Below are 57671 nucleotides of genomic sequence, written 5' to 3' on the forward strand. Positions count from 1 at the left end.
GCACAAAACCTTGATCTGAGCAAAATGAGCATGAAAGATGGCTTTGTGCCTTTTTATCTTGACGAAGAAAAAGGGAAGATTTACTTACAGATCGATGATCTGGAAAAAGAATTTCTCTATGTCAATTCGCTTACAGCAGGCATAGGTTCCAATGATATTGGATTGGATCGAGGCCAACTTGGTGACACCCGAATAGTTGAATTCCGCAAAACCGGAAATAAAATTTTTCTGGTACACAAGAACTATGATTTCAGAGCCTATTCCTCTAATCCAGCTGAAGTTCAATCAGTTAAAGATGCATTTGCAGAATCAATCATTTGGGGATTTGAGGTAGCTCAAAAAGATGGCAACTCTCTAATTGTAGATGCAACAAACTTTTATCTTCAAGATGCTCATGATGTAGCAGGGAGATTAGGACAAAGCAGACAAGGGACATTCAAAGTGGATAATAGTCGCTCTGGACTCTACTATCCTATGACAAAAAACTTCCCTCAAAACACTGAGGTTGAAGCCACAATTACACTCACAGGAAACGCTACTGGAGCCTATCTACGATCTGTCACTCCTACCCCAGATGCTGTTACAGTTCGTCAGAGACATTCATTTATCGAGCTTCCTGATGATCAGTATCAGCCAAGGGAATTTGATCCTAGAGGAGGATTTGGAAGTATTTCATTTATGGACTTCACTTCCCCAATTTCCGAGTCTATCGTGAAGCGATACATTGCAAGACATCGGTTGATAAAGAAAAATCCGAATGCTGCCGTATCTGAAGTTGTCGAGCCAATTGTATACTACCTTGATCGCGGAACGCCTGAGCCTGTAGCTTCGGCTTTGATCGAAGGAGGAAACTGGTGGAATCAAGCTTATGAAGCAGCTGGATTCAAAGATGCTTTTCGTGTCGAGATTGCACCGGAAGGCATGGATCTCATGGACGTGAGATACAACGTAATTCAATGGGTTCATCGATCTACCAGAGGCTGGTCTTATGGTGCAAGCGTTAGAGATCCGAGAACTGGCGAAATTCTAAAAGGACACGTTTCTTTGGGATCCTTGAGAGTAAGACAAGATTATCTTATTGCGCAAGGATTGATCCAGCCTTACGAAAATGGAGATACTCCTGACCCTAAAATGTTGGAGCTAGCAGTAGCCAGATTGAAGCAACTTTCTGCTCACGAAATTGGTCACACCATAGGATTAGCACATAGCTATGCTACTTCAGCAGAGGGTCGTTCTTCTGTGATGGATTACCCTTATCCAGTTATTACAGGCAATGCCAAAGGTGAGTTAGATTTAAGCAATGCCTATGATGATAAAATTGGAGAGTGGGACAAATGGGCTATTACCTACGGTTATGGATATCCGGCTCAAGGTCAATCAGAATCTGATTTCTTAGAGAAAACCTTGGAAGCAACTTATGCTGCAGGATATGAATTCATCACGGATTCAGATTCCAGAAACCCAAGTGGCGTGCATCCAAGATCACATTTATGGGATAATGGTGCATCTGCACCTGTTGAACTTAAGCGAATGCTTAGTCTGAGAGAAAATAAAATGAAAAGTTTTGGTTTGAATGCGATTCGTAATGGAGAGCCGGAAGCGATGCTTGAAGAAGTATTTGTCCCACTTTACCTGATGCATCGATATCAAGTCGAAGCTACCTCAAAATTGATTGGGGGAATGGACTACACTTACAAAATCAAGGGAGACAACCAACCAGAACATAAATGGATCAGTGCAGCCGATCAAAAATCAGCGTTGGATGCATTACTATTAACTATACAACCAAATATGTTGGAGGTTCCGCCTCATATATTGGCATTAATTCCTCCACGGCCATTTGGATATGGTAAAACAAGAGAGACTTTTGTATCGCGGACAGGACCAGTATTCGACCCTATTGCTCCGGCTGAAAGTGTGGTGGACTTAACCTTTGGACTATTATTCGATGGAGGTAGAGCTACTCGTTTATACCTACAAAACCTACAAAACCCTTCGCTCCCAAGCCTAAATTCTGTTTTAGACGACGTGACAAGAAAAATCTTCAGTTATACGGTACCTGAAGGAATGGCAGGTGAAATCAAATTCATGACTGAATCGAAACTGATTGATCATATGATTTTGCTTGCGGATAATCCAGAAGTGTCTAATTCAGTAAGAGCAATAACCAGAGGATATTTGAAAACTCTAAAAGAGACCGGATTTGTTGATAATACGGTTGGTTTAAAAAGCAGGGGTAGCAATAACTCAGTACTTGGAATGCACTCCAGATATCTCGCCGATAAAATTCAAGCCTATTTGGATCTGCCAGTCAAACTCACTCCTCAAGAATCTCTAAAAGTACCTGACGGAGCTCCTATTGGAATGGAAGATATGAGTTGTGACTTTGATTTCTAAAGTCATTTCGTAATCTGATAAGTAAAAAAGCTGACAGCAATGTCAGCTTTTATTTTTTAATACATTGAATGCGAGAAGGATAAAGATTATATTGATTTTTTAAATCTTATATTTTTATGACAGATACTAAAAAGCGATGTTTTGTAGTCATGGGCTTTGGAACCAAGACAGACTATGTAAATGGCAGAAAACTTGATCTAAACAAATCTTATAGACTTTTGATTAAACCCGTAGTAGAAGCTAAAGGATTGGAATGTGTTCGGGCTGACGAAATCACACATTCCGGGTCAATAGATGTTCAAATGTACAAGGAGCTGCTCCAGGCAGATTTAGTGATTGCAGATTTGTCTACAGCAAATCCAAATGCGATCTATGAGCTGGGAGTCAGACATGCCTTGAGACCTTTTACTACCATTGTGATATCTGAGGATAAATTAATTTATCCTTTTGACTTAAACCATATTTTGATCACCAGCTATAAGCATCTTGGAGATGCAATAGATTATGAAGAAGTGGAGCGTTTCCGAGGAGCTTTAGGAAAGTTAATTGACACTGTAATCCCAAAAGAGGAACCAGATAGTCCGGTTTATACCTATTTGAATTCATTGATTCCACCACAAATTCAGGAGGAAATAGACCAGGTAATAAATGAAATTTCAAAAACAGATGCTGTCCCGAATCCAGATAAAGGAAAGGCGCTATCGCTGATAATACAAGAAGCAGAAGATGCCATTGAAAATAAGGACTTCCTCATTGCAAAGACACTTTTCCAAACCGCAGTACAACTTTCAAGTTTGAATCAAGGACAAAAAGATCTGTATTTGATTCATCGTCTTGCTTTTACTACCTACAAGGCGGCTCTTCCGGATTTGGTGACCTCGCTTTATGAATCACTTAAACTACTTGAATCCATCAATCTAGCTCATACTAATGACCCTGAAACTGTTTCCTCAGCAGGAGCAATTGAAAAAAAACTCTTTGAATGCGGGGAAGGAGTAAGTCATTTGGAGAATTCGATTCTTTATTTTCAACGAAGCTATTACCTACTCAACAATAGATACAATGGAGTAAATCTAGCTTTGACTCTGGTTTATCGAGCTACTACAAGTTTGTCTCCCACAGAACATGAAAAAGTTGCGGATCTAATATTCGCCCAGCGAACTTGGAAAAGAGTACTTTATCTCTGCGAGAGAGATCTTCCAATAATTTTAGAAAAAGAAGCTATTGATAAGAGCAGAATTGATAATGGAACCAAGGAAGGAAAAGAACTTCAAGAGTATTATGATGCTCAAAAATTTTGGATTGCAGTCAATCAAGCCGAATCATCATTCGGGTTAGGCGATTTCAAGGCCTATCAAACACATTTAGAAAATGCAAAAAACATCCCCCACTACGCTTGGATGTGGGATAGCTTCTCGGATCAATTAGCTAAATTAGAGTCCAAAATGAAAACGGTTGGACACTTACTTGATCCAGCTTGGAAAAAACCAGAATAACTTAAAATCAGAATATTTAATGATGAACCCTTTATTGGTCAGATTTGACAATCCATTTGATACTGCCCCTTTCGATAAAATTGAATCCTTACACTTTTTACCAGCAATAAAAGAAGCCATCAAGTTGGCAAAAGAGGACATCGAAAAAATCAAAAAGAATCCGATTCCCACATTTTCAAATACGATCGAAGCACTTGATCAGTCCGGCAAACTTCTAGGTAGAATCACCTCAATTTTTTTTAATCTGAATTCCGCTGAAACCAATGATGAAATACAAAAACTCGCTAGAGAGATTTCACCACTTCTGACTGCTCACTCCAACGATATCCTACTGGATCAAGATCTTTTCCAGCGGATTTCTAGGGTTTTTGAACAAAAAGACAAACTAAATCTCAATCCTGAAGAAACTACGCTATTAGAAAAAACATATAAATCTTTTGCTCGAAATGGGGCAAAACTGAGTCCTGACCAAGCTTCTAAACTTCGGAAGATCGATCAGGAACTAGCTCAGGCAAGCCTTAAATTCGGCGAAAATGTTTTGGCAGAAACAAACAAGTTTATTCATTTCGAAGATGAGAAATCAGCTATAGAAGGTCTTCCTGAAGGTGTTCAGGAAGCTGCAGCGCAACTTGCCGAAGAAAAAGGACAAGCTGGTAAATGGGCTTTTTCATTGGACTATCCTAGCTATATTCCAGCAATGACTTATGCTAAAAACAGAGAATTGCGAAAAACTTTGTTTATGGCTTCGAGTACCAAATGTGCCAAAGGTGATGAATTGGATAATCAAGAGGTCATCAAAGAGATTCTTAAATTGAGATTTGAACGTGCGACTTTACTGGGATACAAGAGTCACTCAGACTTTATCTTGGAAGAACGGATGGCTAAAAGTCCAACTCAAGTAATGGAATTTCTTGAATCACTTTTAGAAAAAGCTAAACCAAAGGCAATCCAAGAGATCAAAGAACTGGAAGAATTTGCCAAGAAAATCGATGGGATCGAAAAAATTGAAAAATGGGATTTTGCCTATTACTCAGAGTTACTCAAAAAAGAAAAATATGCTCTGGATGATGAGCTACTCCGCCCCTATTTCCAATTAGAGAAAGTGATCAATGGAGTTTTTCAAACCGCTGAAAAGTTATTTGGAATCACTTTCAGTCCCGACACTAACATTCCCACCTATCATAAGGATGTTACAGCCTACGAGGTCAAAGATCGCGATGGGAAGCATCTTGCAGTGTTTTATGCTGATTTTTTCCCGAGAGCGGGTAAGCGAAATGGAGCTTGGATGACTAGCTACAAAGGTCAAAGTGGAATTGAAAGACCACATGTATCAATTGTCTGCAATTTCACTAAGCCTACTAAGTCCAAACCAAGTCTTTTAACCTTCAATGAGGTTACGACACTTTTCCATGAGTTTGGACATGCTCTTCATGGTCTATTGGCCGACGGTACTTATGAATCATTGTCAGGCACTAGTGTTTTTTGGGATTTTGTAGAGCTTCCTTCTCAGATTTTCGAAAACTGGTGCTATGAAAAAGAGTGTCTAGATCTCTTTGCCTCTCATTTTCAAACTGGAGAAAAAATTCCTGAAGAATTGATTGAGAAAATAAAAAAGGCCTCAAATTTCCAACAAGGGTATCAAACTTTACGACAGTTAAGCCTTGCACTCTTGGATATGGCCTATCATAGCCAGGACCCAAAATCCATTACTAGTATCTTTGATTTTGAAAAAGATATTATGAAGCGAACTGACCTGCTGCCAAAAGTTTCTGGAACATTGATGAGTACTTCATTTTCTCATATTTTCCAAGGTGGTTATGCTTCGGGGTATTACAGCTATAAGTGGGCTGAGGTTTTGGATGCAGATGCATTTGAGTTATTTCAGGAAAAGGGAGTTTTTGATGCAGAGACTGCAAAATCATTCCAAGAGCATATTTTATCGGCTGGAGGAAGAGAACATCCGGAGGTTTTATATAAAAGATTTAGAGGAAGAGCCCCTAAGCAAGATGCTTTGTTGAAAAGATCAGGGTTAGTATCAGAAAATCTAAACTAATTATTAGAAAGCAAATGAAAAATACAGATTTTAACCTACCCGCTTATCTTAAAGCACTTTCAGTGATGGTTTTTATCATTGTTTTGGTGTTTTTCCTGATAGTAGGTAAAACCTTATTAGTTCCACTTTTCATGGGTGGTTTTTTTGCTATTCTATTCACTCCTCTGTCAAATTGGCTGGTTTCCAAGAAGATTCCTCAGACTCTTTCCGCTTTAGTTTCTCTATTGACAATGATCGCAATCGTTGGTGGATTGTTATCCTTCATTATCTCGACAGTCTCTTCGTTCACAAAGGATTTTGACAATGTTTCAGATAAACTTCAAAATTACGCTGGAGAACTAGATGACTGGGCATTGAGAAATTTTGAATACAGTCTTGATTTAGAATCAAAAGCGAATACCGACTACATCAAAACTTTCCTCACAGAAAACGGATCAAGCATTTCCTCTTTTGCTTTGAATACGGTTGGTTCACTTTCCGGAGTTGTTTTAATCCCAGTATTCATGTTTTTCTTTCTTCTCTATCGAAATCATCTGACCAATCTTATGATTCAGATTTATAGAGATAAGGATCCTGAACTCGTCCGGATGAGGATTGTAAAATTGAGAAGAGTAGTGCAAAATTATATTATTGGCGTCGTAAAAGTGATGGGGATTTTGGCCGTATTGAATATTACAGCTTTCAGTTTGTTAGGAATCAAACATGCTATTTTCTTTGGTCTAATTGGAGCAATTTTAAACATCATACCCTATGTGGGCCCTTTCTTTGGTGCGATGATGCCAATGGTATATTCATTTTTGACAAAGGACAGTTTATTTTATCCACTTGGTGTTATTGCCTCTTATCAAATCATTCAAGTGATCGAGGGTAATTTCTTGACGCCAAAAATTGTCGGAGGAAATGTGAATCTCAATGCATTTGTTACTTTCTTAGGTTTACTTGTCGGCGGGTCGATTTGGGGTGTTGCCGGTATGATTTTAATTATCCCAACGATGGCAATTCTTCGTGAAATTTTTGAATTAAACGAACAAACCAGACCATTTGCGCTTCTACTTGGAGAGGAAAAAAATCAAACGGAAAAAGAAGAAAATGAGAAACCTGCCTAAACGAATAAAAATTTTCCCGATTCTAGTTTTTATAATTTTCTTTTCCTGTGATTCTTTGGAAGACAAAAAAGGAAGATTCCTGCTCAAAGGAAATGAAAAGCTGAAAGAAAACGATGCTAAAAATGCACTTTCATTCTATTCGGAAGCGCTTGAACTTGATTCGACCTATGCAGACGCATATTTCAACAAGGGATTAGCTCATATTCAGCTCAACCAATTAGAAGAAGCTTTAGGAGATTTCTCACTTGCTATCAAATACAATTCGGAATACTATGACGCTTATTTTCAGAGAGGATTGAGCTATTTGGATAATGGTGAATTCTATAAAGGAAGAGAAGATGCAGAAAGCTTACTATCTCTTGATGCTTCAAACTGGCATAGCCATTTTTTAAAAGGATTGGTTGAGGAAAAGCTAAAAAACTATTCTGAGGCTTTAGATTCATTTAGAAAAGCTTCTGAATTAGCACCTGAAAATTCTGACTTATTGGTAAACCAGGCAACCATTCATTTCTATTTAAAAGAAATGAATCAAGCTCAAGAACTACTGGATCAAGCAGAAGCCTTAAATCCAGGTGAATCCAATCTTCATAACTTGAGATCAATGATTTATTTCGAAGAAAAGGAATATGATAAAGCACTGAATTCTGTAGATAAAGCAATCACTTTAAACAATCGCCAGGCCTACTTTTACAATAACAAAGGACTATACCTACTTTTTTTAGGTCAACTGGAAGAAGGACTGGAATTAATTAATCAAAGTATAAAAATGGACCCAAAAAACCCTTTTGCACTCCGAAACAAGGGTATTTATTATGTCATGAAAGGTGATAAAATCTCAGCGATTCAATACCTAAATGAGTTAAATCGCGATTACCCGGATATGGAATTAGTAAAAGAATATTTGGAAAAAGCTCAAGATCTCTGACCCTTCTTTACAGAAATTACTTCTCTTATTTTCTTTAAAAGTTCAGCTGCGTCAATTGGCTTGGCTACAAATCCATCAAAGCCACATTCATCGATTCGCTCCATGATCTCTAATTTGGCAGCGGCCGTAAGTGCGATTACAGGTACATCAGCAATCTTTTTTATCCCTATGGTAGCATCAAAACCATCCATTACAGGCATTTGAATATCCATCAAAACGCAGTCGTAATGCTCCTTGGCAAACTTTTCAACTGCTTCTTTCCCATTATAAACCCGATCAAAAGTAAAGCCCCATTTTTTTATAATCTTACCCAAAACAAGTGCATTTACATCATTGTCTTCAGCCATTAATAGATGAAGTGTTGAAGGAGTAGCAGTTGTGGTATTATTAGAATCCAAGTGTCTACTATTTTCATCTTCTATTTCAAAAACCAATTCAAAGAAGAACTTACTTCCTTTATTTTCTTCTGATTCAAGTTTAATTTCTCCTCCCATAAGATTCAGAAGCTTTCTGGTAATTGAAAGTCCTAATCCTGTTCCACCATATTTGGTAGAGAATGTTGGTTTAACTTGATCAAAATCATTGAAAATCTTTTCCTGGTTTTCAGGAGCAATACCTATCCCGTTATCTTTCACCTCAAAATACACACGCACCTTATTTCCATTTTCTTCTTTCAGCTCCACTTTGACATCCACATCTCCTTCATTTGTGAATTTGAGGGCATTAGTAATCAAGTTATTCATCACTTGAGAAAGCCTGGTCTTATCCCCTTTCACGCTGATTCCCAATCCTTTTGACAGATCAAAAGTCAACTTGTTTTTACTGTCCTTGGCATGGAATGACAGTCCCTTTTCGATCTGATACAAAAAGTCCTCAAGATTGAAAGGGTTATTTTCAATAGTCAATTTACCCGCTTCGATTTTTTGAAAATCTAAAAGATCATTAATCATGATGATCAGATTATCGACTGCAAAATTTATAGTGTTCAGAGCCGATTTTTGACTATTGTTGGGATCTTCCTGAAGTAAGGAATAGGTGGAACCTGAAATGGCATTCAATGGAGTTCTCAACTCGTGACTAATCATGGAAAGGAAATCAGACTTGATTTGATTCGCTTTCTCCGCAGCCAACCTTGCCTCATTTAGTTTCAATTCAAACTCTTTTTGGTTGCTGATATCAGTGAGATAGCCATACCAAACCATATTTCCATTTTCCAGTAACTGAGATCTAGCAGCTCCAAGAATCCATCTATAATCGTTTGAACTTGGATTTGTCTTTACTCTAAACTGGCACTGCCAAGGCTCTTGTTTTTTCGCAGAAGCGACAGAACTCATGATGACATTTGGCAAATCCATAGGGTGGACTCTCGAAATCGCACCTGAAATATCTGTAAAAGAAGCAAGCTCCTTTTCGGTTAATCCAAGCACTGCACCTATTCCTTTTGATAAAAAGGAGAAACTCATTTTACCTTCCAGGTCAAGAACCATTTGATACAAACCTCCCGGAACTTGCTCCGTGAGATTCATCAAGAAGTCACTATTTGCTTCAAGGGAACGCTCTAAGCTTACTTTTTCAGAAATATTATTAAATGAAATTGATATATACTTTTCATCTCCAATCTGATTTACTTTAGAAGAAATTTCCAAAGTCAGTTGCTTTCCCGTCTGACTAATCAGCAAAGTCGAAAAACGTTGAATAAACTCTTCTTTTTGAGCAATATTCACCCACTCCTTCCAAAGATCGACTTCAACAAAAAGCATCTCTAACTGACTCAGATGCACTAATTCTGAATCTTTATCAAATCCAAAAAGATTTTTTGCTTCAGTACTACAGATTAAAATCTCTCCACCTGGTTTCACAAATAAGATGGCATTAGGAGAGTTCTTTATTAATTCCTCAAAAAGGAAATTTTGCCCTTTAGCTTCCTTTTCAAGGCTATCATCCCAACCAACACCCAAAAAATAATTTTCATTGTTTTTAGCTTTCTCTATCAAACCTGAAAATGACTTCAACTTGCCATTTTCATCAGAAATTTGAAACTGAAACTTGTTGTTCTCCTTCGCCGAAAAATTAGAAATAGAATTTGAGATCACCTCATAAACAATCCTGTCATTCTCATTTGCTGGATTTTCAAGATGGATATGCTCTGAGGTTTGAAGAAGAGTTGCCCCTACTGGCTCAATAGAAAGCTTCTTTTTAAATGAATCAAATTCCCAAGAAAAAACAGGTGAAAAGTCAATTGTCTCTTTTCTTAACTTTTCAAGCTGTAATTGTTTTGATTTTTCTTGTTCCTGAACTGTGACATCTCTTCCTATTACAAAAAAAGAATCTCCCGTGAATTGAAAAGTACATTCCAAGTACGCCCATCTATTTCCCTTCGTCTTAAATCTAAATCTGGATAAAACGGCAAAGTTTTCTTGTCTGCCTTTCTTTAAAGATTTCTTTAATTTCTTAAGATCTTTTTGATGAATAAAGTCGCAAAGTGAAGTGTTTTGCAACTCCTCAGAATGATATCCTAAAATCGGCAAAACAGCATCATTCAAATATGTCAGGTAATCATGCTGACCAATTCCGATAATATCAAGATTGGATTTAAAAACGAGCTGAGTATCAATTGGACTCAGTTGTCCATTTTTCTTAAGCTCTATGCCTTTATAAAACAAAAAATAATTTGAAGCAGAATCTTCAGGTAGCTCAAGTTTAAATTCATAGTCAGTACCATTGTATGATAGAATTAGCTCCTCTTTGAAGATATAAGCATTGATATCCAACCCCAATCCTGCCAAACTCCGCTCTTTAAGAACACTTCCTATTTGGGCTTCAAATGCTTCATTAGCGTAAAAAATATTATAGGGATAGGTATCGTCAGCTAAAAACACCATCTCCGAAGATTGGTAGATGATCTTTTTGAATGTACTGTTTATACCTCTTTCTTGCATTAGGATGTATGCCAATCTATTGATTTAAGGAGCGTATTTCTTGAAGTTGGACAATCCCTTTTTATTGACGCGTAAACATACATCATTTTGTATTTCACAACAAGTTTTTTACTGTTTGAATATAAAAAAAAGACTAAAAACTTTGAAAATATCCAATTTTGAGCCAGAGTCGAGTTCTTAAGTCGTTTTGGATGAACCCATCTGTTCTGTAATCAATACTCCATTCAAGTTTTTGACCTTTGGAATACAGTTTTCCGAGACCAAAAACAAACCTGTTCTCAAGCTCAAATTCCCTATTTTGAAGATTAAAAATAGGCTCATTTGAGATCACAAAATAATGTTCTCCAGGATCCAATGTCATCCCGTTTAGAGGTATTTCTAATGCTAATCTATAACGGAATCGAACTTCTATCTTTTCTTGCTTTGCAAATGTCTGATCTGTTCGAAAGCGATGGCTCAATCTTAAATTTCTTAATCGCTGAATCAAAGCATATTGCTGAATGATTCGCTTAGCATCAGCACCGTCTTGGAATCGGTAAAAAACCCCAATGGCCATACTTTTGGTAGAGTTTAACCTCCAATCGTGAAATGCCATTAAATCAGTTCGGTAGTGAGTAAATTGAATACTCTCTACATCTCCCATTCTATTATCAAAAAGAATCTCCTGATTTTCGATTTTAAAGTTTATCCTGTTCTCATTAGAAAGCTTCTTGGTTAAAGAAACTTCAGGAAAAACCCCAGAAAAGAAAGTTTGAGACTGTCCCTTTGAAAATATTGGAAAACAACACAAGCCAAGTAATATCAGAATTGCCCGCATATCAGAAGATTACATTAGCCATTTCCAACACTCGGATTATCCTTAGTGAAAGAAAATTACCCCGAGAATCAAATGTTCCTTCCCAAATCCTAGAATCACCAGTTAAATCTATCCCTGAAAATTCAATTTCGTATTGAATCAAAATCCCCTCATTTTCATCCTCATCAAAAAAATCTTCTAAATCCTCCTCCTCTCCGGAATATTGAATTTGGATTTTAATCAGTTTGTGTACTTTATATTTTTCTCCAAAATAATTCCCAATTGAAGATCTTACTTCTTGTTTTAATTCCGACCAATCCATTTCTATTTCCACATCCAATATGTTGCCCAAAGAATCAAACTCAACACTATGGAAATGATCATCATATTGAAATTTTGCCTCAAATGAATAACCAGAATCCGAAAACTCCTTATACCATTTTGGTCGTTTTACTTTTTCAAAGGCATCATACAGCCACTCCTGAGCAATTCTAGGAACTTCCTTTTCCCTAATTCTTTCCTCTTTTTCGACCTTGTCCTGGGCAAATCCCACTATGCTCACAAGCATAAATAATACAATAAAGGAGAAACCAAATCTTAGAATATTTAAAATCCTCATATTATTAACATTTCAAAAAAAAACCGCAGTCAGAAAGACTGCGGTTAAAAATAATTTATCTAACTATTAGAGGCCTTCCTTAATCAAATTAAGAGCAGAACCTGCTTTAAACCATTCAATCTGTCCTTGATTGTACGTATGATTTACATTTATGGTGTCGCTAGTACCATCAGCATGATGTAAGACAACTTGAAGTTGCTTATCCGGAGCAAATGAGGTCAAACCTACAATATCGATTGAGTCATCTTCTTTAACCAACTCGTAATCTGAAGGATTTGCGAAGGTCAATGCAAGCATTCCCTGCTTTTTAAGATTCGTTTCGTGAATTCTAGCAAATGATTTTACTAAAATGGCTCTTACACCCAGAAATCTTGGCTCCATTGCAGCATGTTCTCTGGAAGATCCTTCTCCATAGTTTTCATCACCAACTACTATAGAACCAATTCCTGCTGCTTTATAAGCTCTCTGAGTAGCAGGGACTTCTCCGAATTCTCCTGTAAGTTGATTTTTAACATTGTTAGTCTGATCATTAAAGGCATTAACTGCTCCAATCAGCATGTTATTGGAGATATTATCCAAATGCCCTCTGAAACGCAACCAAGGACCTGCCATGGAAATATGATCCGTAGTACATTTTCCTTTTGCCTTAATTAATAGCTTCAAGCCCTTTAAGTCAGTTCCTTCCCAAGCTTTGAAAGACTCCAACAATTGAAGTCTATCTGAGGTAGGACTAACTGAAACAGTCACTTTTGAACCATCCTCAGCGGGAGCTTGATAACCGGCATCTTCTACTGCAAACCCAAGAGTTGGAAGTTCTAAACCTCTTGGCTCTTCCAATTTCACTTGCTGACCATCTTCATTGGTCAAGGTGTCAGTCAAAGGATTAAATGTCAAATCACCTGCAATTGCCAAAGCGGTTACGATCTCAGGAGAAGCTACAAAGGCATGAGTGTTTGGATTTCCATCTGCTCGTTTTGCAAAATTTCTATTGAACGAAGTAATAATAGAGTTTTTCTCTTGCTTATCTGCTCCATGACGTGCCCATTGTCCAATACAAGGTCCACAAGCATTAGCAAGAACAACTCCACCCATTTGTCCAAAAGTATCTAAGAACCCGTCCCGATCCACTGTAAATCTCACCTGCTCAGATCCAGGGGTAATTGTATACTCAGATTTAGCAACAAGCTTTTTGTCTACTGCCTGCTTGGCAAGAGATGCAGCTCTCGAAATATCTTCATAAGAGGAATTTGTACAAGACCCAATCAACCCAACATCTAATTTTGCAGGCCAACCATTTTCTCTCACTGCGGCTGCAAATTTTGAAATTGGCCATGCCAAATCCGGAGTAAATGGTCCATTTACATGAGGCTCTAGTTCAGAAAGGTTGATTTCAATTACCTGATCGAAGTATTTTTCAGGATTTGCATAGACTTCGTCATCACCAGTCAAATGCGCAGCAATTTCATTTGCAAGGGCTGCTACATCAGCTCGGTCAGTAACCTTTAGATAGTCAGCAGATTTTTCATCGTATCCAAAAATGGAGGTAGTGGCTCCGATTTCAGCACCCATATTACAGATTGTGCCTTTTCCAGTAGCGGAAAGCGATCTTGCTCCGTCTCCGAAATATTCTACTATTGCTCCAGTCCCGCCTTTCACGGTTAAAATACCAGCCACTTTAAGGATTACATCCTTAGCAGCAGTCCAACCGGATAACTTACCTGTTAATTTTACACCAATTAATTTTGGGAATTTAAGTTCCCAAGGAAGGCCTGCCATCACGTCGCATGCATCAGCACCACCTACGCCAATTGCAACCATACCCAAGCCACCCGCATTCGGAGTGTGAGAATCTGTACCAATCATCATACCTCCAGGAAAAGCATAATTTTCAAGTACTACTTGGTGAATAATACCTGCTCCAGGCTTCCAAAATCCAATCCCGTATTTATTGGAAACAGAAGACAAAAAGTCGTAAACCTCTTTGTTTTTATCATTGGCCTTTGCCAAATCAGTCACAGCACCAACTTCCGCTTGGATCAAGTGATCACAATGAACGGTGGAAGGAACTGCAGCCTGACTTTTTCCTGCCTGCATAAATTGCAAAAGTGCCATTTGGGCAGTCGCATCTTGCATCGCTACTCTGTCAGGCTGAAAATCTACATAAGAGACTCCTCTGCTGTATGCCTGGGAAGCGGCTCCTTCTGAAAGATGTGCGTAAAGAATTTTCTCAGTCAAAGTAAGTGGTTTGCCCACTACCTTTCGGGCAGCTTCAATCCGCTCAGGGTATCTAGCATACACTTCTTTGATCATATTAATATCAAAAGCCATTATTTAGGGGTTTTTGGTTAGTTAAAAGGTTCATTTTTTCAGAACACAAATATAGGAAACTAGCCTTAGAATAAGTAGCCATACATACTTAGTAACCTAAGGTTTATCCTTATTTAAAACCGTTTTAGCCTTATTTTTTAGAAAAAGAAAAAGATAGCCAATGCTAAAAATGTAAATCCAACTAAAAAAAGCCAAAAACAGTATTTTAAGAGTTGCTTGGCTGGTACACCTGTAATTGCTAAAAGAGGCAAAGCCCAAAAGGGTTGAAGAAGATTACTTATTTGATCCCCATATGCAAATACAAGGATAAGTTTACCTATAGGAAGGTTAAATGATTTGCCAACCTCCACTAAAATCGGGCCTTGAATGGCCCATTGTCCACCTCCTGAGGGAATCAAAAGATTTACAAAAGCTGCAGAAAAGAACGTAATCAGTGGTACAAAAGCCTCTGTTGAATTATTTAAAAAGTATAGTGAGATCTTCTCAATTAAGCCAGAAGCCTGGAGCACACCCAAAATCCCCGCATAAAAGGGGAATTGAATAAAAATATCAGCTGAACTTTTGATTCCTTCAGTGACCGCCTCGGTAAATCGACTCAGATTTTTATAGGCAAAAAGTGAAATTCCGAATAGTAGAAAGTTGATTGTATTCAAATTTAAAGCGCCTATACCTGCATCATTTTTAAACAGAACGAATATTCCTACTACCAGCATAAATAAACCTACCAGAGAAGCTAAGCCAAAAGAATTCGCATTGGATATTGGTTTAATAGGTTTTGTGTGAATCTGGACAGTTTGGTTTTTTTCATTTTTTGACAGAATCCATAGCGTTCCAAGAAAAAGAAAAATCAAGCCTGTGGTAATAAAAATATTAAACGAGCTAAATATCGTTTCGGAAACAGGGATAACTCCAATTTTTAAATCTAGGAAGTGGCCTTTCTCTGCTACTTTTAATGGAGCAGAAGCCGAAAGTCCGCCATGCCAAATAGCCATTCCCAAATAACCTGCAGACGCCAATAATGCCGGATTGGTAATTTTATTTTTTTCTTGTTGCGCCATTGTCATGAATCTGGCAAGGACTGCTCCTACGATTAGTCCAAATCCCCAATTGATCAAACCGGAAAGCATCGTAATAAGAGCTGTTAATAATACTGCCTGAAGTTGCGTCTTTGGATAAGAAGCCAGCTTCTTTAAGCCATCAAAAATGGGTTTATAAATAGCCATACTATACCCCAAAACAAGAATTATCATCATTTGAAGGGTGAACTCCAATAAACCAAAAAAACCTTGCTGCCAATTTGATAGGTTTATAAGGATCGAATCCGTTACAGTTTCAGATTGATCTTCCCCAAAAATGATGGCCGCAAAAATTGAAATAGCACTTAATAAAAGGACTAATCCAAAAGGTGTAATTAAAAAATCTTTAGTCTTTTTGGACATCGTAGATGATATTTTTTTTTAGTTGGTAATTATACAGTATAATTATAATCGATTAGCATCAACTAATCACAAGCTGTTACAAAACTGAACCTTCCATCAATTAATGGAATTAATCTTCAATCCATTTTCTATCATATTAATTCTTTCCGGATTGATCGTAGGAGGGCTATCCTTGATCATTGCATCAAGAATGGAAAGCTCTACCAAATGGGTCGCCATCACTATGCTTTGTGCGGCATTTTGGGGTTTTTTCTATGGACTTGAACTGAGTTCGACAGATTTAGACACAATTCTTATTTTGATAAAGCTCCAGTACATTGGAATTTCATTCCTTGCGGTATCCTGGTTGTTTTTTGCCTTCAAATACGCAGGACTAAATTTCAAAAACTATTCCCAAGCTGTATTCTTGGTGCTCCTAATACCAACACTGACTTTCTTTTTCGTCTTTACCAATAACTTTCATGGTCTTATTTATGAATCCTATGAACTGGTTCCAAAGGGTCCATTCAAAGCCTTAATTACTAAAATCGGTCCTTGGTATGCAGTTCATGTGATTTATTCTTACCTAGCTTTTGGCTTTGGAAATTACATTATATGGACTAGGTTCAAGTTTGCTGACCCAATTTTCAAAGCTCAAACCAGATTAATATTTTTAGCGGGATTATTCCCTATAGGATTTAATGCATTTTATCAATTAGGGATCTATAAACCATTTGGATTCATAGACTTAACCCCAATTGCCTTTCTTTTTACATATATACTTGTTGGGATCGCTATAGTAAAATACAACCTATTTAGCCTCAAGCCTATAGCTAAGAATAAGATTTTTGAGGCAATTACAAAAGGGGTCCTTGTGATTGATATGAACCAGATTATTATTGATTTCAATCCAGCAATTTTTAAATTTTTCAAAGATTCAAAACAAATCAAAGTAGGCACGAAGTTGAGTGAAGTCTATCAGAAACACCCTGAGGTTCATGAATTCATAGATGATTATGAAAAGCATTTTATTGAAATCAGGGAAGAAACGGAAAAGGGTACACGAATTATAAGACTGGAAATGATCCCGCTTTTGGGTCGGGGATCCAGCTCTAATGGAACCATAATTTTAATGGATGATATAACAGAAGAAGTCAAAATTAAAGAAACCCTCATTGCACAAAAAAATGAATTAGCACAGCTTAACGATTTAAAAGACAAATACTTTAGTATTATTTCTCATGATTTAAAAGGACCGATTTTTGGAGTTAAAGAATTGATTCACTTGACACAGACTGGCCTCATTTCTAAAGAAGAATTCTTTGAACTACTTCCAGAAGTTTCCAGAAACATGGAGAATGTGGCACAGCTGCTAGAAAATCTCCTAGCTTGGACGAGTTCACAGATCCGGGGTGAACAACTAGTTCTTGAAGATTTTGATATTTACAGGGTTCTTAATCAACAAAAACAACTTCTGGAACGGTTAGCCAAAGAAAAAAACATTAAAATAACTCTGGAAGAGAATCCGGAAATCCAGAAAGTTATAGGAGATAAAAATATGATTGAACTCGTACTCAGAAACTTGATCAATAATGCAATAAAATTTTCAAATCAGAATGGAGAAGTGATAATTTCCACCTCATTATCAGATGGTTACGTCAAGATTTCCATAGAAGATTTTGGCAAGGGAATCAGTGCCGAAAACCTAGAGAAAATAAATAAAGGAATCTCTTTTACCACCAAAGGGTCAAAAAATGAGACTGGGACTGGTCTGGGACTGGTTTTAGTAAGAGAGTATGTTCGAAAAAACTCAGGAAGTTTAGAAGTGTTTTCTACTGAGAATAAAGGAGCAAAATTCTGTGTGAATTTGAAGGCGTCTAAAATACAATTAGATTAAATCACACAAAAACTTCATTGTATCAACCCCATCTGCGTAATCCCAAGGTTCAGGACATTGGGCAGTTCCAAACGGTATAGAATTCTCATATCTACCATCTTTTGAAACTATGCACTGAATTTTTTCCTCAATTTCCAGTAATCTAGATTTCAGTTGTTCTTCTCCATCATATATTTCGAAAAACAAAACTGAGATTGGGGAAACTAACGCTTCTGACTCTGTCAAAAGGAGAAAACCATTATCTAAATGACTAACCCCGTTGACCAAATAAATAGACTTATTATAGTCATAGTTATTATGATATTTATGATGGTTTGAGACCTCGTTAAATACTTCAATTGCTCCAAGAAAATCTTGAAGTTGCTCTATGTTTTTCAGAAAAACCTTCGATACATTCCTACAACCCAATCCAAAATATTGGAAAACATCTTTACCCAGTTTAAGATAATCCTCGGTAGTTTCATCACCATAGAGAACTGCAACCGAAGTCCTGTTTTGCCGAATAACATGCGGGTACTTTCCAAAATAATAATTGAAATAACGAGATGAATTATCACTTCCTGTTGCGATATAGGCATCTTTACCTTTCAACATCTCTTCGATTTCTATCAGATCTTCAAATCGGGGATCAATTTTGATCAACTTGAAAATCAACCATTTCATAATAACGCTATCGGTAGAACTGAGTTTTACTGAAGCAATATGACCTGAAAGTAAGACGCACATCAAATCATGAAATCCTACTGCCGGAATATTTCCGGCCATTAAAACCCCAACCTTCAATGAAGAGGAATAAGATGATAGTTCATATTGACTGAGCCAATTATTCAGTTTTGAAGAATCCAGCATCAAAGCAATCCCTTTGAGAGCCTCTGAGACTGAAGCCACAGTAAACCAATTGTTAGCATTTTGAGCTCTCCACTGAATATCTTCAAATTCCTCTTGGTCTAAATTCTTTATAAACTCTCCTAATTTGACAAATGCTGCTATCCTATCCTTTGAATCCATATAAACTTATTGAAAGGCAAATTTACCTATTTTGAAGGATCATACCTTAGAATTGAATTAAATTAGTTAGTACAACAACTTTTTTATTGCCTCTCAGTTTTATGGTTATTACTTTTGAGAATTAAAAAAATGAAGTCATGGCAATAATGATCACCGATGAATGCATCAACTGTGGTGCATGCGAACCTGAATGTCCAAATACAGCAATCTACGAAGGTGGTGTAGAGTGGACTTGGGGCGGAGGAACAAATTTGAAAGAGGTCACTCTCCCTGATGGGACCGTGGTAAGCGGAACTGAAAAACAAGAACCAGTTTCTGATGAGTTTTACTATATCGTAACTGACAAATGCACAGAGTGCAATGGCTTTCACGAAGAGCCTCAATGCGCAGCTGTTTGTCCGGTGGATTGTTGCGTAGATGATCCAGACCATCGAGAGACTGAAGAAGAATTGCTCGCAAAAAAAGCATTTATGCATGGAGAATAAAAGGTAGTTTATCTACCTTTTATTTTGCTTCATTGTTGACAGCTAGCAACTTATACCCTAAAAACCTCCATTCCTTTAAAAAAGAACACGATTTGGTTGAAATCTAAATATGAATTGTTTTATCTTAGTTCGTATAAAATTAACCCCGTACCCAAACTGAAAGCACTGTGGAAGATCAAAGAGGCTATGATAGAGAGGAGATTTTCTCTAAAAAAGTAAAAGCTGGAAAACGCACTTATTTTTTTGATGTCAAATCTACTCGAGCAAATGATTATTATTTGACAATTACAGAAAGTAAGCGCAAAATGAATGGTGACACCTTCACCTATGAAAAACATAAAATTTTCCTTTACAAGGAAGATTTCTTCAAATTTGCAGAAGCCCTGAATGAGGCTGTAGAATATGTCAAGCATGATTTGTTGCCTGATGTGGATTTTGAGCAATTTGAAAAAGAAGATGAAAATGAAGAAATCAACTCTGACCTTAAATGGGAATAATGAGTTATCTAAATTTCATTTTAACAATTGAGAAATAGTATCTTTAGAGGAGGCATAATCGCCTCCTTTTATGCTTAAATAAATGCAGCGTTTTTTTGCTTACCTATTTTTGTTTATTGTTTTGTTCCTCCTTTTTGGATGGTACTTTTCGAATATTACAATTTATTTAATAGCCTCATTGATCCTCGCTGCACTTTTGAGGCCCTTGACCAATCGATTACATGATTTTCATGTACTAGGGCAGCATATCCCTCGTTGGGCGGCTATTCTACTTTCATATAGCTCAATAGTGCTGCTTTTTGTCTCCTTAAGTTTTTTATTTTATCCACTGATTAACAATCAAATTATCATTCTTAGTGAATTGGATCTGAACGGGATTTACGAGAAAGTTCAAGCGCCAGTCTCAAAGGTTGAGCGATTCCTTTTTCAATATGAACTTTTAGAAAATAAACCGGGATTTTTATTTGGTGAACTTAAGAACTCAATGATTGAAACCATCAAGGGTTTCGACTTTACAAGTTTTATAGGTGGGGTAATTAATACGACCAGCAGCTTGTTTATAGGATTCATGGCAATTGCATTTATTACTTTTTTTCTTTTGTTAGAAAATGGTCTACTGCGAAGAAACCTATTAAATCTTATTCCTAATCCTTATTTTGAACTTTCAGTAGCAACCTTTACAAAGGTTGAAAAACTCCTTTCAAATTATCTCTCAGGGCTATTGATTCAAATGCTTGCCATCTTTTCCCTAGCAAGTTTGGGACTGAGTATTTTAAGTGTAGATTATGCGCTGACTATAGCATTATTTGCAGCTATAGCCAACCTTATCCCCTATGCCGGACCTATCTTAGGTGCAAGTTTTGGAATCATTATCGGAATATCATCCGGGAATTTTGAAACCAATTCAGAACTTAACTATCTTATTTTTAAGATTTTATCAGTATTTGCTACAGTACAGATTATAGACAATATATTAATTCAACCATTGATATTTTCTAAATCAGTAAAAGCTCATCCCCTTGAAATTTTTGTTGTTATCTTTGCCGGTGCAAAAATCGGCGGTGTAGTCGGAATGATTTTCGCAATACCGGTTTATACCATTTTTAGAGTTTCATTTATTGAATTCTTTAAGGGGTATAAGTCATATAGAATATTTAAAATAAAACCTACGAATTAATGGCCTTACAATGTGGCATAGTGGGACTTCCCAATGTGGGAAAGTCTACTTTGTTCAATGCACTCTCAAGCGCAAAAGCTGAAGCTGCAAATTTCCCATTCTGTACGATTGAACCCAACGTCGGCGTCGTAACAGTTCCAGATAATCGTCTCAAGATTCTTGAGCAATTAGTGAATCCAAATCGCGTATTACCTACAGTAATTGAGTTCGTCGATATTGCTGGACTTGTGAAAGGTGCGAGTAAAGGAGAAGGACTGGGAAATAAATTTTTGGCGAATATCCGAGAAGTTGATGCCGTAATCCATGTGATTCGGTGTTTTGAAGACGATAATATTGTTCACGTTGCGGGAGGAGTAGATCCGATATTTGATAAAGAAGTAATTGACACAGAACTTCAGCTTAAGGATTTAGAGTCTGTAGAAAAGAAAATTCAGAAATCAGAAAAAATTGCAAAATCAGGGGATGCGAAAGCCAAAAAAGAATTAGAGACTTTGATTCTTTTCAAAAACGCACTTACTGAAGGTAAAAATGCACGATCGGTTGACGTTGAAAAAGAAGATTTGGAGGCAGTGAGAGACCTGCACCTACTTACGATCAAGCCTGTACTTTATGTAGCCAATGTGGACGAAGGAAGTTTAGCTAACGGAAATAAATTTGTAGACGCGCTGAGAGAAAAAGTAAGCGAAGAAAACGCTGAGGTAATTATTCTTTGCGCTGCAATTGAGGCACAAATTGCTGAGTTTGAAGATCCAGAAGAAAAGGAAATGTTCCTTGGAGAATATGGTTTAGAAGAAAGCGGTCTCAATAAATTGATTTCTGCGGCATACTCTTTATTAGATCTAATTACTTATTTCACTGCGGGAGTTCAGGAAGTGCGGGCATGGACTATAAAAAAAGGTTGGAAAGCTCCCCAAGCTGCAGGAGTGATTCACACAGACTTTGAAAGAGGATTCATTAAGGCTGAAGTTATCAAATTAGCGGATTATCAGCAGTTGAAAACTGAAGCTAATTGTAGAGATAATGGGAAAATTGCGATTGAAGGCAAAGAATATGTAGTAAAAGATGGAGATATCATGCATTTTAGGTTCAATGTTTAATCTTTTCCAATAAAAGTTGTAATTTTGTCGTTCTGTAGTTTAATCACCCTTAAATAGCAGTTTTAAATTTATTGTCTCATTTATTTTTAATTTATCGTGAGAGTTAGACTTATATTTTCCCTAAAAAACAAGGGCTCGTACTTGCCGTTCCACCACCAGTACATCCTAGCCCAATTCCTTAAAGGAGTTATCGTAAAAGGTGGAAGAGAAGAATTTTTCAACTACAACTACTTCAACTTTTCTGGCCTCAAAGGTCAGACAAAAGTAAGTAGAAGTGGATTGCATTATTATTCGAGTTTGGTCACCCTAGTCCTTTCTTCCCAGAGCGAAGAATTTATGGACTACCTACTTGAACAAGTATTTGCGACTCCTAAAATTGAGTTGGGAAATCTTATTTTAGTGCCTGAGTATACCGAAATTGAAGTAGAACCAACTTTGGAAACCTCCAATAAGTTTGTTTGTATTTCACCTTTGGTATTAATCACTCCTGCATTCAATGAAGAAGCTGGAAAGCGTTTTATCAGTCCTGATAGTGACGAGTTTTCAGATTTGCTTTACGAATCTACTTTAACAAGAATGGAACGATCTGGTTGGTACACCCCTGAGCAGATGGAGACTTTCTACAAATTTCAAGTAGTTCCTGATATGGTTTATGTAAATAAGCTGAAGGATTCCCAAAAGAAATTTGCTCGTATCTATGCAGTATATGATATGGATGTGAAGTATGAGGTAAGAGGATATACGCTTCCAATTACCCTTTACGCAGCTCCGGAAGTTCAAGACTTTGTTTTTAAATGTGGTCTTGGTGCATTTACTCATAAAGGATTCGGAATGCTAGATCTTGCAAACCATGGAACTGGTGTTCGAACCAATACCTACAAGTTTAAGCGGGAAGGATTTGTTCCCTACAAGCCTTCAGAAAGAACTCGACAAAATGTCGCTCCAACCTCTGATGAAAACGAAGAAAGTCAATCTTCATCAGATGAATCTTAATTAATTAAAGCCTGCTTTTCAGCAGGCTTTTTCATTAGAACCTTCTTTTGTTTGGATTAAGATTTATATATCCAACAAGTTGGTCATACCGCGATCCTAAATTTCTGAAATAGATAAGGGTCTCATATTCATTTTCTGTTTCAAAGTGACTTCCCTCAAATTGCTTAGTTTCAAATTTCCCGTTATCCGAGACAGCAAACTGATAATCATACCAACCTTGCTTCAACAGTAAAGTAGTTTGATAAACTTTTAACTTAGGATCCCACTTCATCTTTGCCTCAGGTGATTTTCCCCACTGAGTAAAAGATCCCAAAAGATAAATTTGAGATGAAGTCTCCGGAATTGAAAAACGAAATGTAACCAACATGTATTCACTTTCAATCTCTGGGTCTCCACCTGGGCGATCATTGGTAAAAACAAGATATTGCCCATTGAGATCTAAATATTGAGAGTAGACGCTATTTTGACGAGGTGTATTGATTACCGCATCTGCATAAATTACGTCTGTCTCTACTCTCACATCCGCAATATTCAAACCTGTTGCACGAATAAATCTCAAATCCACAAAACGGAATTCATTACTTGCATCAAACTCATTTTGTCCATCAAATAACTCATACCTCAGGATTTTCGAGCTCTCATTCATAAATGTAGGCTTGACCAAATACTTAGAATTATCCCATCGCTGATTTTGTCTAAGTACAACTTTGATTTGGCTCATGGGATCCATCACTTCTCCTTTCGAATAATTCAACACCACATTTATTTGCTGAGCCCCTCTTCTATCTTGGGTTTGGGAAGGAGGAACGATTGCAGATCCAACCGTAAAAAGCTCTTCATAAATCATAAAGCGTTTAGTCAGAATCACATTAGACTCATCTCTCCCTCTGTAGACTTTGAGGATATAGTTGCCTGACTTGGTTACTCTGGGAAGTTCAAACCGATAATGAATATAGGGGATCCGAGTACTTATGGAGTATTCATAATCCTGAATATTGAATTCATTGAATGTGATCAAAAAGTCATTATCACGTAGTTGGGATTTTTGCCAGTCCGCATCACAGTGGATCAATTTTGCGCTATACTGTTCTGCATCATAAGCTAAATCGTCAAATAGCAATACTAATGGTCTTGAGCCAGAAAGCGGTGCTACAGGAGAGCTTAATTGACTTTCCGTAGTTGCTCCCAGAGGAAAAAGACGAACCGACTGAATATGATCTGTATAAATTTTATCCTCGAGTTGGGAAAAAGCATTGAATTGAATCCCCAAAAGAAGCAGAAAAAGAAAACTCTTTATATAAATCTTCATTCTGAAAATTAATCAAAACATAATTGATTCCTCAATTTTCAAGCAATGACTTCCTGCAAAGATGAAATTTGGTCTACCAATTTTTCCCAATCGTTATTCAAATCAGAAAGCTTTGATTCAATTTTTTGATGTTTTTCTTGAACAGTTTGTGCTTCACTTTCATTTGCATAAAGCTCTGGATTCGCCATTTCTACCTCAAGTTTTTCCTTTTGGGTTTCAAGTGATTCAATTTCACTCTCGATTTTCAAAAGTTGTTCTTCCAATTTCTTGAGTTCTTTTTTCGCCAATTGAGCTTCCATCGTATTCTTTGAAGCAGGAGCTTGTTCTTTCTTCTGGACTTTCACCACATTTTGAAGAGGCTTCTCCTCCACTTGATTCGCTTTCCAAATTTCAAACTCCTCATAAGTTCCAGGATATTCTTTGATCTCGTGATTCTCAATGTACCAAATCTTGTTTGCCACACCTTTGATAAAATGTCTATCGTGAGAAACAGTGACAAAAGTGCCCTCATATTGCTGAAGAGCCTGGATCAAAATATTTACCGACTGAAAATCCAAGTGGTTGGTAGGTTCATCCAACAAAAGGAAATTAGCCTCAGAAATCAATGTCTTAGCTAATGCAACTCTGGATTTTTCACCTCCTGACAAGACTTTTATTTTTTTGAATACTTCTTCATTTGTGAATAGGAAACAACCTAGAACCCCTCTCAACTCCATTTCAGACTTTGCACTTCCAGCCTGCGTCATTTCCTGAATGATCTCATTATCCAAAGTAAGGGCTTCCAACTGATGCTGCGCAAAAAACGATTTGATCACATTATAGCCTTCTGTACGGGTTCCTTGGATTTTTTCAGAGCCATCAATAATTCGAAGAAGCGTTGATTTACCTTTTCCATTTGCACCAATCAAAGCAATTTTATCTCCTCTTTCGATCCTTGCTGTTGAGTTTTTTAAAATCACTAAATCACCATATGACTTAGATACTTGATCCAGCACGATGACGTCACGGCCTGATTGCTTTGAAAACTTAAATTTAAAATTAACTGAAACCTCGTCATTAACCACCTCATGGACTTTATCCATTCGGTCAAGCGCTTTGATTCTGGATTGTACTTGATTGGATTTGGATGCTTTAGCCCGGAATCGTTCGATAAACTTTTCCGTCTGCTTGATCATTTGCTGCTGATTCTCGTAAGCATTTTGCTGGATTTCCATCCGCTCTATTTTCTCTTCTTTATAGAAAGCATAATTTCCAGCATATAGCGTAAGTGTCTGATTTGCTACTTCTACTGTACTACTGATACAATTATTCAAAAAAGTCTGGTCGTGAGAAACCACTACTACAGCACCCTCATAGGTTTTTAAATAATTCTCCACCCACTGGATAGAAGGCAAATCAAGGTGGTTGGTTGGCTCATCAAGCATAAGCAAGGACGGCTTTTCCAAAAGCAGTTTTGCAAGCATAACCCGCATTCTCCATCCTCCTGAAAAAGTACGAAGTGGCTTTTCGAGGTCTGCAGTCTTAAATCCTATCCCTTCCAATACCTCTTCTGCTTTAGCTTTAATAGTGTAGCCCTCATTCGCTTCGAAACGCTCCTGTAGAAAAGCCAATCGATTGATGATCTCTTCTGAATAGTCCGTTTCCATTTTTTTGAGAACTTCATCGATTTCATCCTGAAGACTCAAGGTTTCTTTAAATGCTGCTAATGCAACATTTAAAATACTTTCGTCAGATTGGTAGGATAATAAGTCCTGATTTAAAAAACCAATGGTACAATCTTTTGCCTTTTGTACCTCACCGGAAGAAGGCTGATAATCTCCATTTATTATTTTCAATAAAGTGGACTTTCCTGTCCCATTCTGTCCTACCAGGCCTATTTTATCTTTTGGCTTAATATGAAGATTGGCATTTTCGTAAAGTGGACGGCCTCCAATAAAGTAGGAGAGATTATTAATCGATAACATAGCGCAAAAATAACATTAAACCCGCTTATAAACCTTTCAAAGCAAAACAATCTGAACTTAGCTATATTTATTATTCAAAGATTCTACGCATATGAAACCATATTCTAATTTCTCACTTCCTATTTTATTTCTGTTTGTCGCATTGATTTTTGGCTGTAGTCAAAAACAACCTGCTGATGCTCAGTCTCTAAAAACACCGAATAGCTCCAACAAGCGGAGTATAAAAAATGCTGTAGCTGACGTCCAATTGGATAAAATCAAACTTCCAAAAAACTTTAAAATTGATGTTTGGGCCGCTGATGTTCCCAATGCACGATCAATGGCTTTGAGTGACAATGGAATCGTGTTTGTAGGCAATAGACAAGAAAAAAATGTCTATGCTATCATTGATGAAGACGGTGACGGCAAAGCGGATGTCAAATTTATTTTGGCGGAAGGCCTAAGAATGCCAAATGGAGTTGCCTACAAGGATGGTGATCTTTATGTAGCGGAAGTAAATCGAATCCTGAGATTCAAAGACATCAAAAATACCCTCAACAATCCCAAATACGAAGTGATTTATGAGGGATATCCAACAGAAAGACATCATGGCTGGAAATTTATTTCCTTTGGACCGGATGGGATGCTTTACATTCCTGTGGGAGCCCCTTGTAATATCTGCGAGTCAGAAGATGAGATCTTTGCCAGTATCACCAGACTTGATCCAAAATCCCCAAATCCTAAACCGGAAGTCTATGCCCATGGAGTGCGAAATTCAGTTGGATTTGATTGGCATCCAGTGACCGGTGAATTATGGTTTACCGACAATGGTAGAGATATGATGGGTGATGATGTCCCAAATTGTGAACTCAACAGAGCAACTACTGCTGGACAGCATTTTGGATATCCTTATTGGCATGAAGGCACTGTAAAAGACCCTGAATTTGGCAATAAGGGAAAAGCGCAAAGTGCCTATGTTGCTCCCGCTGCAAAACTTGGAGCTCACACAGCTCCGCTCGGAATGCGATTTTATGAAGGAAAAATGTTTCCTGATTCCTATAAAAACCAAATCATCGTGGCAAAGCATGGCTCTTGGAACAGAAGCAAAAAGTCTGGCTATGTAGTCACATTAGAGAAACTGGATGCAAACTCTAATGTAATCGGTGAAGAAATTTTCGCCTCGGGTTGGCTTGATGAAGTGACCCAGGAAGTTTGGGGTAGACCAGTGGATGTGCAGGAATTACCTGACGGCAGCTTGCTCATTTCAGATGATATGGCTGGTGTCATATACCGAGTGACCTATACAGGAGAATGAAAAAAAGGGAAGCGTGAAGCTTCCCTTTTTTTATTTCAACCATTCTGGTTTTGTTGTATCTACTTCCGCCTGAAGCTGATTCAACAGGTTATACAATCCGAAGTAAGTTCTATTGATATATAATCCATGTCTAGAGCCTCTCGCTTGGCGAGACTTCTTAAACATCTTATCATTGGAAATCCTATCTCCCAGCTGGAAAATTCGCTCAAAGAATCCATCATCTGCAAAGTCAAATCGATCCACATGAAATGGTTTACCCAATAAGCTGATCATTTCCTTGAATACTCCCTTGAAATAAACTTGCTCCTCAGCAGTATCCTTGTCTGAGATAAACTCAAGATTGTAGAAAATCTGATTGAGTTCTTCCTCTTTAATCAACAGGTCTTTTTTGATAAGTGCAAAATACCCTTCATAAAAGTCCTCAGGAATTACTTTCACACAACCAAAATCAATGATCCCAAGCTGATCTCCCTCCTGTACAATAAAATTTCCTGGATGAGGATCTGCATGTACTTTTTTAAGATTATGAACTTGATGATGGTAGAAATCCCAAAGTGCTTGTCCAATTTGATTTTTGGATTTTTGACTAGGATTTGTCTCTAACCATTCTTTCAAATGCTTTCCATCAATCCAATCCATCGTGATGATACGATCTGAGCTATATTCATCATAATAGATAGGAAACTTCAAATTTGGAATATGCCCACATTCAGAAGAGATTTCTCTGGATCGTTCTATTTCCAATACATAGTCTGTTTCCTCTAAAAGCTTCTCCTCTACCTCAGCCATGTAATGATCCAATTCCCGCTCATTCATATTCAAGAGACGAAGGGCAAATGGTCTTACTAATTTCAGATCCGAACTTACTGAATCCGCTACACCCGGATATTGAATCTTTACTGCAAGTTTTTTACCGTCTTTTGTTGCCTGATGAACCTGTCCGATAGATGCAGCATTTATCGCAGACCTTGTGAAGCTTTCAAATATACCTTCTGGAGTTTTGCCGAAATGCTTTTGGAAAGTTTTAACTACCAAAGGATAAGATAAAGGCGGAGCAGAGTATTGCGCCATAGTAAACTTATCCTGATAAGCTCTAGGCAGAAGGTTCTTATCCATAGACATCATCTGAGCAACTTTCAAGGCAGAACCCTTCAACTCACTCAAGGAATTATAAATATCTGAAGCATTATTGGAATGAAGTTCTTCCTTATCCATTGATGGGTTGACCATCTTTTTAGCATAATGCTTCACATAATTCCCCCCAACTTTCGCTCCAGTGGAAATAAATTTTGCAGCACGCTGAACCTTTGAAACAGGGATTGCCTGTTGTTCTCTTAATTTTTCAGCCATGATTATTTGGATTGATATATAAATTTCGCGAAGTCTAGGAATGAATCTAAAGCACTTTTACCCATCAAGTCGAAAGCTAGATTCACTGATTTCTCGATTGCTGCATCTGTTTTCTCAAATCGTGGTGAGCGATCATCCAACCAATATTTGAATACGAACCAAACCTGTAGCCACATAGCCTCATCGTACCTGTCACTGATGATTGGTCGGGTAGCAATCTCTTCTGTTTCCTTTCCTTCTAGAATGATTTCGTTGGCAAAATCCTTGAATTTATCCTTGAAATCTGAAATTTCTTTTGGAAGCGAGAGCATACCTTTTGAACCTTCACCATAGATACTAAGGAGAAAGGATCTGTTTTTCTTTAATTCTTCAATCCAAGTAAACAAGAAGCTGAGGAATTTCTCACGAGCAGAATATTCTTTAAAAACTTCCTGCGATTCGATTTGAGATATCGTATCCTCATAAATCTGGATCCAGACTGCTGATTTGATTGAGTCGAATGAAGTGAAGTAAGCATAAAACTCTTCTTCCTTCATTTTTAAATCTTTTGCAAATTTGAAAACGGACTTAGGCGCAGTACCATGCTCTAAGACATGATTTTTATATCCCTCCAAAATCAATTTTCGAAAATCCTTTTTGGCCGTTTTCTTGGTAGTAGCTGATTCCATAATTTTTTTTCAATGTCAGAGTGGTAACACATAAATAGACGTACTGGTTTTCAATCGCACAAAAAAACCGAAGTTATTTAACTTCGGCTCCCAAAAACATTTGATATATACCTCTAATTATTACTTGATTACTTTTTCGATCACCAAATTATGATTGGTATAAATACATACATCCGCAGCGATATACAGACTTTCTCTGACCATTTCTTCTGCAGTCATTGCTGGAGCAAACTTCTTCATAGCACGAGCTGCAGACTGAGCAAACATACTTCCAGAGCCTATGGTTGCAATTTCCATATCTGGTTCAATAACGTCTCCAGTTCCTGAGATAATCAAAATGTCATCTGCATCGGCTACAATCATCATCGCCTCAAGCTTACTCAGCATTCTATCTGTTCGCCACTCTTTAGCCAATTCTACCGCAGCTCGCTTCATGTTATTCCCAAAAGCACCTAGCTTCTCTTCAAATTTCTCAAGAAGAGTAAATGCATCAGCCGTAGATCCTGCAAAACCAGTCACTATTTTCCCACCTTGTAATACCCTAAGTTTTTTCACAGAACTCTTAGCAATGGTATTACCTAAGGTCGCTTGTCCATCTGCACCTATTACTACTTCTCCGTTATGCCGAATGGCTACGACAGTGGTTGATTTAATTCTTTCCATACTGATGATTTAAATAAGTTTAGAGTTTAAAAAACCAGAAAAAGTAGAATTAGTTTCTCTGGTATTTATCTATGTGGCATTTTACACCAATAAGCGTACAAAAAGCAAAAAGTCCTGATTACAGGACTTTTTGGCAGTCATTTTTAAATTAATATTCTAACGGGATCTTCCAAGAGGCTCTTTAGTGTCAGAAGGAATGCCGATCCTACAGCACCATCCACTACTCTATGATCACAAGAAAGCGTCACTTTCATGATGTTGCCAATCTTCATTTCTCCGTTTTTCACAACAACAGTCTCTTTGATGCCACCTACTGCTAGGATACAGGCATCAGGTGGATTGATGATAGCTGTAAATTCATCGATACCAAACATACCGAGATTAGAAATGGTAAAGGTGTTGCCTTCCCAATCTTTAGGTTGTAGTTCTTTATTTTTAGCTTTTGCTCCAAGTGTTTTAGCCTGATTAGATATCTGAGATAGTGATAAATTATCTGCAAAACGAATCACAGGAACCAAAAGTCCTTCCTCTACAGCAACGGCCATTCCAATATGGATATGCTCATTATATCTGATTTTATCTCCTAGCCAGCTGGAATTCACTTTCGGATTCTGCCGTAATGCTGCAGCAGAAGCTTTGATCACCATATCATTGAAAGAGATTTTTACCGGAGAAATCTCATTCATAGATTTCCTGGCTTCAATCGCTTTATCCATGTTGATTTCCATGGTCAGATAGAAGTGAGGAGCTCCAAATTTACTTTCTGCAAGTCTTTTGGCAATCACTTTACGCATCTGAGAAACTTTCTCCTCGTGGAAACTTTCCTGACCTACTGAGGACACCATTTGGCTTGAAGCAGATGCAGAAGGTGCTGCTGCTGGTACAAAATTCTCAATATCACGTTTAACTATTCTTCCTCCCTCTCCAGATCCACTTACTTGAGTAATGTCAAAACCTTTTTCCTCTGCCATTTTCTTTGCAAGAGGTGAAGCTTTTACCCGATCACCAGAAGAACTGGCAGGAGCAGATGCTGCAGGACTAGAGACTGGCGAATTTTCCTTAGGCGTTTCTACTTTCGGAGCTTCTTCCTGCTTCGTTTCTTCAGAAGTTGTCGTCTCTTCTGCTTTTTGTGCTTTTAGTAAAGTTTCAAAATCCGCTCCTTTTTCTCCGATTACCGCTATAACTCCATCAACAGGAACACTGTCTCCAGCTTCTACTCCTATATATAAGAGAGTACCATCTTCATAAGACTCAAGCTCCATTGTGGCTTTGTCAGTTTCCACCTCAGCTATGATTTCACCTGACTTCACAGAATCACCAACCTTTTTCAACCAAGAAGAGATGGTGCCTTCCTGCATGGTATCAGACATTTTAGGCATAGTAATCACAGTAGCATTGATCGAAGATGTATCAATTTTCTCAGCTTTTGGCTTTGATTCCGATACAACTTCTTTCTTCTCTTCAGCAGGAGCTACTTTTTCTTCGGCTTTAGCTTCTGCACTACCATTGAGCAAATGATCAAATTTCTCACCCTTTTCTCCGATAATGGCAATTACACCATTTACAGGTACTGAATCTTTCTCTTTTACTCCAATATATAAGAGGACACCCTCATCATAGGATTCAAGCTCCATAGTTGCTTTATCGGTTTCAACTTCAGCCAAAATATCCCCTGGCTTTACGCTATCCCCAACTTTTTTCAACCAAGCAGCGATCACACCTTCTTCCATGGTGTCACTCATTTTAGGCATTCTAATAATTTCGGCCATATGTTATTGCGCTCTGTTCGTTTTTAAAGTGTCCAAAAATAGTTTTTATAAAGTCTTTATTCAAATTTAAAACTAGTAATTTCCCCATGCTTTTCAGCCCTAATCACTTATTCTTCTGAAATGCCTCTAATTCAAAACAGTACTTACAAGAGACCAAAATGGCTTTTCAATAGTCATCTTGAGACAATTTATCCAGCGATTTTCAGGAAAGTAGAACTCTCAAAACCTACTTCTGAACGAATCACCACACCTGACGGGGATTTTCTCGAGTTGGATTGGTATCGCAATTCCAATTCTAAACTCGTGATTATCAGTCATGGTTTAGAAGGTAACAGTTCTAGAGCGTATATGCTTGGCATGGCAAAAACATTTATTAAAAATGGTTTTGACGTGCTGACTTGGAATTTTCGAGGCTGCGGAACAGAAATGAATAATCAAGTGATCTTTTATCATTCCGGCGCTACCTATGATCTGGATTTTGTAGTAAAGCATGCAGAAAAAGATTATGAAGAAATTTATTTGATAGGTTTTAGTTTGGGTGGAAATTTGACTTTAAAATATCTTGGAGAAAAAAAATCATCCATTCCAAAGATTAAGAAAGGAGTGGCAATTTCGGTTCCAATGCACTTGGGGAGCTCTTGTGAAAAAATTTCCAAAGGTGAAAACACACTTTATTCCAAGCGCTTTTTAAAAACTCTCAAAGAAAAAGTAGTTAAAAAATCACTAGCTCATCCCGGCAAAATCCCAATTGGAACATTAAGAAATATCAAAACTTTATCAGATTTTGATGATTATTTTACTGGACCACTTCATGGTTTTTCAGATGCCAAAGAATATTATGAAGTAAACTCTTCTTTATATTTTCTTGATCAAATAGAAGTGCCTTCATTGATCTTAAATGCACAAAATGATCCTTTCTTAAGCGAGAAATGCTTTCCTATTCACCTAAGTAGAAATTTGGAAATGATCTTTTTTGAATTCCCCAAATATGGGGGACATGTAGGCTTTAGTCCGGAAAATTCGGACTTACCATACTATTCTGAGCAGCGTGCTATTGAATTTATTGGCAAGGGTTTCTAACTTTCAGGACATAATCACTCAAAATCATGTGCGGACGATATTCTCTCAGTAAAAGTAAAATCGAACTTGAAGAACGATTTCAGGCGGAAATGCTTCCGGATTTTACCCCTCGATATAATATCGCGCCTACTCAACTGGTTCCTGTGATTACCTCACAGAGTCCAAAAGGATTTTCCTTTTTTTATTGGGGTATTACGCCGGACTTTGGTCAAAACAGACCTGTTGCTCAAAAGCTTATCAATGCCAGAGCAGAAACAGTGACAGAAAAAGTAACTTTTAAAAGCTCTTTTCAGAAAAGGAGATGCTTAATACCCGCAGATGGATTTTACGAATGGAAGCGATTAGGAAAAAAAACAAAAATCCCCTATCGGTTTACCCTCCGTGAAAATGAACTCTTTTCTTTCGCCGGAATCTGGGAAGAATACGAAACAGTCAATGGCGAAATTCAACATACTTTTTTGATTTTGACTACAACCCCAAATGATAAAGTAGCTGAAATTCACGACCGAATGCCTGTTATTTTGGCCAAGAAGGATGAAAAAAAATGGCTTGATCCTTATTCTTCGGAAGAGGAGTTGACACAAATCCTGAATCCTTTCCCTTCTGATCTAATGTTAAGCTACACGGTTTCACCATTGGTGAATTCGGTTGAAAATGACAATCCTACATTGATCCGAAAAACCTCTCCAATGGATCAGCACGGAAACTATACGCTCTTTGGATGAGTTAAACAGTGACCCTTCCATCACATCTTTTTTGTAAGAGTGAATGAAGGTCCGCATATTTGCCGTCCAATTTATAAACCCAAAAAAAATGAAGAAATCCAGGATTCTAGGTGTTGGTCATTATGTACCGGAGCATGTTGTGACAAATGATGATTTAGCCAAAATGATGGATACGAATCATGAATGGATAGTAGAACGAACTGGGATTACTGAGAGGCATTGGTTCACACCTGGAGTTGACACGGTTACCTCCATGTCAAAAAACGCTTCAGAAATGGCACTTAAAAGAGCTGGTGTCCTTGCATCAGAGATCGATTTTATTGTTTTTGCTACCATCACACCTGATTATTTTATACCCGGAAATGGCGTTCTACTTCAGCGTGAACTTGGAATGGGAACAATAGGAGCTTTAGACATCCGAAATGCATGTTCTGGGTTTATATACGCCCTCTCGATAGCAGATCAGTTTATCAAAACTGGGATGTACAAAAAAATACTTGTGGTAGGAGCTGAGATTCAATCCTCTGCATTAGATAAATCAGATGAAGGAAGATCCAGTTCGGTAATTTTTGCAGATGGAGCCGGTGCCATTGTGCTTGGAGCAGTAGAATCAGATCAACCTGGAATATTGTCTACTCACCTTCATGCACAAGGAGAATATGCAGAAGAATTATACTGTTCGGATCCTGGAAGTAGCCGTGAAGTTCGAATTTCACAGGAGTTAATTGACTCCGGAAACTTCAACTTAAAAATGAATGGAAATGCGGTATTCAAGCATGCAGTGGTTCGATTCATGGAGGTCATTAAAGAGGCTCTTGAAGCAAATCATTTAGATAAATCAGCAATCGATCTTCTAATACCCCATCAAGCGAATCTTCGAATTAGTCAATACATCCAGCAAAAGCTGGGACTTCCTGATGAAAAAGTATTCAATAATATCATGCATATGGGAAATACGACAGCAGCCACTATTCCCATTGCACTGAGTGAAGCGTGGGAACAAGGAAGAATCAAGGAAGGTGATTTGATTTGCTTAGCTGCATTTGGTTCAGGATTTACTTGGGCTTCTGCCTTGCTAAACTGGTAATATGGAGGAAAACACTCCCAAATTAAATTTGCAGCTCTGGCTTAACCGGGAATTGTTTCAAAGCCAAAACAGATTAAAAGCAGGATTTTGGGAGCTTTTTTCACAGATTGGAAATGAAATTGACACAGCTATCTTAAGGCAAATTCACCCCAAAAATAAAGGAATAAAGCTATCAAAGGGAGGGGATTTACTTGGATTCCCTTACCATGTTTTGGATTTGATTAGGGATTTCGACCCTGATAAAGGATTAAATATTAGAATTTTAAATTGGTTTGGGCAAGGAATGTATCTCTTTGTACATTTTGGTAAAAACCATCCACTTTCTTCTGAAGACTATTTTATTCAAAATAGCTTTTTTTATGCTTTAAGCTCATCTCCTTGGGACTATCCTGATTTAATTTTAAAGGAATTGAAAACCATCTCTCCCACTCCAGCAGAGATGGATTCTATGAAATTTCACCAGTATTTTATAAAAATTAACATCGAATCCCAATCTAGTAATCCTAAAAACATGATCTTGGAAGAATTAAAAAATTTGTTAGAGTTCTTCCTTTTAAAAATGGAATAAAAGAAGATTTAACTTATTTTTAAACAGGAATCGGATTCTTCCGTACAATAATCGAATTGACGAGAAAAGGACTTAACTTTTTTCACAATCCGGCAAACCCTCCGGCTTGATCCGTAACAAAGACTGTATGAAATACCTCCTTATCGGCTTTATTCTTTTTAGTACTCAACTTTTTGCTCAAGAATCCAACTTGATCCGTCAGTATAGTCCAGATTCTACTATCATGGCTACAGGGGTGATCACCAATGGATTAAGAGAGGGGCTGTGGAAATTCTATGACCCCAAAACCAACAATATTCTTACTGAAGGCACATTCAAGAAAGGTTTAAAAGAGGGCACTTGGATATCCTATTACCCGGATGGAAAGCGGAGTATTGAAGCGGAATATAAAGACGGAAAGCTTTTTGGACCGGCAAAATATTATGATCCAGCTGGAGCTTTGAAGTATGATATGATTTTCCAGGATAGCGTTTTGGTTGGGAAATTCACTCAATACTACGGCAAAACCGGGAATCAGGAATTTGTCTCCCCTAGTCAAGTCTTAATGGAAGGTTTGTATGAAGCGGGTGATAAAACTGGTCAATGGCTAAAGTTTTATCCAAACGGGGAAATTTCTTCCAGAGAATTTTACGTGAAAGGAAAGAAAGAAGGGCCATTTATCGAATATGATTACTATGGCGAACTCATTACTGAGGCTATGTACCAAAATGATCTTCTAGAAGGTACTTATAAGGCGTTCACTTATGAATCAAACTTGATAGAGGAAGGTAACTTCTCAAAAGGAAAAAAAGTCGGGGAGTGGAAACGGTATTTCCCAGGAACAAAAACCCTTGAGGCAGAGGAATATTACGATGAAAATGGGAATCGGGTCGGCACTTGGAAATATTACTACGAAAACAAACGCTTAGCGCGTGTAGAGAAATATGAAAATGGCATTGCAGTAGGTACTTGGGAAGAATACTACCCTAATAAATCCATATCGAAACGAAAAACCTATGAATTAGGTGTTCCTGTCGGGGATTATATCGAGTACCATAGCTCAGGCGAAATTTCAGTATCCGGTCAATATTCAAATGGCATGAAGACTGGATTATGGAGAAGTTTTTTTCCTGACGGTGAAATTTATTCGATTGGAGAATACCGAAATGATTTGAAAACCGGTCTTTGGAAATACTTTAATAAAATTGGAATTCTGATCGCTGAGGGAGAATATAGTTTAGGAATGGAAGTCGGGCAGTGGTTTTATTACTACGATGGAGGCCAACTAAAATCAGTAGGAACCTATGAGCTGGGATTTGAAAATGGTATTTGGGGTCTTTTTTATGACAATAAACAGTTGACCCAAGAAGAAATTTGGGATAATGGAAGATTGATGAACGTCAGTGATTACAACAACTACACTGGAAGCAAGAAACTTGACAAAGGGACATTGAAAGATGGTAATGGCACCAGAATCACCTATTATGTATCCGAAAAAAAGGAATCAGAAGGAAATTATAAATCAGGAAAACCAACTGGTAATTGGGTGTTTTATCATGAAAATGGTAGAAAAGCTTCTGAAGGTGTAATGGTAGACGGAAAAAAAGAAGGGCCTTGGAGATATTACAACCCAGCTGGAAGGTTAGAAGATTTAATCAATTATAAAGGTGACGAGGTTGTAGAGAATCAGCTTCCAACCATACAAGAATTCAATTAACTCCAAACCATTTTACGGAAATAAGGTTCTTCTTAAAAAAGAAATCATGTTTGGACTATTCAAAAAAAAATCCGAGAAAGAAAAACTTCAGGAAGCCTATGCTGCAAAACTAGCTGAAGCTCATAAAATGTCCACATCCAATAGGACCGCAGCAGACAAACTAAGTGCAGAGGCTGAAGAAATAGCTAAAAAAATTGACTTATTGAAGTAACATTTGATTCGCCGATAAAACACAAGAAGCCTGATCACTATCAGGCTTTTTCTGTTTAGGATCTTGAATAATCATCTTCAAGTCGTACGATATCGTCTTCGTTGGATGGATTAGTTGAATCTGAATGAACCCAGATTTCAGCTACTATACCCCAACCGACTAAACCAACCAACCGGTGTCGCTCTCCTTTTTCTAAAGAAACAGTTTCGCCTAACACCATTTTTATCAAATCTCCCTGTTCATCGGTTTGACTTCTCACGATTCCCGATTCACCCGAGATCAATTTCCAGAGTTCGGATCTGCGAAAATGATATTGCCAAGAAAGTCTTGCTCCAGGTGCCACCAAAAGAAGCTTAGGACTCAATTTCTGTGAAAGTTGATCTTCAGACATTTCAACTTCATCAAAGTAAGTTGATTTAAATTTCGCTATTTGAGTTTCATCCAAAACAAAAAACCCACCCCAAGGTCTGGATTGATCTATTTTCGAAATACGAAACCCCTCTCCCTTCAAATAATGACTCACTTTTTGAAAAACCTCTTCTTTACTCAAGCCTGCCTGTAGGGTAAAATATTGCATGGAAATTATTTTTTTCAAAAATAGAGTTTTCTGAAAAAGAAAAGATGGAGGTTCATAAAATACATTTGAAATCTTTTCAGATAATCAGAAAGACTCTGATAATTTTTTTATCAAAAATTGAAAAATCACAGTATGTTATTCTATTTTTTTTAAAAAGTATTTTTTGAAACATGAAAATTCACTTAATTCAAGTGTAACTTTAGCATATGAACCTGATTAATCCTCAAGCTGTCATCGATAAGATGGATGGCGTGGTAGAGATAAAGAGCTACCTCAACAAAATAAAAATCATCAAAAACCTCTACCAAAAAGGAGCAAATACAGCTAGTGAGATCTGCAATGAAGTTGGAATCTCTCTTCCCACTGTAAACTCGCTGCTTAGCGATCTTATGGAAAATGGTGAGGTCATTAAACATGGTAGGGCAGAGTCTCAGGGAGGAAGAAAACCAGACCTTTACCGCTTAGCTGAAGATGCTTTTTATGTACTTTCTGTAGACCTTTCCAAATTCAATCTTAACCTTGGCCTTTACTCTTGTACGCAGCAATTAACTTTTCCAAAAGAAAGTAAAAAGATCAACTTAAATAATGAGCAAGAAACATTTGATCTGCTCTGTAACCATATAGAAGACTATCTCCAGCGGTCTGGAATTGAACCCAAAAAAGTAATTGCAATTGGCATTTCCATGCCGGGACTATTAGACTCGCTTGGAGGGGTAAATTATACCTATCTGAGATTCGGAAAAAAGACTCTTTTAGAGAATCTTGAAGCCCGCTTCAATAAAAAAATCTTCCTTGAAAATGACGCCAGGGCAATGACCTTAGCTGAGTTTAAATATGGAACTGAGCATAATTACAAAAATGTACTTGGACTATTTATAGGCTGGGGAATTGGTTTGGGGATTATTATAGATGGAAAAATCTATCAAGGTGCATCGGGATTTGCAGGAGAATTCAGTCACTCTCCCATCTTTGAATCCAGAGATATTACTTGTTCCTGCGGTAAAAAAGGTTGTCTGGAAGCTGTGGCTTCCGGTACCGCAATTGTAAAAAAAGCAGAACAAGCCATTCTTTTGGACAAAGATGGAATTCTAGCCAGAATGGTCCGAGATCACGAGGGTGAACTTGAACCAGGTCTAGTGGTAGAAGCGGCATTGTCAGGAGACCAACGAGCAATCACTATTTTATCTGAAGCGGGTCTTGATCTTGGAAGAGGAATCTCAATGCTTATTCAATTACTCAATCCTGAATTGATCATTATCGGAGGATCTGTAGCTGAAGCAAATCAGTACTTAATTACCCCTATACAGCAGGCACTAAACATTTACAGCATGGCCAAATCAAGAGAAAAGACTAAGCTCTCACTCTATCAACTTGGCGAAGATGTTGGTTTGCTCGGAGGAGTAGCTGTAGTTAATGAAAAACTATTTGATGATTTGATTAATCGGTTTGGATAAGTTCTAAGAATCAATTCACATGATCATCCAATTCATTCAAAAAATAACATCCATTTCAATCCTGGGGTTTATTATGAGCCTTTCAATGGTTTGTAATACTTTTTCTCAAACAGATTATTCAGCCAATTTTCAAAAATTAAACTCCAGAAAAGCGGGTATATCTTTTAAAAATCAATTAAAGGAGGATGCTAACAATAACATTCTGAGATACGAATATTTTTATAATGGTGGAGGTGTCGCTGTCGGAGACTTAGATAATGACGGCCTGGAGGATCTATTTTTCACGGGAAATATGAGTTCCAACAAAGTCTATCGAAATCTTGGAAATCTAAAGTTTGAAGATCTAAGCAGGAAGTCCGGTCTTGAAGGAAAAGAAGTCTGGACTACAGGTGTTTCGATGGCAGATGTAAATGGGGATGGCTTATTGGATATATATGTCTGCTATTCCGGGAAAGGCGATCCGAAAGAAAGGGGAAATGAACTTTGGATCAATCAAGGAAACTTCGTTTTCAAAGAAGAAGCTGCGGAATATGGAATTGCAGATCAATCCAACAGCACGCAAGGTTTATTCTTTGATTTTGATCGTGATGGTGATCTCGATTTATATCTTCTCAATCATCACATCCAAGTCATCAATGAGTTGGAATTTGACGAGGCAAAAACGATCCGGCATCCCTATGCAGGAGATAAACTGTATCAAAACGACAATGGTAAATTTATCGACATCAGTGAGAAAGCCGGCATTAAAGGCTCTGCATTAGGCTTTGGTTTAGCCGTGATTGCTTCAGACATAAATCAAGATGGCTGGATGGATCTACTGGTTACTAATGACTACATTGAACCTGACTACCTCTATATCAATAATCAGGATGGTACCTTTTCAGATCGGATCACTGATTACTTCCAACATATCTCTCACTTTTCGATGGGAGCTGATATTGCTGACATCAATAATGATGGAAACCCTGATGTGTATACCCTTGATATGCTTCCCGAGGATAACGAGCGGCAGAAACTCCTTTATGGACCTGAAAATTATGAGCAATATGCCCTGATGATCCAAAAAGGTTTTTACCATCAGAATATGAGAAACATGCTTCAGTTAAATCTGGGAGATGGATCATTTTCAGAAATCGGTCAACTTTCGAACATTTCCAATACCGATTGGAGCTGGTCTGCTTTGTTTTTTGATGCTACCAATAGTGGAAATAAGGATCTTTTGGTCACCAACGGATATTTTCGAGATTACACCAACCGCGATTTTTTAAAATACAAAGGGGATTATTATTTCAAACAGGCCGTGGCAAATGAAAAAGCCGACACGCTTCATTTGGTCACCACTATGACCTCCACGCCAGTTCATAATTATTTCTTTGAAAATCAAGGAAATCTGGAATTCAAAGACCGGTCTCTAGATTGGGGTTTTGAAGAAAAAATATTTTCAAATGGTGCGGCCTATTCGGATTTGGATAATGACGGAGATTTGGATTTAGTCATTAATCATTTGAATGAAACTGCCGGAATCTATGAAAACAAGGGAGAAACAGGCAATTGGTTAGAAATACAGCTTAAAGAAAGGTCCAAAAACACAAATGCTATCGGGGCAAAAATCCAAGTAAACTTAGCCGAGTCAAATCAATTCTATGAAATGCAACCCGTCCGAGGGTTTCAATCCTCCGTGAGCCAACGAATCCACATAGGGTTAGGTGAAATAGAAACAGTCAAATCAATACAAATAACATGGCCTGATGGAGCGCTACAAGTATTGGAGAATATTGAGAAAAATCAACGTTTAACCATTTCAAAAGAACCAAATTCTCAATTATCGTCGAAGCAAAAAGCTGAACCAGTTTTAATTTCTTCTGACAACGTGCCTCCTTTTATCCCACAATCAGTTGGTTTCAATGACTTCAAAAGACAGCCTTTGATGCTCACGATGCCAAGTTATATTTCTCCTTCTTTAGCAAAAGGCGATTTGGATGGTGATGGAAATCCAGAGGTTTTTATTGGGGGTACAAAAGGTCAGGCTGGAAAAATTTTCTCGTTCGTCATTGGAGAGTGGATTCCTTATGCGAGGTTCACTTCCAGCGCTTCAGTCACAGATGCTGTATCCATTTTCGAAGACTTCAACAACGATGGAGCACAAGACCTTTTTATCGGAAGCGGAGGCTATCAGGATTACATCGGCTCAGATGAAGCTTTAGAAGATCGTCTTTACCTTAATGATGGCACGGGTAAGCTAACTAAAGCTCCATTTCCAAATTACAAATTCAGCACAGGAACTGCACAAGCGATCGATATTAATAAAGACGGTTATTTTGACCTTTTCATAGGGGCTCGGATGATTCCGGGTAGATATCCTCAAATCGCTGCTAGCAAGATACTTATTAACGATGGCAAAGGAGTATTTACAGATCAGACTATTGCATTTTTACCGCAAGATGGCAAAATAGGTTTGGTCACTTCTTCCCAAAAAATGGACTTCAACGGAGATGGTTTCGACGATTTGTTGGTAGCAGGGGAGTTTATGAATTTGACTTTTCTGATTAATGAAAGTGGGAAAACCTTCTCTGACCAAAGCCAAAAATACTTAGCCTCCCCTCTTTCAGGTTGGTGGGGAAGCTTAGCTTTAGGTGATTTTGATTCCGATGGAGATTTGGATATCGTAGCCGGAAATTTTGGTTTGAATTCCCAATTTGAAGCAAACGAACAAAAGTTCTTGAAGCTCTATTCAGCCGATTTTGATCAAAATGGATCAGTTGATCCAATCTTGGAATGTTTCATAGGAGATCAAGCCTATCCATTCCCAAGTCGAGATGAACTATTGGATCAAATGGTGAGCATGCGAAGTAAATTCACTGATTATGCCAGCTATTCCAAAGCAAAAATGACTGACTTATTTTCATCAAAAGAATTGGATGATGCTCAGATTTTGACTGCAAATACCCTAGAATCCATTTATCTTGAAAATACATCAGCAGGCTTTGTTGCCCATGCTCTGCCAAAAATCGCCCAAGCCTTCCCTATTTATGCCATTCTCCCAATAGATGTAAACCATGATGGGCATTTAGACCTTGTCTTGGGGGGAAACCAAACTTTCACCAGAATTCGTATGGGTTTGATAGATGCAGGTTTGGGATTGGTTCTTAGCAATGACGGAAAGGGAAATTTCGAAGCCCTTCTCCCTTCTGAATCCGGGCTCAATATAAAAGGAGACATCAAATCAATATTGCCTATCAATGTAGATGGACAAACTCAGCTTCTCTTTGGCATTAATCAACAGGCTTTACAATTATTTAAGGTCAAATGAAATCATTGAAAATATACTTGATACTGTTAGGATTGACGATTTCACAGTTAGTTCATGCTGAGCCAAAGTCTCCAAATTGGCCAAAAATCTACGCAGATAAACTCTTCCAGTTAACCGAAATCATGGTTACAGATGTGGCTAGTCCACCTGTTGCAGCCAGAATCTATGCTTATGCTACATTGGCTTCTTATCTGACCATACAGGAGCAAGGAGTTAAATTCAAGCATTTATCACTTTTGGGAGGCACTTACCTAGCCCAGAATTCTTGGTCCACTCCAAATGCTTCTTTAAAATCACCTGAATTTGCTGCCATCATCGCAATGCTTCAAGTGGGTGAGGCAATTATGCCGTCTGGTTATTTACTTAAAGAGAGACAGGAAGAATGGATTTCAGAAGCATTAAAGGCTAAAATCATTTCCAAAAAAGAGCTTCAAGTTCATTTGGAATATGGAACTGAAATTGCAAAATCAGTGATGGAGATCGCAAAAAAAGATGGGTATCTCCAACTTTCCACTTTGACTAGATATACTCCTTCTCAAGGAGAAGGATTTTGGTACCCTACTCCCCCAGCTTATATCGCTGCAGTAGAGCCTGAGTGGAAAACCATCAAACCATTTTTTATTGAAGATTTAGCGGCATATAAACCTACCCCGATGGCTCCTTTCAATCTTACAGAAGGTAGCTCCTTTCATACACAATTGATGGAGGTATATACAGTAACTCAAGAATTAACTGAAGAACAAAAACTGATTGCGAATTTTTGGGATTGCAATCCATTTATGGTGGATTTCAGTGGACATATGGCCATAGGAATTAAGAAAATATCGCCAGGTGGACATTGGATGGGAATTACGGGGATCGCAGCTGAGAAGCAGCAACTTTCATTTGCAGAGACTGCTTATGTCCACGCTTTGGTGGGGTTAACACTTCATGATGCATTTATTTCCTGCTGGCAAGCCAAATATGAAACAAATCGGATTCGACCTGAAACTGTCATTAATCAAAAGATGGATCAACGTTGGAGACCACTTTTGCAAACTCCGCCATTTCCAGAATACACCTCAGGTCACTCGGTAATCAGTCGAGCTTCTGCGATTGTGTTGACAGGCTATTTCGGGGATAATTTTGAGTTTATCGACAGCTCCGAAACCTACTTTGGGCTTCCGGAAAGGCCATTCAAATCCTTTTTACTAGCTTCGGAAGAAGCAGCAATTTCCAGATTATATGGAGGAATTCATTTTCGGGATGCTATTGACGAAGGTGTAAAACAGGGTGAGAAGATTGGGAAAATGATTTGGGAAAGAACTAAATAAATCAAATATTCAACTGGTTGATTTTTATTAAAATACTATCCAAAGCTTATTTAAACTCCCCTTCCCAATTCACTTCCACTTTAAAAGGATCAAGTAGCTCATCTACCAAAACGGCTACTTCCAGTCGATTCAGCTTTTTGTCAGTGGTAAATTGACCAGAAAGTCCAGCTCGACTATAAGCCTGCGCAATCTCCAATAGTGGTGTATTTGGTTTCACTTTTTCCAAAATCATCAGAAATCGCTCCCCTGTTAAGTAAGCTCCTGAAGAGCCCCAGAAATCTTTCAGTTCTGAATAGATCGGTCTTAGTCCATCGACCAATTCATATTCCGAAACCAAGCGCTCTGGGTAAAACCAAGTCTGATTAGCCCATAAATACGGAACTCCTTCACCTTTCAGAATACCACTAACTCCGATTTTTTGCACCGCCTGAAAATGTGGGTTTGAAGGATCCACATCAATAAATGGCATCAAAAAAGCACCTTGATTCAAAAGAGCTTGCTGAACGGATCTAATGGAAACCTCCGCTGGAGTTTTATTAGTCATCAAAGAAACGCTAGCCAAAGTTCCTGCGGCTTGGCCTATTCCCAGGACCACGGGCTGAAGTCTCGAAGCTCCATTCACAATATTGGAAACGGATATACTTTTTTCTGCCAAGATCAATCCTTTATGATCTTTTGGCACCAACGCTCCTAGAGGTACATTGTAAGACGGCACCCGGATTTTGATAAAATCAATGGCTGGAGCTTCCGGGTTCTTTTTATGATGGTGATCAATCGTATAATCTCCGACTATGGCTCCTGTGCGATAAAAGGGATTTGGAGCGGTATAAGGATTTAACACATAAGGCAAGGTAAAATCCACCAAACCATAATATCGTCTGGATTCACGATGATACGGGATCATTGGTAGATCATCTGCAGTTGGGTACTCTTCCTCAGCAAGGCCCAAATTTTTAAAACCTAATTCATGTTGAATGTAATAGACAAATCTAAGCGTAGCAGCTTTTGCGGCTTTCAAAGCTTCTTTTCGCTCTTCCCTATCCATTTCTACAATATTCAGGTAATAATCATTTCCACAATTAGGCCAGTTAATCATGTATTTGCCATTCGGCAATTTCCCGTAATCCAGCATTTTGCCACAGTCCAGAGTAGGCGCATCATCTGTAGTGGGATCAGCATGGGCACAAGCGCAGGCAAATTCCGTAGGATCGTAATTCGCAGGCTTTGGAATGGTCTTATCAGCGCCAACTCCATAATCCTGAAGTGTAGCCACAAAAGTCAAATCCTGAATAATATTATTTGCTTCTTCTGGAGCATAGACTTCACCAATTACATCGCGGGCATCCATTCCCAGTCGGTATTTCAACCCTTGGGCTGCAGCCACATCTCCAAGTTCTGTGGCATCGATCAAGAGTGTACTGGTCACGGCAACTTCTTTACCATCCTTCATAAAAGTGACAGTCCAAGTTCCCTCCTCATAAATCGCAGTCTTCCAAATACTTTCAAAGGAAATTTCAAGATTTGGTGTTTGGGAAGCTAATTTTTGTAGTAGTTCATTGGCTACCTTCGGTTCAAAAAGTGTGTTGCTGACCCAGCCAGTCGCCATATTTTTTGGACCTCCATAATATTCCTCCAAACCACGCTTAAACTCTCCATAAAAGCCTCCGGAAATCTTATCATTCCCATCAATAGCAGAAACTCCCGCTGCTGTCAACATCCCTCCTAGCCAAGTACTCTCTTCTAGTATAAGCGTTTTGGTTCCAAGTCTTCCTGCTGAAATACCAGCTGAAGTTCCACTGGCTCCTCCACCCACGACGATGAGATCATAACTTTGCTGTGCAAAGCTATCTAAGCAAAAAAGATTTATAAAGAGAAAAGCAACTAGAACTATAATGGGTTGATTTTTCATTTATTTATAAGTGGTTTTTATTGGCCATATGCCAGCCTGGATAACACTATTCGGAAGGGGAATCTCGCATGGTAAATAAACGTCTCTGTTATTGACTGCTTAGTGATGCTCGATTTCATAGTTTATGATTTAATAAAGGGTTGGCAAGCACCAATAAGTGCAGCTTGCTCACCCAAAGTTGAAATTGCAATCTTTACAGAACAGCCATTTTGAGAAAGGTATTGGTTAATGGCCGGTAAAAACAACTGATGAAGTAGCGCTATTTTTCCACCCAAAATAACTGCTTCGGATTGCAGTCTGATCAGATAAGGGTACAGAAATTCCCCCAGTGTTTTTCCAAAAATCTCAAAGAGAATAGCGGCTTTGTCTAAATGCAAATCAACCAAGTCTTTAACACCTGAAACGTTCAAGTTAAACTGCTTTTTAGCTTCTCGGACAAACCAGTTTGTCCCCAAATAGTCCTCTGCAGTTCCATCCCGAAAGGGTGCCGTCCAAAGCTTTGCATCTTTGACCACATCCTCCACTTTGATCGCCGAACCAAGTCCAGTGCCGAGTGTAATTCCTATGGAATTCCGGAAGCTTTTTCCTGAACCTACCAGACTTTCCCCTAAAAGAAAAGCCTCTGCATCATTTGTGAATTGAATCTGATTTGAAGCGATTCCCAGCGACTGTGCGAGTAGATTTTTGACAGAAAGTTTGTAAAGTGCTTTCATTTTCCCTTGATCCTGAATCAGAGATATTCCAGCTGGATAATCATAGGGACCTGGCATTGCTATTCCTAACTGATAGTTTTCTGCACCTTTAGCAGTTGCCTGAATTACAGCAGCCCAAGTTGAAATTAAGTCTTCGGCAGAAGCTGAGGTGTCTACAGATGATTCTGCTACATCATACAGACCTAGCTTCCCTACCTCTAAATTTATGGAAGCTGCTGAAATATGAGATCCGCCAATATCTACCCCAATAAGTTTCATGTACAAAATTGAAAATAAAGAATTTACCTTTTGAGCTTAAAATCTTCCAAAGGTCTTTTAATATTGATGTCAATGGCATCCAGTAATGATCCAGAAGGATCTTCTGAAAGCTCCCAAAACATCACTCCTGCAAGTTGCTCTTTTTTCATAAAATAGATCTTATGCTCTATTGATCTTCGGCTTTCGAAAGTCACCCATTCCCGATTTTCTTCCGAATACAAAAAAGCATTTTCCGAACCGGTATCCCACCATTCTCGATAGGATGGATTACTTTGCAATTCGTAGATTTTATCCTGAGAAAGCCCCTGGTCAAAAGTTCCAGATTGGTTAAGTCCATTATTTTCTGGGCCTACATTTTTCCAACGCTTTCCATAAAATGGGATTCCTATCACAATTTTTTCTCGAGGAATACCAAATTCGATATGATCCATTACTGCAGATTGCACTGATCTATTTCGTTTAGACGCCGGTATTAATTCTGGGTTTCCCTTGTACAAATTAGCATGATGACCTGTGGTATCATCACCTGCACCAAAAAGATCATAGCTCATGATATTGATTAAGTCCAAATACTGTTGTGCAGTACGAAGGTCATTTACTTCCAGGTATTTCCGAAAGCCTCCAGTAGCAATGGTTGATAGATAGCGCTTGTTATCAATTGCTCCGAGTGAGTCCAAAGCCTCTCGGAAGCTTTTTAGCATGGCTACAAAATTTTTCTTATCAATATCTCTGACGACATTATTATCGCCTTGTAGTGCTGGATATTCCCAATCAAAGTCAAGCCCATCTAAACGGTGCTTAATTAAAAAATCTATCCCAGAAGCTGTTAATTTTTTACGACTTTCTTCTGTCAAAGCTGCATCAGAGAAGCCTTTTGACCAAGTCCATCCTCCAATCGAAACCAATACTTTAAGATCTGGATTCCGAGATTTGAGTGAATGAAGTTTCAAAAAATTCAAACTATCCCGCTCTTCCTGCCCATCACCGGAGCAAACAATTCCATCTACCACATTAGCAAATGCATAGTTTATATGAGTTAGTTTTTCTGCAGGGATCTTGTCGGGTTCAACACCTTTCCAACCAGCAATGTATCCGATGACAACCTTATCTGGATTTGATTGGGCAAAATTTTCTTGAAAAAGAAATAGAAAAAGGAAGCTCAAAACATAGTTTTTCATAGCGTAAGGTTCTTGATAAATAAAGATAGAGGCCCGGAAAATCCAGAACCTCTATCATAAATTTGGTTAATAATTTAGAATATAAGGCAAATTAATTGCCTCCGTCCCACCAAACTTTAGTAGCAAATAGATCGCCACCCATTCTGGAAACTGCAGCCTGATAATTTTCAGGATTTGCTCCAATTTCAGACTCCCAATATCTCAATCGTCTTGGAATGAAATTACCTTCCTCTGCATTTGGATCTTGAGTTGGAGTCAGCGCTGGAAATCCAGTTCTTCTCCAGTTAGACCAAGACTCGATATCATTCAAGTAAGTCGCTGCCCAATATTCCTCACCAATCAATCTCAATTTATCAGCATTAGTTGCTGCGTCAAATCCACGACCAGCAACATACGTCTGAATTTCAGGACCTGTTCGTGCAAAAGATGGATCAAAAATAACCCATGATGAAATTGCTGCGGTAACTCCGTTATTAAAGTGAGTGGATGGGTTGCTAGAAATCCAACCTTTAACTGCAGCCTCTGCTCGCATCAATTCTACCTCTGCATATGAAATCAAATAATATGGATCTTCCCAATCTAAATACTTTAGATTAAGCATAGAGAAGTTTTGCTGCACGGTAGTAAAACCATCTAATGTACCAGGAGGCACCGCTCCTACCAAATTGGTTGAATTATAGCCATTTGGAAGACCAATTTGTTTTTCAGGATCAGTAATCCAAGTGGATGCATCGTCCGGATTTCCAACACCTCCGGTGACAATCATCATTCGAGGATCTTTATTGGCTTTCATCCAATTCAAGAAAGTTCCAGAAATCTTGCAATCTCTAGAGTACTTATAAGTATTCCAATAGCCATCATTCAGGCCGTTTCGGTTCACACCTTGTGGTCCCGGGGCATAGTGAATAAATGCAATGTCATCATTGCTGGTAAATGCTCCACTGGTATTTGCCTCAGTAAACACAGACTGCGCAGTCGACGGGTCGACATTACTCATTCGCATTGCCATTCTCATCAAAAGCGAATTAGTAAACTTCTTCCACTTATCAATATTGCCACCATACAGGAAATCTTGGTTACCCAAAGCCCCACCTGAGGCAGAAAATTTATCCCTGGCTGCTTTCAAATCGGCAATCATCAGAGAATACACCTCTTGCTGAGACTGATAAGTAGGAAACCAATTCGCCTCAGATTCCAAACCATATCCAGCCTGTGTATATGGAATATCTCCATATATATCAGTCATTCTCAGCAAATCAAAAACCCGAAGCACGGTAGCCGCAGCATTTAGATTAGCTTGAGTTGGATCATCCGCTGTTTTAGTGATTACATGCGAAAATAAACGGATCACATCTGTGAAGTGTCTTTCCATGTAAGCGCCACTATACTGAGCACTGTAGAAGTACTTATCTCCACTAAAATACCCTGCAGTTGATGCAGTATGTTGAATCATTGTTGCTGCATAAAGCATGTTTGCTCTGGTATTTTCATATTCTCCACCGATTCTCAATGTACCTAGGGAGAATAGATAACGCATATCGATATCCTCAACTGCGTTTTCATTTATATTGAGGTCCAATAAATCTTGCTCATTACAAGATGTGCCAAGGAGGATTGCTCCAAGCAAAAGACCGGTTATTTTATTTCTTAGTCTCATAGTTTCGTTTTTTTAGGTTAAACCTTCGGTCTTAGAAGTTAGCAGATAGATTAAATCCAATACTTCTGTTCGCAGGAACTGAGAAAAACTCTAAGCCTTGAGAGTTACCAGATGTAGTATAAGCAGCTTCAGGATCAAGATTTGGCACATTAGACCAAAGGATCGCAAGATTTCTACCCACCACAGAAAGTGAAAGTGACTGGAATGGAGTCTTTTCCAAGAACTTTTTGGTGAAAGTATATCCAAAAGAGAACTCACGAAGTTTTCCAAAAGAGGCATCATAAACTACATTCTCTGACACCTGTGCGTAGCGCTGCCAATAGTTATCGATAAGGTACCTAGTAGGATCAGAAGGGTTTGCAGGAATAGTCCAAGTACCAGGAGCTCCTTCCGGCGTCACACCAGTTACAGTCAAGCTACCATCTCTTCCAACCAAAGTATTTTTATGAAGACCATTTTGGTAAGCAAAATAGTTTGTTCCAGACATCATTGATCCACCTGCTCTAAAATCAACCAAGAACATCATTCTGAAACCTTTGAAAGAGAACGTGTTGGTTATACCACCAGAAACAGGGTGACGACCTTCCGCAATTGTCTCATAACCAGCAGTTGTTACTGGGAATCCATTTGCGTCATAAACAGGCTGACCATTGATTTGTTGTTGTTTGAAACCGGTAATCATACCAAGTGGCTCCCCCACAATATGACGGATTCGCTCTCTTCTTACTCTAGATTCATCCAAGTTGATAAACTCGATAGGATCACCAGCTGCATTCGTTCCAAGGCTTAAAACCTCTGAGATATTTCTGGCATAATTAAAAGAGATATCCCAACGGAAATCACCAATGATTGGAGTAACATTTAAAAGGACTTCTATACCCCGGTTTTCTAGCTCACCGATGTTCACTGTTGTAGAACCAAATCCAGAAGTAGCTGAGATACCAGTATTCAAGATGTCATCAGAAGTTCTTCGCTTGTAATAAGCCAGATCCAAACCAATTCTATTTTCCATAAATCTGATATCTGTACCAATCTCCCACTCAGAGGAAAGATAAGGACCCAAATTAGCATTAGGAATAGAACCGTTATTGATCTGTCCAAGGCTAGCTCCACCAATATGTCCTGCTCCAACTAAACCATAAGTAAGGTTCAGCGCATAAGGATTTGGTCCGCCACCACCTACTTGAGCCCAACCACCTCTTAATTTCACGAAAGTGAAGAAATCAGGCATCTTGATCATATCAGAGATCACCGCACTCATACCAACAGAAGGGTAGAAAATTTTGCTGTTTTCAGGCGCAAGCGTGGAGAATTGATCTTGACGGCCAGTAAGATTCAAGAAGATCATATTTTTGTAACCTACGTTCGCCGCACCATAAATAGAGTTGATTCCAAACTCAGAGAATCCATAGCCAAATGACGGAGCTGCCACGTTAGTCACACTATGGAAGTAAGGAACTACAAGGTCGTTTCCTCCACCATTTTTACTTTCATCCGTTCTTCTCAGTTGGTTTCCACCTAAGAATCCATCTACATCAAAATCACCAAAAGTTTTGTTGAAACCGATCATGATATCAGCATTGTTTTCTCGAAGTGTACGAGAGGAGGTATTAAAACTACCTCTAGGCTTAAATGCCGTACCGTATCCTTCATATCCATCTTCTGCTCTGATCTGAAAGTCAGTTCCATATCGACCTTGTACATACAACCAGTCAGTGATATCATATCTCAGTGACATATTTCCAAATACTCGATCAGTCACATCAGTTCTTCCCCACTGATAAGCTGCCCAATAAGGGTTAGTCTGGAATACGTTTCCTTGATATCTCAGCTCAGTTCCATCAGGATTTGCTCCCAATTTATTTGGATCTCCTTTTATTACATCCAAAGGAATATTCCCCGGCTTCACTACCATTGAGAAGTTGGCATTTCCAGGTGAGTCAGAAAGTCTTGGTCTATTTGAAGCTTCTTGCTTTGAATATTGACCAGAAACTGCTAGTGTGAATTTACCCTGCTTACTGTTGACATTGATGCTGGCTACATTTCTATCAAAACCAGCATTTGGAAGGACATCATCATTTGTCAAGTTTGAGAATGAGAATCTATAGCTCGTACTTTCACTTCCTCCAAATAAAGCCACCGAGTTGTTCCAAGTGCTTCCTTGGCGGTAGAAATCATTGAAGTCCTCACCTAAGAAAGAATATGGACGCTGTTGTCCATCAAACTGAATTGCATTAGCTCCATCATAAACACCTCCCCAACCATTGGTTGAAGTATTCAATGCTTCATCCTGAGTTCCAGGCTTTCTACCATCTTGACCAGGACCATAAGTTCTTTGGAAATCTGTACGATCCACTACTTGATCAAAAGTAAAGTTGGAGTTTACAGCAACACCTACTCCTTTTCTGCTTGTACCTTTCTTGGTAGTGATTAGAATAACACCGTTTGCCGCTCTTGCTCCATAAAGGGCTGCTGCAGTATTTCCTTTCAAAACAGAAATACTTTCAATGTCATCCGCATTAATGGAAGACAGACCATCACCGGCATCATTTCCACCCCACATTCCTGCATTACCAAGATTACCTGATTCGATAGGCACACCATTGACTACATAAAGCGGTTGATCTGCACCAGTCAAGGAAGAACCACCTCGAATGACTACCCGAGTAGATCCTGCAGCACCAGTAGACGGAGGAGTCACATTTACACCGGCAACCTTACCAGTCAATGCATTTCCAACGTTGACTGCTCTAGATTCTGTGAATTTATCTCCAGAGAGTTGAGTCACTGAGTATCCGAGAGATTTCTTATCTCTTTGCATACCAAAAGAAGTCACAACCACTTCAGAAAGCTCATTCGCATCCTCAGCAAGAATAACATTTAACTCGGTAAGATTTCCAACAGTAAATTCCTGTGCTGCAAATCCAATAAACGAAAACACTAGCACTGAACTAGAGCTTACCGTAATAGAATACTCACCATCCACATTAGTGGTGGTACCTGTGTTGTTCCCTTTGTCCAGGATTGTTACTCCAGGCATGGGTAGTCCGTCTGACTCTGCAGTCACGACCCCTTTCAGAACTCTTGTCTGAGCTTGCGCATAGGTCATGAGACCCATCATCAGCACAAGAGCAAAAGCAATTGATAGAAGTTTTCTCATAGTTTAAAATAAATAGTGAAATTGAATTGTTTTAGTTTTCCGGAATCCCGGGTTCTTTCGGATGAAAGAATATTTTGTAAGTCTATTTTCATAAAATTTGGGTATTACTTAAAAAAGAAACATTTAACTACATACAACCCTCGCTTGATCCATAAAAAAAACTGAAATCAAGAGATTACGCATAACTCTATTTGGTATAAATCTAAAAATTTCAAATTTATTACAAAAGATATTCGTAATTTTTTTTTAACAAAAAGAAGATTCTTATTCTATTTTTTTATAAAAGTTAAAATTTCAGCCACTTTATTTTAAAATACAAGTCGGATTAAAAAAATATTTTAAAATAACCCTAAGTAAAAATCAGAATTTAAAGAACAACAATTAGCAGTTCGTTAATATTTGTTTAGACAGCTAATAAAGAAATCAAAATATTATTTTAAAAAATAGTTTAAATACACCGTATTTAGTCGATTATTCTGAATTATAAAAAATTGCAAAAGTGGTTTTTAAACAAAAAAACCATCCCAAATAACTGGGATGGCTTATGTTCTTTTAAAAAGCTACTATCTAAGGAAAAGTAACTCTCTGTATTTCACTAATGGCCAAGACTCGTCATCTACCAAAAGCTCCAATTTATCAACTGCATACCTGATCTTATCGAAGTATTGCTCTTTCACCGCAGTCTGGTAACTCTTAGCCTGGACTTCCAAATCAGGGTTTTTGTTGATTTGCTTTCTGGCTTCGATCATAGCGGTGACATTTTGCTTCAATGATTCAATATGCTTTGACACTTCTTTGATTGTATCAACAGCAGTTGAATGATCTAATCCAAGCCCTTTCAATCCATTTGCATTCTCGATCATTTTGTTTTGATACAGAATTGCTGTTGGGATAATATGGTTTAAGGCAAGATCTCCCATCACACGACTTTCAATCTGAACTTTCTTGATGAAGTTTTCAAGCATGATTTCATGACGCGCATGAAGCTCTATATGGTTCAAAACATTGTGACGAGCAAAAAGCTCTTTAGTGTCTTTCGTTTTGTAAACATCGAGCGCCAAAGGAGTAGATTTTAAATTTGATAAGCCTCTTTTAGCAGCTTCTGCAGCCCACTCGTCTGAATAGCCATCTCCTTCGAATCTTACTTTCTTAGAATCTTTGATGTATTTACGCAATACATTCACGATTGCGATCTTCTTTTCTTTACCAGCTGTCATCTCTTTTTCAATGTCTTTAAGCATTGTTTTAAGCACATCAGCTACGATCACATTCAATACAGTCATTGGACCGGCAACGTTTGCCTGAGAACCAACTGCACGGAATTCAAATTTATTTCCTGTAAATGCAAACGGAGAAGTTCTGTTTCGATCTGTATTGTCTAGGATGATTTCAGGAATCTTGGAAATCCCAAGCTTCATGTACATGTTATCTCCTTTTTCAATCTTGATATTCCCATTCTTCTCGAGTTCATCAAGCACCTCGGTCAAAGTGGTTCCTAAGAAAACAGAAATAATCGCTGGTGGAGCTTCATTAGCACCTAGTCTAAAATCATTACCTGCAGAAGCAATACTTGCTCTTAGTAAATCTGCATTGTCATAAACAGCTTTGATCGTTGCAACTAGGAAAGTCAGGAATTGAAGGTTCTCACGAGCTGAATTACTTGGTTGGAACAAATTCACTCCGGTATCAGTGATTAATGACCAGTTATTGTGTTTTCCACTTCCATTGACTCCCGCAAATGGCTTCTCGTGAAGTAGAACTTTTAAATCATGCTTCTCAGCAGCTTTTTCCATCACATCCATTAATAACTGGTTGTGATCAGTTGCTTTATTTATTTCTTCATAAACTGGGGCTACTTCGAACTGACCTGGAGCCACCTCATTGTGACGAGTCATCACCGGAATACCCAATTTGTGAGATTCTACTTCAAACTCAACCATAAAGTCTTTCACTCGAGTAGGAATAGACCCAAAGTAATGATCATCCAACTGTTGACCTCTTGCTGGGCTATGTCCATATACAGTTCTTCCAGCCATTACCAAATCTGGTCGAGCTGAAAAGAGTGCCTTATCTACTACAAAATACTCCTGCTCTACGCCAAGAGATGGTTGAACTTTTTTCACATTTCGGTCAAAAAGCTGGCAAACTTGTACTGCCGCATCATTGATAGCCTCAACTGATTTGAGCAGCGGAGTTTTAAAATCTAATGCCTCGCCTGTATAAGAAACAAAGATTGTTGGGATACAAAGTGTGTTTTCAAAAATGAAAATAGGCGAAGTAGGATCCCAAGCAGTGTATCCTCTTGCTTCAAAGGTTGATCTAATTCCACCATTTGGAAATGAAGATGCATCTGGCTCCTGCTGAACCAAAGCAGAACCTTTGAATTTTTCAAGCCCTGCAAAAGCATCAAAAAATGAATCATGCTTTTCAGCTGTGGAACCTGTCAATGGCTGGAACCAGTGAGTATAATGTGTCACTCCTTTAGAAAGAGCCCAGGTTTTTACAGCTGATGCTACTTCTTCTGCAGCTGAAGCATCGATTTTTGCCCCCTTATCGATTGCCTCCATCACCTTTTTAAATACAGATGGTGCAAGAGATTCTTTCATCTGCTTAGCTCCAAATACGTTGGTACCGAAGTAATCCGAAATTTTAGGGGATGGTGGAGTTACTGCTTTTCGCTGTCTTCCCTGCACCATCGTTAAAGCTTGTTGTCTGAGTGTTGCCATTTCTACAATGTGTGGTTTAAAATTATATCTACAAAAATAGAAAAATACTTCTTTCGAAAAGCTTTTGATGGATTTTTGAAGTCTTTTTTTGAAAAAATTACACTTTTTTCAAAAAATCAAACAAAAAATCACCCTTATTAACGAAAAAACTTGAATTTCAGTAAGAACATTAGGGAATTGAAAACAAGTCAAGTTTAATTACCTTTGTATTCTTAAAAAATAGAACCGATTTTGAAAAAAGTAGCCTTTTATACCTTAGGTTGTAAACTAAATTTCTCCGAAACGTCTACAATCAGTAGACAATTTGAAGAAAAAGGGTACCTAAAAGTCGATTTTCAAGAAAATCCAGACATTTTCATCATCAATACTTGCTCCGTTACTGAGAATGCGGACAAGAAGTGTAAGAAAATCGTCAAAGAGGCTAAAAAGATCTCGCCTAACTCTTATGTGACTATTATTGGTTGCTATGCGCAGCTCAAACCAAAAGAAATTTCAGAAATAGAAGGAGTCGATGCTGTACTTGGTGCTGCTGAAAAATTCAGATTAATCGAATTATTGGATGATTTTGCGAAAGCACAAGAGACAAAAGTCCTTGCCTCTGAAATTCAAGAAGCCACTATATATAATAATGCGTACTCCATCAACGATCGCACACGTACTTTTTTGAAAGTACAAGATGGCTGCAACTATGGCTGTGCATTCTGCACTATTCCACTTGCACGTGGCAAAAGCCGAAGTAACACCATAGCATCAGTATTGGAATCTGCCCGCGAAATAGCCGCCACAGGAGTTAAAGAAATCGTACTCACCGGAGTTAATATCGGAGACTTTGGAATCGTAGATGGAAAACGGAATGAGCGTTTTGCGGATTTGGTCTATGCAATCGACGAAGTTGAAGGAATTAACAGATTCCGAATCTCCTCCATCGAACCGAATCTTCTGACAAATGAGATCATCTCATTTGTTGCTACCTCCAAACGGTTTGTCCCTCATTTTCATGTTCCGCTTCAGTCGGGTTCAAATACCATTCTTAGAAAAATGGGTAGGCGCTACCTTCGAGAGCTCTATGAGGATCGAGTTTCCAAAATTAAAACCCTGATGCCGCATGCCTGTATCGGTGTGGATGTGATCGTAGGCTTTCCAGGTGAGACTGATGAGTTATTCCTGGAAACTTATAATTTCTTAAACGAGCTCGACATTTCATACCTACACGTGTTCACTTATTCTGAGCGAGCAAATACAAGGGCTGCAGAAATGGACGAAGTAATCCCGATGAAAAAGCGAAACGAGCGATCTAAAATGCTTCGGATTCTTTCTGAGAAAAAGCGGAGGAAGTTTTATGAAGAGAATTTGGGAAAAACTTTCACTGTTCTTTTCGAAGAGGATGTGGAAAATGGCAAAATCCATGGTTTTACTGAAAATTACATCCGTGTCGCAGCAAAATATGACCCAATGCTCATCAATGAACTTAAATTGGTTACTCTGGATCAAATCAATGAACAGGGCAATGTGGAAGTCTTGGAGCCTGACTTTGTGTATGAAAAACACTAAACCAAAGGGAATCATGAATAGTGATTCCCTTTTTTATTTCCTGTTTGGCTAAACTTTTTAATTCATTCATTCCAAACCAACCTATTTTTCCTAAATTCAACTCAAGCAAAATTCTATTTTTCGTGAGCAAAAAACACATTCCCACTTTAGTCCAAGATGAACCTTGGTTGGCAGATTATGAAACACAGATCAAAGCACGATCTGATAGATTCAGTAAAGCGCTACATGAAATCAAAAACTACAGCGGAAG

At 38.2% G+C, this 57671-nt stretch carries 42 protein-coding genes (2 of these 42 only partly in view); 23 read left to right on the top strand and 19 right to left on the bottom strand.

Annotated features, from left to right (window positions below; genetic code table 11):
• The 5 genes from BVC88_RS11705 to BVC88_RS11725 all read left to right on the top strand — a co-directional run.
• On the top strand, window positions 1-2397 hold the 3' portion of the coding sequence (locus tag BVC88_RS11705) for a zinc-dependent metalloprotease (RefSeq protein WP_075350957.1). Its footprint begins 57 nt before the window's first position; only the last 2397 of its 2454 coding nucleotides appear in the window; its start codon lies off the left edge, out of view; the stop codon is at window positions 2395-2397.
• Window positions 2398-2513: 116 nt separating this feature from the next.
• On the top strand, window positions 2514-3893 hold the full coding sequence (locus BVC88_RS11710; protein WP_075350865.1) for a tetratricopeptide repeat-containing protein: 1380 nt from the start codon (window positions 2514-2516) through the stop codon (window positions 3891-3893).
• Between the two features lie 22 nt (window positions 3894-3915).
• Window positions 3916-5946, top strand: a complete 2031-nt coding sequence (locus BVC88_RS11715; RefSeq protein WP_075350958.1) for a M3 family metallopeptidase — start codon at window positions 3916-3918, stop codon at window positions 5944-5946.
• Window positions 5947-5960: 14 nt separating this feature from the next.
• On the top strand, window positions 5961-7052 hold the full coding sequence (locus BVC88_RS11720) for an AI-2E family transporter (protein ID WP_075350866.1): 1092 nt from the start codon (window positions 5961-5963) through the stop codon (window positions 7050-7052).
• Window positions 7036-7977: a tetratricopeptide repeat protein gene (locus tag BVC88_RS11725; protein WP_075350867.1), complete on the top strand. Its 942-nt coding sequence runs from the start codon at window positions 7036-7038 to the stop codon at window positions 7975-7977. The genes BVC88_RS11720 and BVC88_RS11725 overlap by 17 nt, the downstream gene beginning before the upstream one ends.
• On the opposite strand, the gene BVC88_RS11730 is transcribed toward BVC88_RS11725, so the two are convergent.
• The 5 genes from BVC88_RS11730 to BVC88_RS11750 all read right to left on the bottom strand — a co-directional run bounded on the left by BVC88_RS11730 (window position 7965) and on the right by BVC88_RS11750 (window position 16110).
• Entirely contained in the window at window positions 7965-10931 is a 2967-nt protein-coding gene (locus tag BVC88_RS11730) for an ATP-binding protein (RefSeq protein WP_245803637.1), read from the bottom strand. The genes BVC88_RS11725 and BVC88_RS11730 overlap by 13 nt on opposite strands.
• 118 nt (window positions 10932-11049) lie before the next feature.
• Window positions 11050-11733, bottom strand: a complete 684-nt coding sequence (locus BVC88_RS11735) for a DUF2490 domain-containing protein (RefSeq protein WP_075350869.1) — start codon at window positions 11731-11733, stop codon at window positions 11050-11052.
• 1 nt (window position 11734) lies between these two features.
• Window positions 11735-12331 carry a hypothetical protein gene (locus tag BVC88_RS11740; RefSeq protein ID WP_075350870.1) on the bottom strand — a complete coding sequence of 199 codons (597 nt, stop codon included), beginning with the start codon at window positions 12329-12331 and terminating at the stop codon, window positions 11735-11737.
• 66 nt (window positions 12332-12397) lie between these two features.
• Window positions 12398-14659 carry an aconitate hydratase gene (locus tag BVC88_RS11745; RefSeq protein ID WP_075350871.1) on the bottom strand — a complete coding sequence of 754 codons (2262 nt, stop codon included), beginning with the start codon at window positions 14657-14659 and terminating at the stop codon, window positions 12398-12400.
• 137 nt (window positions 14660-14796) lie between these two features.
• The gene (locus BVC88_RS11750; RefSeq protein WP_262481238.1) at window positions 14797-16110 is read right to left on the bottom strand and encodes a TIGR00366 family protein; all 1314 of its coding nucleotides are present in this window, start codon (window positions 16108-16110) and stop codon (window positions 14797-14799) included.
• Between the two features lie 91 nt (window positions 16111-16201).
• Here BVC88_RS11750 and BVC88_RS11755 point away from each other — a divergent pair, with 91 nt between their 5' ends.
• A complete protein-coding gene (locus BVC88_RS11755; protein ID WP_075350873.1) occupies window positions 16202-17974 on the top strand; it encodes a sensor histidine kinase in 1773 nt (590 codons plus the stop codon).
• On the opposite strand, the gene BVC88_RS11760 is transcribed toward BVC88_RS11755, so the two are convergent.
• Window positions 17966-18982, bottom strand: coding sequence for an acyl-CoA reductase (locus BVC88_RS11760; RefSeq protein ID WP_075350874.1), 1017 nt, complete (start codon window positions 18980-18982; stop codon window positions 17966-17968). The two genes, BVC88_RS11755 and BVC88_RS11760, sit on opposite strands and share 9 nt — an antisense overlap.
• Before the next feature lie 137 nt (window positions 18983-19119).
• On the opposite strand from BVC88_RS11760, the gene BVC88_RS11765 reads away from it, so the two are divergent.
• The 5 genes from BVC88_RS11765 (at window position 19120) to cas6 (ending at window position 23231) form a co-directional block, all read left to right on the top strand.
• Window positions 19120-19467 (top strand): 4Fe-4S dicluster domain-containing protein, encoded by a 348-nt coding sequence (locus BVC88_RS11765; RefSeq protein WP_075350875.1) that lies wholly within the window; start codon window positions 19120-19122, stop codon window positions 19465-19467.
• A 167-nt stretch (window positions 19468-19634) separates the two neighbouring features.
• The gene (locus BVC88_RS11770) at window positions 19635-19964 is read left to right on the top strand and encodes a DUF3276 family protein (protein WP_075350876.1); all 330 of its coding nucleotides are present in this window, start codon (window positions 19635-19637) and stop codon (window positions 19962-19964) included.
• Between the two features lie 82 nt (window positions 19965-20046).
• A complete protein-coding gene (locus BVC88_RS11775) occupies window positions 20047-21141 on the top strand; it encodes an AI-2E family transporter (protein WP_075350877.1) in 1095 nt (364 codons plus the stop codon).
• On the top strand, window positions 21141-22238 hold the full coding sequence (gene ychF, locus BVC88_RS11780; protein WP_075350878.1) for a redox-regulated ATPase YchF: 1098 nt from the start codon (window positions 21141-21143) through the stop codon (window positions 22236-22238). The genes BVC88_RS11775 and ychF overlap by 1 nt, the downstream gene beginning before the upstream one ends.
• Before the next feature lie 96 nt (window positions 22239-22334).
• Complete coding sequence (gene cas6, locus BVC88_RS11785) at window positions 22335-23231, top strand: CRISPR-associated endoribonuclease Cas6 (RefSeq protein WP_075350879.1); 897 nt, start codon at window positions 22335-22337, stop codon at window positions 23229-23231.
• A gap of 34 nt (window positions 23232-23265) precedes the next feature.
• Here cas6 and BVC88_RS11790 read toward each other — a convergent pair whose 3' ends face one another.
• Together BVC88_RS11790 and BVC88_RS11795 are read right to left on the bottom strand one after the other, a co-directional pair.
• Complete coding sequence (locus tag BVC88_RS11790) at window positions 23266-24540, bottom strand: type IX secretion system plug protein (protein ID WP_075350880.1); 1275 nt, start codon at window positions 24538-24540, stop codon at window positions 23266-23268.
• A 38-nt stretch (window positions 24541-24578) separates the two neighbouring features.
• The gene (locus tag BVC88_RS11795; RefSeq protein WP_075350881.1) at window positions 24579-26504 is read right to left on the bottom strand and encodes an ABC-F family ATP-binding cassette domain-containing protein; all 1926 of its coding nucleotides are present in this window, start codon (window positions 26502-26504) and stop codon (window positions 24579-24581) included.
• Window positions 26505-26595: 91 nt separating this feature from the next.
• Here BVC88_RS11795 and BVC88_RS11800 point away from each other — a divergent pair, with 91 nt between their 5' ends.
• A complete protein-coding gene (locus tag BVC88_RS11800) occupies window positions 26596-27798 on the top strand; it encodes a PQQ-dependent sugar dehydrogenase (protein WP_075350882.1) in 1203 nt (400 codons plus the stop codon).
• A gap of 30 nt (window positions 27799-27828) precedes the next feature.
• Here BVC88_RS11800 and BVC88_RS11805 read toward each other — a convergent pair whose 3' ends face one another.
• From BVC88_RS11805 to BVC88_RS11820, 4 genes are all read right to left on the bottom strand, one after another.
• Window positions 27829-29148, bottom strand: a complete 1320-nt coding sequence (locus tag BVC88_RS11805) for an ABC1 kinase family protein (protein ID WP_075350883.1) — start codon at window positions 29146-29148, stop codon at window positions 27829-27831.
• 2 nt (window positions 29149-29150) lie between these two features.
• Window positions 29151-29816, bottom strand: coding sequence for a TetR family transcriptional regulator C-terminal domain-containing protein (locus BVC88_RS11810; protein ID WP_075350884.1), 666 nt, complete (start codon window positions 29814-29816; stop codon window positions 29151-29153).
• A gap of 120 nt (window positions 29817-29936) precedes the next feature.
• Window positions 29937-30479, bottom strand: a complete 543-nt coding sequence (hslV, locus tag BVC88_RS11815; RefSeq protein ID WP_075350885.1) for an ATP-dependent protease subunit HslV — start codon at window positions 30477-30479, stop codon at window positions 29937-29939.
• Window positions 30480-30622: 143 nt separating this feature from the next.
• Window positions 30623-32248 carry a pyruvate dehydrogenase complex dihydrolipoamide acetyltransferase gene (locus tag BVC88_RS11820; protein WP_075350886.1) on the bottom strand — a complete coding sequence of 542 codons (1626 nt, stop codon included), beginning with the start codon at window positions 32246-32248 and terminating at the stop codon, window positions 30623-30625.
• Window positions 32249-32368: 120 nt separating this feature from the next.
• Between BVC88_RS11820 and BVC88_RS11825 the strand changes: the two genes are divergently transcribed.
• The 6 genes from BVC88_RS11825 to BVC88_RS21160 all read left to right on the top strand — a co-directional run bounded on the left by BVC88_RS11825 (window position 32369) and on the right by BVC88_RS21160 (window position 37615).
• Window positions 32369-33328, top strand: coding sequence for a YheT family hydrolase (locus BVC88_RS11825; protein WP_075350887.1), 960 nt, complete (start codon window positions 32369-32371; stop codon window positions 33326-33328).
• Between the two features lie 26 nt (window positions 33329-33354).
• Entirely contained in the window at window positions 33355-34053 is a 699-nt protein-coding gene (locus tag BVC88_RS11830) for an SOS response-associated peptidase (RefSeq protein ID WP_075350888.1), read from the top strand.
• Window positions 34054-34141: 88 nt separating this feature from the next.
• Window positions 34142-35140, top strand: a complete 999-nt coding sequence (locus BVC88_RS11835; protein ID WP_075350959.1) for a 3-oxoacyl-ACP synthase III family protein — start codon at window positions 34142-34144, stop codon at window positions 35138-35140.
• 1 nt (window position 35141) lies between these two features.
• The gene (locus BVC88_RS11840) at window positions 35142-35708 is read left to right on the top strand and encodes a hypothetical protein (protein WP_075350889.1); all 567 of its coding nucleotides are present in this window, start codon (window positions 35142-35144) and stop codon (window positions 35706-35708) included.
• Window positions 35709-35835: 127 nt separating this feature from the next.
• Window positions 35836-37404 carry a toxin-antitoxin system YwqK family antitoxin gene (locus tag BVC88_RS11845; RefSeq protein WP_075350890.1) on the top strand — a complete coding sequence of 523 codons (1569 nt, stop codon included), beginning with the start codon at window positions 35836-35838 and terminating at the stop codon, window positions 37402-37404.
• 46 nt (window positions 37405-37450) lie between these two features.
• Window positions 37451-37615 (top strand): Lacal_2735 family protein, encoded by a 165-nt coding sequence (locus BVC88_RS21160; RefSeq protein ID WP_139316563.1) that lies wholly within the window; start codon window positions 37451-37453, stop codon window positions 37613-37615.
• Between the two features lie 55 nt (window positions 37616-37670).
• Here BVC88_RS21160 and BVC88_RS11850 read toward each other — a convergent pair whose 3' ends face one another.
• Entirely contained in the window at window positions 37671-38210 is a 540-nt protein-coding gene (locus BVC88_RS11850) for a phosphoheptose isomerase (protein ID WP_394332881.1), read from the bottom strand.
• Window positions 38211-38398: 188 nt separating this feature from the next.
• Between BVC88_RS11850 and BVC88_RS11855 the strand changes: the two genes are divergently transcribed.
• The 3 genes from BVC88_RS11855 to BVC88_RS11865 all read left to right on the top strand — a co-directional run bounded on the left by BVC88_RS11855 (window position 38399) and on the right by BVC88_RS11865 (window position 44269).
• The gene (locus BVC88_RS11855; RefSeq protein ID WP_075350892.1) at window positions 38399-39646 is read left to right on the top strand and encodes an ROK family transcriptional regulator; all 1248 of its coding nucleotides are present in this window, start codon (window positions 38399-38401) and stop codon (window positions 39644-39646) included.
• 73 nt (window positions 39647-39719) lie between these two features.
• The gene (locus tag BVC88_RS11860) at window positions 39720-42956 is read left to right on the top strand and encodes a VCBS repeat-containing protein (protein ID WP_075350960.1); all 3237 of its coding nucleotides are present in this window, start codon (window positions 39720-39722) and stop codon (window positions 42954-42956) included.
• Window positions 42953-44269, top strand: coding sequence for a vanadium-dependent haloperoxidase (locus BVC88_RS11865; protein ID WP_075350893.1), 1317 nt, complete (start codon window positions 42953-42955; stop codon window positions 44267-44269). The genes BVC88_RS11860 and BVC88_RS11865 overlap by 4 nt, the downstream gene beginning before the upstream one ends.
• 46 nt (window positions 44270-44315) lie before the next feature.
• Here the strand turns inward: BVC88_RS11865 and BVC88_RS11870 are convergent, their stop codons facing one another.
• The 6 genes from BVC88_RS11870 to BVC88_RS11895 form a co-directional block, all read right to left on the bottom strand.
• Complete coding sequence (locus BVC88_RS11870; protein ID WP_075350894.1) at window positions 44316-46178, bottom strand: FAD-dependent oxidoreductase; 1863 nt, start codon at window positions 46176-46178, stop codon at window positions 44316-44318.
• Window positions 46179-46300: 122 nt separating this feature from the next.
• Entirely contained in the window at window positions 46301-47149 is an 849-nt protein-coding gene (locus tag BVC88_RS11875; protein WP_075350895.1) for an ROK family protein, read from the bottom strand.
• A gap of 23 nt (window positions 47150-47172) precedes the next feature.
• Window positions 47173-48327, bottom strand: coding sequence for a glycoside hydrolase family 18 protein (locus BVC88_RS11880; protein WP_075350896.1), 1155 nt, complete (start codon window positions 48325-48327; stop codon window positions 47173-47175).
• A gap of 91 nt (window positions 48328-48418) precedes the next feature.
• Window positions 48419-49984, bottom strand: coding sequence for a SusD/RagB family nutrient-binding outer membrane lipoprotein (locus BVC88_RS11885; RefSeq protein ID WP_075350897.1), 1566 nt, complete (start codon window positions 49982-49984; stop codon window positions 48419-48421).
• Window positions 49985-50015: 31 nt separating this feature from the next.
• Window positions 50016-53144 carry a SusC/RagA family TonB-linked outer membrane protein gene (locus BVC88_RS11890; protein ID WP_075350898.1) on the bottom strand — a complete coding sequence of 1043 codons (3129 nt, stop codon included), beginning with the start codon at window positions 53142-53144 and terminating at the stop codon, window positions 50016-50018.
• Between the two features lie 563 nt (window positions 53145-53707).
• Window positions 53708-55870 carry a glutamine synthetase III family protein gene (locus BVC88_RS11895; protein WP_075350899.1) on the bottom strand — a complete coding sequence of 721 codons (2163 nt, stop codon included), beginning with the start codon at window positions 55868-55870 and terminating at the stop codon, window positions 53708-53710.
• A gap of 231 nt (window positions 55871-56101) precedes the next feature.
• Between BVC88_RS11895 and mtaB the strand changes: the two genes are divergently transcribed.
• Together mtaB and BVC88_RS11905 are read left to right on the top strand one after the other, a co-directional pair.
• Window positions 56102-57421 carry a tRNA (N(6)-L-threonylcarbamoyladenosine(37)-C(2))-methylthiotransferase MtaB gene (mtaB, locus tag BVC88_RS11900; RefSeq protein ID WP_075350900.1) on the top strand — a complete coding sequence of 440 codons (1320 nt, stop codon included), beginning with the start codon at window positions 56102-56104 and terminating at the stop codon, window positions 57419-57421.
• Window positions 57422-57543: 122 nt separating this feature from the next.
• On the top strand, window positions 57544-57671 hold the 5' portion of the coding sequence (locus BVC88_RS11905; RefSeq protein ID WP_075350961.1) for an alpha amylase C-terminal domain-containing protein. The gene runs 1882 nt beyond the window's last position; 128 of the gene's 2010 nt are visible here — the first part of the coding sequence; it begins with the start codon at window positions 57544-57546; its stop codon lies off the right edge, out of view.

This window comes from Algoriphagus marinus, from assembly GCF_001936475.1.
GTDB lineage: Bacteria > Bacteroidota > Bacteroidia > Cytophagales > Cyclobacteriaceae > Algoriphagus > Algoriphagus marinus.

Bases quoted from the DNA above. Each gene is read 5' to 3' on its own strand.
- BVC88_RS11880 (WP_075350896.1), bottom strand. From the start codon at position 48,327: ATGAAAAACTATGTTTTGAGCTTCCTTTTTCTATTTCTTTTTCAAGAA.
- BVC88_RS11885 (WP_075350897.1), bottom strand. From the start codon at position 49,984: ATGAGACTAAGAAATAAAATAACCGGTCTTTTGCTTGGAGCAATCCTC.
- BVC88_RS11810 (WP_075350884.1), bottom strand. From the start codon at position 29,816: ATGGAATCAGCTACTACCAAGAAAACGGCCAAAAAGGATTTTCGAAAA.
- ychF (WP_075350878.1), top strand. From the start codon at position 21,141: ATGGCCTTACAATGTGGCATAGTGGGACTTCCCAATGTGGGAAAGTCT.
- BVC88_RS11835 (WP_075350959.1), top strand. From the start codon at position 34,142: ATGAAGAAATCCAGGATTCTAGGTGTTGGTCATTATGTACCGGAGCAT.
- BVC88_RS11760 (WP_075350874.1), bottom strand. From the start codon at position 18,982: ATGGATTCAAAGGATAGGATAGCAGCATTTGTCAAATTAGGAGAGTTT.
- BVC88_RS11865 (WP_075350893.1), top strand. From the start codon at position 42,953: ATGAAATCATTGAAAATATACTTGATACTGTTAGGATTGACGATTTCA.
- hslV (WP_075350885.1), bottom strand. From the start codon at position 30,479: ATGGAAAGAATTAAATCAACCACTGTCGTAGCCATTCGGCATAACGGA.
- BVC88_RS11825 (WP_075350887.1), top strand. From the start codon at position 32,369: ATGCCTCTAATTCAAAACAGTACTTACAAGAGACCAAAATGGCTTTTC.
- BVC88_RS11775 (WP_075350877.1), top strand. From the start codon at position 20,047: ATGCAGCGTTTTTTTGCTTACCTATTTTTGTTTATTGTTTTGTTCCTC.
- BVC88_RS11855 (WP_075350892.1), top strand. From the start codon at position 38,399: ATGAACCTGATTAATCCTCAAGCTGTCATCGATAAGATGGATGGCGTG.
- BVC88_RS11820 (WP_075350886.1), bottom strand. From the start codon at position 32,248: ATGGCCGAAATTATTAGAATGCCTAAAATGAGTGACACCATGGAAGAA.
- BVC88_RS11845 (WP_075350890.1), top strand. From the start codon at position 35,836: ATGAAATACCTCCTTATCGGCTTTATTCTTTTTAGTACTCAACTTTTT.
- BVC88_RS11740 (WP_075350870.1), bottom strand. From the start codon at position 12,331: ATGAGGATTTTAAATATTCTAAGATTTGGTTTCTCCTTTATTGTATTA.
- BVC88_RS11860 (WP_075350960.1), top strand. From the start codon at position 39,720: ATGAGCCTTTCAATGGTTTGTAATACTTTTTCTCAAACAGATTATTCA.
- BVC88_RS11715 (WP_075350958.1), top strand. From the start codon at position 3,916: ATGAACCCTTTATTGGTCAGATTTGACAATCCATTTGATACTGCCCCT.
- BVC88_RS11870 (WP_075350894.1), bottom strand. From the start codon at position 46,178: ATGAAAAATCAACCCATTATAGTTCTAGTTGCTTTTCTCTTTATAAAT.
- BVC88_RS11735 (WP_075350869.1), bottom strand. From the start codon at position 11,733: ATGCGGGCAATTCTGATATTACTTGGCTTGTGTTGTTTTCCAATATTT.
- BVC88_RS11725 (WP_075350867.1), top strand. From the start codon at position 7,036: ATGAGAAACCTGCCTAAACGAATAAAAATTTTCCCGATTCTAGTTTTT.
- BVC88_RS11790 (WP_075350880.1), bottom strand. From the start codon at position 24,540: ATGAAGATTTATATAAAGAGTTTTCTTTTTCTGCTTCTTTTGGGGATT.
- BVC88_RS11800 (WP_075350882.1), top strand. From the start codon at position 26,596: ATGAAACCATATTCTAATTTCTCACTTCCTATTTTATTTCTGTTTGTC.
- BVC88_RS11745 (WP_075350871.1), bottom strand. From the start codon at position 14,659: ATGGCTTTTGATATTAATATGATCAAAGAAGTGTATGCTAGATACCCT.
- BVC88_RS11890 (WP_075350898.1), bottom strand. From the start codon at position 53,144: ATGAGAAAACTTCTATCAATTGCTTTTGCTCTTGTGCTGATGATGGGT.
- BVC88_RS11720 (WP_075350866.1), top strand. From the start codon at position 5,961: ATGAAAAATACAGATTTTAACCTACCCGCTTATCTTAAAGCACTTTCA.
- BVC88_RS11805 (WP_075350883.1), bottom strand. From the start codon at position 29,148: ATGGCTGAAAAATTAAGAGAACAACAGGCAATCCCTGTTTCAAAGGTT.
- BVC88_RS11895 (WP_075350899.1), bottom strand. From the start codon at position 55,870: ATGGCAACACTCAGACAACAAGCTTTAACGATGGTGCAGGGAAGACAG.
- BVC88_RS11875 (WP_075350895.1), bottom strand. From the start codon at position 47,149: ATGAAACTTATTGGGGTAGATATTGGCGGATCTCATATTTCAGCAGCT.
- BVC88_RS11710 (WP_075350865.1), top strand. From the start codon at position 2,514: ATGACAGATACTAAAAAGCGATGTTTTGTAGTCATGGGCTTTGGAACC.
- BVC88_RS21160 (WP_139316563.1), top strand. From the start codon at position 37,451: ATGTTTGGACTATTCAAAAAAAAATCCGAGAAAGAAAAACTTCAGGAA.
- BVC88_RS11830 (WP_075350888.1), top strand. From the start codon at position 33,355: ATGTGCGGACGATATTCTCTCAGTAAAAGTAAAATCGAACTTGAAGAA.
- BVC88_RS11840 (WP_075350889.1), top strand. From the start codon at position 35,142: ATGGAGGAAAACACTCCCAAATTAAATTTGCAGCTCTGGCTTAACCGG.
- BVC88_RS11765 (WP_075350875.1), top strand. From the start codon at position 19,120: ATGGCAATAATGATCACCGATGAATGCATCAACTGTGGTGCATGCGAA.
- BVC88_RS11795 (WP_075350881.1), bottom strand. From the start codon at position 26,504: ATGTTATCGATTAATAATCTCTCCTACTTTATTGGAGGCCGTCCACTT.
- BVC88_RS11755 (WP_075350873.1), top strand. From the start codon at position 16,202: ATGGAATTAATCTTCAATCCATTTTCTATCATATTAATTCTTTCCGGA.